The organism is Sphingomonas sp. Leaf257 (assembly GCF_001422185.1).
Lineage (GTDB): Bacteria > Pseudomonadota > Alphaproteobacteria > Sphingomonadales > Sphingomonadaceae > Sphingomonas > Sphingomonas yabuuchiae.
On sequence record NZ_LMMH01000002.1, the window covers coordinates 1 to 54,685 of the forward strand.

The window sequence follows — 54,685 nt, forward strand, 5'->3', positions numbered from 1 at the left end:
CTATCGCGGGTGGCCGACAGCGACCGATTGCCCGCCGATGCGGCGGCCTCGGCGAACGTCTCCAGCTGCTGCGCCGTCTGGCCGGAGGTGCGGCCAAGTCCGGCCGCGACACCCTCCAGCCGCTGCATGGCGATGCCATATTCGCCCAGCGCACGAACCGCCGCGACGGCGGCCAGAGCCGTGCCCGCCAGCAGCACATTGGTGGGCGTCAGATAGGGCGCGATCTTGGCAAAGCCGTCGACGACATATTTCAGCACGTCCTGCCCCAGCTGGCGCATCGAGGCGGCCGCGCTGCCCCCGCGCGCCTCAATCTGCTGAAAAACATCCCAAATTTGCGGTCCCTGCTGCACAAGGATCATGAACGGGTCCATGCCCATGGAGGCGGTCACGCCCACGTCAGCCAGATTGCGCGTGAGGTTCAGCGTCTCATAGGCGGTCAGGCGCTGCGCCTCGGTCATGTCCTCATGCGAAGCCGTCACGCGGTCCAGCAGCGCCTGTTCCATGCGCAGCTTGGCCGCATATTCGTCCAGTCCGATCGCGCCCGCCGAAACGAGTTTGCGCGCATCTCCGATTTCCTTGTTGAACCGGGACTGGGCGGCATANGGTCGAGGTGAAGGACGGCGTTCAACTCGCAGGTGACGCACTCGACGTCCGGGTCGCTGTTCCATCCGCAGCTTGGCCGCATATTCGTCCAGTCCGATCGCGCCCGCCGAAACGAGTTTGCGCGCATCTCCGATTTCCTTGTTGAACCGGGACTGGGCGGCATAGGCCGGATCGATCGACGCGCGCAGCCGCTCGGCCGCCGATGCCATGTTTTCATGTTCCCGCGTCGCGGCAATCTCGGCCGYCTCATGCTCCCGCATCGCGGTCACGCCCGCCTTAACCCGCGCCTCGAACATTTGGTGGGCGAGGGTAGCCGACCGCAGGGCCTGCGCTTCTTCCTCGGCCGCACGGGCCGCCAGCGCGCTGAAGGTCGCACCGCCATCGGTGGCGCGCGCCCCCTCGGAGGTTGGTCCCCGAACGCCATGTTTTCATGTTCCCGCGTCGCGGCAATCTCGGCCGCCTCATGCTCCCGCATCGCGGTCACGCCCGCCTTAACCCGCGCCTCGAACATTTGGTGGGCGAGGGTAGCCGACCGCAGGGCCTGCGCTTCTTCCTCGGCCGCACGGGCCGCCAGCGCGCTGAAGGTCGCACCGGCATCGGTGGCACGGGGCTGGTTCAACCCGAAATTCTGTTCCAGCAGGCCTTGCAGCTGGGCGCGCTCCCGCAACTGAACGATCAGCGCCGCCTCTGCCTGCGCACGCTCCCGCGCCGCCTCGGCGGCCGCCTTGGCCTCTGCCTCGGCGCGGGCCTGCGCCAGCGCCTCGGCTTCGAACCGGGCACGCCGCGCGGCCGCCAATTCCTTGCCCGACAATTCAGCTTCGGCCGCGCGCAGCCTTCCCGCCAATTCGATGAGGCCCTTTTGCTCTGCCGCCAGTGCCATCGTTTCGACTTTGTTCAGCCGCAACTCTTCGCGGGTCTTGCCGTATGCGTCGCTCTGTTTCTCAATGCGGCTGGTCAGCTGCTCCGCCATTTTTTCCAGCGAGGCAATTTCGCGATTCGCCGCCCGCGTTGCCTGAGGCAAATCAGTGCCAATCGTCTGTATGCCTACACGCACACCGCTCAAATTCAGCATTCCGGCCGACGCGCGCTCAACACGGCCGATTTCTTCGACCGCATTGGCCGTGGATCGATCGATAGCCGCGTCCAGCCGTTCTAGGTCGGCAAAGGACTGTCCGGTATTGATGTTGAAGCCGACGCCAAGCGCAGCATTTTCGAAACCGTCCATTTGCTACGTTCCATAGAAAATGGGCCGCCCGAACGGACAGCCCTATTTGTACATACAATTTATGTTGACGCCTAGGCTTTTCGTGCGTACAAAAAGCCCATGATGATCGTATGGGACGAACCGAAGCGCGCCGCGAACCTTGCCAAGCACGGCATTGATTTCGCTGATATAGACGAAGCGTTCTTCCTGTCCGCGATGATCGGCGAAGCGAAACAAGGCCGCTGGTTCGCGGTTGGACGCCTGAACGGCGTCATCACCGTGATTTTCGCCACGCTGGGCACCGAAGGGCTTTCGATCATCTCGGCCCGCCCCGCCAGCGCCAAGGAAAGGAAATTGGTGGAATGACGAAATACACCCAAGCGGACATGGATGCCGTGTCGGACAACCCCGAACTGACCGACGCCCAGCTGGCCAGCGCCCGGCCGTTCGCCGAAGCGCTGCCCGCCATGGCGGCCGAAATGCGACGTGTGCGCGGCCCCCAGAAAAAGCCGACCAAAATCCCCAAGACGATCCGGCTGTCCCCGGAGGTGGTCGACTATTTCGAAGCGACCGGGGCGGGCTGGCAATCCCGTCTGGACGACGTGCTGAAGCGCTACGTCACGGATCATCGCTGATCAGCCYARCAACCGCTCCAGCCCGGCCCGTTCCGCGTCAATCTCGGCCTTGCTGACCGGGGCCTTCCACGGGGCAGGGCAGGTCTCTGCCTCGGCCCGCCGCCCTTNCAACCGCTCCAGCCCGGCCCGTTCCGCGTCAATCTCGGCCTTGCTGACCGGGGCCTTCCACGGGGCAGGGCAGGTCTCTGCCTCGGCCCGCCGCCCTTCCGCCAGATATTCGACRGACAGGCGGCGAATAAGCCGGGCCTCCCATGGGCAGAGCCGCACCCCGGTCATATGCGACCATGCGGCGATCGTMGGCCAGCYAAGGGCGACSGTKCCCATGCCMGCCGCTTCGACCATGCCCATTTCCATGAACCGTTCGATCAGGTGCGGCATGGGATTGGGCGGCATGGCGTTTTCCGCCGCCTTTTTCCCCATGCTCTCGGCCCGGCTGCGCTTTGTGGCGRCCGGGGCCTTTTCCCACCGTTCGGCCCGTCTGGACCCCTCGGCGGGCTTTGGCGTGGCGGCCAGCCACGCCATTTGCCGAACGTAGAGCGTCAGGCCTTGGCCTACGCTCGCTTGAAGTTTCCCCAGTCAGCCAGGAACCGGGTAATCTGGTTGACGATGAANCCACGCCATTTGCCGAACGTAGAGCGTCAGGCCTTGGCCTACGCTCGCTTGAAGTTTCCCCAGTCAGCCAGGAACCGGGTAATCTGGTTGACGATGAAGCCCAACGCGGGATCGGCATAGGTGGCGCGGTACAGGTCCGCGCCCGTGGCRTCGCCAGCGGGGGGATAGGTGAAATTCTCGAACTGGACGGTGACGGCCGCATAGTCTTCCGCCGTCGTTTCGCGCCGCTGATCGGCCGACATGGCGGACGGCTTGCCCTCATTGTCCTGCGCCCGCTTCAGCGCGCGCTGCGTCTGRAGTTCTTCGATCCGGGCATATTGCGGCGAGGCGGGGCCATAGAGGTGGATACGGACGGGCAGGTCGCCGTCGAACATCAGATTGCCGCTGGCATCCTTCAGGTGGAGCGGCGCGGCGGTGCTGATCGCCTTGGTGGTGATATCGAGCATTGGAAACCTCTTTGCGGCGGGATTGCGCGGGATGCACCGACCCGCCCCGTCCCGCGCAACGCGGGGCGGGCCGATGNTGGTGGTGATATCGAGCATTGGAAACCTCTTTGCGGCGGGATTGCGCGGGATGCACCGACCCGCCCCGTCCCGCGCAACGCGGGGCGGGCCGATGCTCATGATCCGGCTGGAGCCGGAAGGGGGTTAGGCGGGGGCGGGGACCTTCACCGGCTTGGTGCAGATTTCGATAGCCGGGGCAGCGGTCAGCATGGTGTCGGCACCGTCCGCCGTTTCGGGCATCCCGAAGGTGCGGCCCTGAAAATAGCGCATCGCGCCGTCCTGATAGGTGACGGCGAAGGAATAGAGCTTTTGGCTTTCGTCATCGCCCGACGTCTGCAACAGGGTCTGCCCGGCATCGGCGCTGTCGAGCGCGATCGTCGGCGACAGCGCGCCATAATCGGGCGAGCCCTTATACTTCTGTTTGGCGCCCTTCATCGGCTGAAATTCGACCTTGGCGAAGCTGGTGCCGAACGTGCCCAGCTTTTCCACCTGCCCGATCACAAGATACGACAGCGCGGCAAAACCGGCCTTGTCCTGAGTGCCGGGCGTACCGGCGGAAATGGCGAGCATGGTGCCCGCCGCAGTCTGCGAAGTCATAGTGTGTTGCTCCTGTTAAGCGGCGGGATGGATCAGGCGTTGGCCGCCTTGCCCTTGGTCTTGCCCTCGTCGGGCTGGGCGTCGGCCACCTTTTCGACCAGACCGGCCAGCGTCAGGTTCAGCAGTTCGCCAGCGGTCAGCTGCAAATCCTGATCCTTCACGTAATTGGTCTCGGTGCCTGCGTCGGTGAAATCGCGCAGCGCTTTGGCCTTGAACTTGGGGGCTTCGGTCGTCGTATCAGTCATGGTCATGCTCCAGTGAGGGCGTCGTAAGTGACGCGAAAATCTTGGGCCTGTTCGTAGGTGTCGCCGGGGCCATTCACGTCCGGCCCGCGCCCAGCGAGCAGGATGGACACGTTCAGGCCGCCCCCGATCTTGCCGGTGCGATCCGCGCCCGCGTCGGCCACCAAGCCAATCACGGCGCGTTGCTGCGCCCAGCTGACTGCGCGGACCGTCACCGACACGCGATCGGTGCAGCGCCGGGTCGTGCTGCGCTTCAGCCGCTTGCGGTCCACGACGCTGACCGTGCGGACCAGCAGGGCGGGCAAGGGTTCATCACCGGACAGGCGGCCGCCCTTGATGCTGTCGCGGTCAACCAGCGCCAGCAGCGGCGCATAGGCCTGCAACACCGCGCCGATGATCGTCGCCCCGTCGATCACGTCGGGGATAGGCTGGTCGCTCATGCGTCTTCGTCCATGTCGTCGGGGGCCAGGCCTTTCCGGCTCAGGCGGGTGGTGATGTATTTTTGCGCGGCGCGGATCGCCTCGGTTTCCTTCACGTCCAGCGCCGGGCGCAGGAACGGAAAGGCGCGCGATCCGGTGTGAAAGACCTCCGGCCCGACCGGCCGCACGTCCAGCGCCGGGCGCAGGAACGGAAAGGCGCGCGATCCGGTGTGAAAGACCTCCGGCCCGACCGGCCGCCCACCGATCACAAGGGTGGGGCTGGCCTTTGTGTCCTTCAGTTTCTCATTCAGCTTTCGCGCGCCAACGCCGCCAACGGCTGCGATGAAATGCGGCGCAGTCCCGTATTCGAGCCAGACGCCTAGCGAATAGCTGAAGCCCCGCTTGACCGTCACGACGACGCGGATCGTGTCATCCGAGACGGCGCGGGCCTTCACGACGATATCCGCCGCTACGCGCTCCGACTCGCACCGATCGCGCGCTTCCTCGGCGATGACTTTCCCGGCCGCGCGAGCCGCGCCGGGCAGCAGATTGGTCCGGCAATAGTCGGGGATCGCGGCGATATAGCGCTTAACCGTATCGCGCCCCGTGATCTTGGCCACGTCAGGCCGGGTTCCCGGCCGGGGTGCTTTCCTCGGCCATGAACTCGATTAGATAACGCCGCCCGATTTCGGCCGGTCCCGCGACAATTTGCAGCACCCGCCCATCGACAATGAACCGCATCCGGGCTGTCAGCCCCGGCCGGTAGCGGATGCGGATGCGCGCCGGTCGTTTTGCGATCGTCAGGCCTTCCGCCAGATTCTCGCCCCGGCTGGGCAGCGTGTCGCGAACCTCTGCCCAAATCTTGCCGTTGGTCACGGATACCCATTTGCCCAACCCGGCACCCCCAAAGGACTTATCCGCCTCGGGGCGCTCCAGCTGGACGCGCTTATTGGGCCGAAAAGCGGCCTGTTGATCCTTGCCAGCCATCAACCTACCGATGGACGGCTATAGGGGCCGACCAGCGCCGTAAGTGCGGTGAGGTTGGAAAATGGGTTCTCGGGGTTGTTGAACAGGTCGATCAGCGCCACCCGAATGCCATGCACCACGGGCGGGGGAAGCTGGCCGTCCGGCCATCCGCGCTCCCCGGTCAAAGGCCGCTCCATATAGTCCGCGACGAACTGAACGGCGGTGGAAATCAGCGACTGCAACAGGCTGTCGCTGATTTCGTCATCGACCTTCAGCCATTCGCGGGCAGTGGTCAGCGAGACGATTTCCGCCATGCTGCGTACCCCGCCCGCGATCCGTCAGGCCTGCGCCCCGGCGGGGGCGGCCTTCTTGGGTTCCTTGTATTCCTCGGCCGACTTGGCTTCGATCAGCTCTTTCTCGGTCTGGGCATCGAACGCCGCCACTTCATCCGTGTTGTAGATGGTGCCGACCTGAGTGGATTTCAGAAATTTGACCGCCATAGGGTCCTCCAGAAATGGCGACGGCGGACCCGCATCGCGGACCCGCCGTCATAAGATTGAGGAAAGGGCGAGACGCTTACGGAGCCCAGGTCACGCCCGTCAGCACCGCCGCTGCGCGATCGTAGCGCAGCTGCGTGTCGTGCTCTTCGATCAGGCGGATAACCGTTTCGTCATTCGAGAACGCCGCCCGGATGACACCGCCATCGTCATAAGCAGCCGTATCGGAGGCGGCGATGGCCACCTGATAGGTGTCGCCGATCAGGAATTGCGACCAGTCGCCGAAGTACAATTCCGACTCGTTGCCGCCTGCGCCCAGATTGTCGGGAACGGAGGTGGTTTCGCCGATCTTGTAGCCCTTCAGCGTGTTGTTCGCTTCGATCGACGGATAGACGATATTGCCGTTGCCATCGCGCAGACCGGCAAGGAACTCACGAACGCGCGGGCTCATGACCCAGCCGCAGTTGATCATGGGGACGTTCGCGTTCTTCACCGCCAGCGTCATGCGGCCCAGATCGGAGGTGACGCCGGTCAGGTTGGCATTGGCGCTCATGGCCAGCACGTTGGCCGCCGCAACGAGGTAGCGGACGCCGGTTGGCGCAAGGTCGCTACCGACACCGCGCAGGAACTGCTGGTCTTCCTTCACGGCCGCGCTTTCCAGCAGATCGTCACGGACCATCTGGTCGACGCCCCAGCTGGCGCGGCGGATCAGCTGATTGGTGATCGGCACCAGCGCCATCAGCTTTTTCGCGGTCATGCTCAGCTGGCCGACCTTCATGTCGGTCGTCGGGGCGGGGACGCGCTCACCGACATAGCCAGCCTGCGTTCCGGCCGTCTTCTTGCGCATCGTCAGGTTGCCGTCCGGCATCGGCACCGATCGCGCACCGAGATTGCGGATGACGACGCGGGGGCGCAACAGGTCGATGAAATCACGGCTATAGGCCGTGTCGACCAGATAGCCGCCCTTGGTGTTGGTCGACTGTTCCATGTTGGCGACAATCTGCCCGGTTTCATCACCGAACACCTGCTGCGCGTGGTTCGCCATGGCACGCTGATCGTTGCCGCCCGTGGCCGCCACGGCCAGAGCGATGCGGCCGACCATGACGCCGGGCTCCAGCTTTTCCTGCACGGCCGCAGGGACACGACCGCCCGCACCCGTCGCGCCTGCACCGCCGACGTTCAGCGGCTGCGCGGCCGACGCCTTCAGCGCCAGCATGGATTCTTCGCGGCCCACCGCCGCCTGAAGGCGATCCGCCTCGGTCTTGTGCTTGTCGAACGCCGTCTGTTCCTCGGCGGTCAGGTCACGGTTGTTATCGTTCGCGGCCGCGTCGAGGATCGCTTCCATCGACTGGACTTCGGCCGCCAGACTTGCCCGTAGCGCGGTAATGCGCATCGTCATTCTCCTTGGTGGATTACAGCCCGGCGCGCGCTTGCGCCAAGGCCAGGTGGTTCGCCGCGGCGGCCCGCCGGGGCGCTGCCGGAGGGGCGGTTCGGGCAAGCCGTCGGATCGCCCCGTCAAGGCCATCGGCCTCCACGCGGTCGACCATCCCGGCCGCCTTTGCGTCCTTCCCGGTCAGGGTGCCGCCCTTGCCGAAATCGGCCCGGACGGTAGCTTCAGAGACACCGCGCCCCTTGGCGACGGTGCTAATGAACACGGATTCGATGGCGTCGAGCGTCGAGCGCAGAGCGGCCCGGCCTTCCTCCGTCGAAAGGTCCGGCCGCTTGTTCGGCGCGCCGGTGCTGGTGATGTCGATCGACCGCCGCCCCGACATGTCCGGCCCTTCCTGATAGGAAGTCGACATGCACACGCCGATCGAACCCACCACGCCGGTTGGATCAAGGCTGATCCCGCCCGACGCCTGACTGGCGATCCAGTACACGGCCGAACAGCATTGGCCCGACACATGCACCGCCAATGGCTTGGAAAAGTTGGCGACGAAACGGGCAAAGTCGTGGATTCCCGACACCGCACCGCCGGGGCTATCGATCGTCATCAGGACGTTGCGCACCTCCGGCGAGGCCTCCAGCGCCCGCAGATCGGCCGCCACGGCGTCGAGCGTCGTTGCGCCAGACGTGGCCAGTCCCCCGGCACGGGGAAAGACCGGCCCGAACATAGGCACGATGCCGACGCCATCGCGAAGGGCGGCCGTCCGCGTACCCGGTGCCCGCTCCCCCATCCGCGCCGTTGCATCGGCGAACCGCGCCTCATGGCCGTCCCGTTCGACCGCAAGAACGGCGGGATGATCCATGGCCCGCAGGGCGATGGCCTCAATCGCATCGAGATAGGCGGGCACGATCGCCCACGGCTCGGACCGGATCGCGGCCAAAACATGGTGGTTCATTCGTCTTCCTCGGTCTGTTGGGGTGCCGGAAGCGGCCGGGGCGGCGGGGCTGGTTGCTGCCCTTCAATCTGCGATCCCGATCCGACGCGGTATTCGTCACCGCCCGGCCGGTCGTTCATGTTCTCTTTCCGCCGGACCGTGTTGGGGTTCATGATCCCCTTGTCGATCGCGACGGCGTAGGCCTGATAGCGGGTCAGGATATCGCCCTTCAGCATGGCCTCGGGCATGAACTCGAAGAAATGACCCTCATCCGCAAATTGATGGGTCATGTGGGCCGCGCCACGTTCGAAGTGGGCAAGCATCGAATACAGGTACAATTCGAGGCTTTGATGCTCGATATTCGAAAAGGTCGCACGGGTCAGTTCAAACAGGACGTGCGGCGCAACACCAAAGGCCCGCGCTACCTCCAGAACTCCAAAGCCCCGCGACTCGATAAACTGGGAAGCCTTGTTGTCATGGGCCAGAAACTTGGCGTCCATTTCCTGATCCAGCACCGCGACCGAGCCCGCATTTTGCGGCCCCGCAAAGCGCTGTTGCCAGTCGGACCGGATCGCCTCTTTGCCCGGCCGGTCAATCTTGGCCTTGGTGGTCAGAATGGTCGACGGCTGGGCGTTGTTCTCCCAGAACCGCCGGGCGAAATCGCTGGTCGACGCGGCCGACTCGAACGTGTTGCCCAGCAGCTTCAGCCGATCGATACCGACCAGACCGTCACGGCTGAACCCCGGCACGAACCACAGGTCGTTGCGGGTCAGACGATCACGCGATCCGTCCGGCAGCTGGGCGTCGTAAAACATTTCCAGCCCGTCTTGCCGGTCCCAATGCTGAACCGGCGCGATCCCATCCGGCACCAGTCGGCTAAGCGCCTTGGGGCGGTATAGTTCGTCGCGGTGGATGAAGGCCCCGAAGCGTCCGCGCATCAGCAGATCGCCCATCATCAACTCTTTGAGCAGATAGGCGGGCTGGACGGCGTTGGCGCTGGTCGACAGCATCCGGGCTTGGGGCGCGTTGTCGACCCGCTCTTTGCCGTCCGGGGTGTTGCGGTAGTAATGAACGGGCGTCATCGCAAAGAGCCCGCACAACACCTCCAGCGCCCGCAGTACGGCCGGGACGCTCATGGCCCGCGCCTCGCCCATCGGGGCACCCGACCGATTGCCACCCAACAGGTTCAGCACGGTCATCCCCTTGGGATCGTTCAGACCGTCCGCGCCTGCGATCGGGGCGGACTGCGCCGCGTCGCCCCGGATTGGCAGGCCGTCGCCGGAAGGCTGAAACCCTGACTGGGCAGGGGCGACAGGGGACACATCGGCCCGGAGCGCGCGCGCCGCGTTCCGGGCGCGATCGATAAATCCCATGATTAAATCCCTGTATATTCGAATGAACCGGCCGCGACCGGGTTTTCCGTCATCAGCATCACCGCGTTGAACATCGCGGCCAGCGGGTCGATTTTGGCGCTCGGCGTGGCCTTCACGATGGCCACCGCGCTTGCGCCGCGCGGCTCCATCTTCGCGTTGCCGACGCACCAGCGCATGAGTTCCTTGCCCTCATGGCGCAGCGTCCGGGCCGCGACCTTGCGGGCCGCGCCCTTGATGGCAGCGCTCAATTTGTAACCCTGTCCGATCGACCGCAGCTGATTGTCGGGGTCGAAGTCCCGCGCGACCAGTTCGTCCACGATGGCCGACACGCCCACCGGGTCCAGCCCGATCGCGCCGGTTTCGGGGAACAACCCGGCATCCCGGACGCGGCAAAGGGCATCCACGACGCCGCGCACATCCTCGGTCAACTCTTGGCCTTCCTCGTCGTCGTCAGCCTCCAGGTCGATGACGACACAATCGGGCATGACGCACTTGAGTAGGGTTTCTTCCGCGACCAGCTCGTCCAGCTTGGTGGCGATATCCTTGCGCCGCTCCCAAACGACAGACCAAGCCCATGCCCGGCACCAAACCAGCCAGCGTTTCGAGCCCTTTTCCCGGCCGATCAGGCAGAGGCCCAAAAGATCGTCCAGCCCGCCGCCATCGATCCCGGCCACGATGACCTCACATCGGCGGATAAGGTCATCAAGCGTCAGCGCCGTATCGGCCGCCGCATCCCAAAAGTCCGCGCCGGTCCACCGATCCCGTAAAAGGCGGGTGCCAATCTCGACGTTCAGGTGCTTGGCTAGGAATTTCTGCAAATCCCCCGGCTCGCCTGCGCGGGCCTCTGCCAGTTTCTCTTCAATGTACTCCGTGTCGACCGAACGGCCTATGTTCGGGTTGGTGATGTAGAAATTGTCGGGATCGAGATAGGCTTCATCATCAAGCATCTTCTGTGGCCACTCATAGAGCATCCCCAGTTTTCGCTTATTGACGATTTTGCCATCCCGGATGCCCCGGAACTGATCAAGCCGATCCTTGAAGACGCCGCGCGGCAATTCATCGCTATGCGTCGTCAGATAGACGGTGAAACCTTCGCGGCGCGACACCTGCCCGCCGGTTGCTTCCATGAGCATGGCGGACGCACTGGCCTGTTTGCCGAACTGCCATAACTCTTCGACCAGCACGAAGGCGGCCTTTTTCCCACTGACCACGCCCGCATCAGCCGACACCACCTTCAGTTCGGAGTTGTTGACCAGATGCCGAATTTTCCGTTCGTGATCGACCGGGTAGAGGACTTCCATAAGTTCGGGATCGGCGCGAACCATGCCCGCTGCCGGGATGAAGACGTTGTCCGCGACTTCCTTGGTCGGGGCCAACACTAGCAATTCGGCCGAATGACGCCAATTCCGGATCAGGGCCGTGACCATGATCCCGGCCGCGATAGTCGACTTGGCGTTTTTCTTACTGATCAGGAGCATGAACTCCCAGATCAGCCGCTTGCCCGCCTCCGCATCGTAAGCCCCAAAAATCGCGCCGACGAAGTCGAAGACGAACTGTTCGCACGCCTCGCCGAATGTCGGCATTCCCGGCACGTCGACGATCCGCAGACCCTTGAAGATTTCCAGCGCGGCTTCCGCCTCATCCGGAAACAGCGGCTCCATCGCGATCAGCGATTCACCCGCGACGATCCGCCGTTCCCAATCGGGGCAGGCGGTCGACCACTCCAAGCCCATCAGCTGTTGAGCCTGGGCGCAGGTGGAGGCGCATACTTACCGCGAACCTCAGATGCCCGTTGCTGGGCCGCCACCTTTTTCCCCGGCTTCGCGGCCTTCGGTGGCGCTCCATTCGTGCCCCGGTTCGCGACGCGATCCGCGACCTGTTCAAGGTGCCCTTTGTCCAGGCGCTTGAAGAGTTCCTTTTCGGCCGTGACGTTGCCTTCAGCGGCCGCGTCATTCAGGCGGCCCAGCTGCGTCATTTCCATGCGCAGGCGGGCGTCTTTACGCTTAGCGCATTCAGAAAAATAATGTTTGCGCAGCGTCGGGACGGACACCCCGATCGCCGTTGCCGCCTCTTTCTCGCTTAGGCCGCGTGCGAAGGCCAACAGGACCTTATTGGAGTTCGCCTTGGTCCGCTTATGCTCAGGCCTTCCACGGGCCTCCCTGTCCAACTGGATGGGATCGCCAAACAGATCGACATCCAAATCCTCGGCCACTACAAAAAAATCCCTGCGTGAGAGCGGTTGCGGTCTAAGGGCAGGGGCGTCCCAGAGATTGGCCCCACCCCCCACCTGTCAGCGGGTGCGATGCTCCTGCCGTTGCTTCGCGCTGTCGTGGCAGGGCTTGCAGAGGCACCACACGTTGTCCTGATCCCAGAACATGGCCTCATCGCCCCGATGCGGTTCGCGGTGGTCCGCGACCAGCTTGGCCGTGTCAGGCTCGACGCGACCGCACCCCGGCCATTGGCAGGTGAACAGATCGCGCGTGAGAATGACCATGCGCAGGCGCTGCCATCGCGCCGTCTTGTACCAGCGCCGCCACGGCTGGGCGTCCCGCTCCCTGTCCCGCTCAACCCGCGTGCTGGGCGCGTCCCGGCCGATCCGTGACCGCAACCCGTTCAGGCGCGGCTTCAGTCCAGTCAGTTTGACCATACACCACCAAAGGAAAGGGCGGCGAGGCCGAAGCCGCGCCGCCCTGAAAGGCTGAGGGAGGAGTGGAAGCCGCGCCGCTAAAGGCCCGTCCCCAACGTAGCTAGAAATACGCTCGCAAAGGTCCGTAAACGAACAGCGATATTTCGCGGTACGGAACAAAACCGGCTTGACGGCTACGGACGCGGAAATCCGCCATTCTTAGGCCTTTGCCGCGTTCACGCGAACCGTAAGCGCTGCCATGACCCGGCTATATCGCATCCGAAGGGTATCGGCGGTCAGTCCCGCGAACTGCCCCGCCATCTCTTTCCACGACACCCGAGCGCGTTGACCGCCCTTGGCCAGCTGCGTCACCGCCAACACCACCAACCGCCGATCATCATCAACCGGGATCAGGCGAAGCCACGCTACAGCCTCATCACGCTCGGCAATCTCATATCGAGCGAGAGGCAGGCGCGGCACCGGCTTTTCCTCATGCGCCGACCAGTCGGACCATTCGCGCTGGATCAGATGCCACGGCCCGTCACTGGCGAACGGCCAGCGACCGCCCGGCATCCGCCAGCACAACCGCACCGCCTTGATCAATCGCCCCTCCACATCAGCGAAGGCCAGGAACTCGCCACGATCGCGGGCGGCGCGGGGATCGATCGATTCGGCCTCCATATTATCCAACATCTTGTGTCTCTTTTCTCTACGGATAGTTGGGATAGTTATAAGGGAATGAGCCCGCGCGCCCGCCCAAGCGCGCACATAAGGGCTCAAGTTAGAAAACGCGCCGTACTGTCCGTAACCCGCCGTTACACCGGCGAACCCCGCAGAATTGTGCGGTTTCTGGCCACGGCGGGTTAGGCTTAAACCCGCCGTTATCGACCCTCGAAACCCGCCGTTGCAGGCCCATGCCCGTCCCGGCCGAACCGCTCGCGCCATGCCCGGCACGCCGATCGCGCGCCGTTTTTGGGCTTTTACGGCGGGTTTGGGGCAACTGTCCGTAACCCGCCGTCCACAACATATAGTGGTTCAGCGCCGCTCCAATCGGCCGATCAGAACGCATAGTCATCATCCTCTAGCCCAACGGAGGGTTCACCACCAGCGCCCGCCACGGGCGGGAGGGAACTAGCGGCCGCGCTGGCAGGATCGTCCCCGGCCCCGCTGGTGGGCAGATAGGCTTCACGGCGCAGCTTGATACCCTTGCGCCAGCGAACGCCCTTGCTGTCCTTTTTCACGCCATGGTGCTTGTCGCGAAGTGCCCGGCCAAACGCCGTGGCGCTCATGACCTGTTCCCGGCCGTTATTCTCGCACCATGCCTTGAAGTGGTCGTACAGCGCCTTGGCACTCTCCACGGCCGTCTTGTCGGCCGTATCGCACCATTCAGACATCCATTCGCCCAGCGGGGAGCTATCGGCCCAGAAGTCGCTAAGCACTTCGGACATGGCTGTCGGTTGCGGGATCGTCCGCGTGGTCAGCCACTGCAAAGCGCCCTCAATCAGCCAATTAAGGATACCCGATCGCTCGGCCTCCAATTGCTCCAATACCAAATCGATCGGCATGTTACCGGCCGGAGTTTCTTCAATCGAGACGGACCACTGATACAGCTTGAATCGACGACGAAAGCCTTTGTCATCGGCAGGGGCGCGGGGAATGATGTTGCATTCGCTATGCATCTTGAAGCGCGGTTTGAACGTCACCTCATTCGTCTGGTTCGCCCCGCGCGCCGTCACCTGCGATCCGGTAATTTGCTTGATAACGCCACCATCCCACACTGATCGGGGAGGCGGTTCGTCGCACGTCACAAAGCGGATATCACCGCGCAGCCGCACAAGGTCGGAGCGATGCTCGGAACCCGCCTTTTGGGTGCTGCCCTGAAGGAATGTTGCGACCGACGCATGGCGGTAATAGTCGCCATGGAGCGATCCAAGCGCCATATGCGTCACAGATTTGCCATCGCCGCCCTTGCCCTGATGAACATAGAACGCCTGATCGGAGGTGAGCCCCGTCAGCGTATAGCCATAGAGCGGCTGAAAGCTGGCCAGCTGCTCCGGGTCCGGCGTCAACATCGCCAGCCGCTCCATCCAGAACGGGCACTTGGCCGCCGGGTCATATTCAACATTGGCCAGCATCATCAGCATGTCGCGCGGATCGTGCGGCTTGGCCTTCACCGACCACTTGCCGTTTTCGCCCTTCACGAAACGTAGCGTGTGACTCATGGTGTTGTAGACCAGCGGGTCGGTGTCGAAATCGGTACTCACTGCCGTCAGCATGGACCGGGCCTGTTTCAGCATTCCGGCCGTGCTACCTGCGCTGCCCGATCGGACAGCATGAGTGCGCAGCGTCTTGACCCGCTCTTGCGCGATTTCGAGAGTGCACCAACTACCGACGCGATCCTTCAGCTTGATCGCGTCATCGGCAATCGCTCCCAGTGTCTCCGCTTCAATGTCGATATGCTGGATCGTCTGATGCGCCAGGCGCTGCGCCTCGATGTTACCGCGCTCGATAGCCCAGCGCCGCCCATCATAATGCGCCCAGATTTGCAGGTCTTCCAGCCACAGCAGTTTGCCGCCCACGACTGCAACCAGCCGGGTGGCATTGCCGTAGTCGCTGGTATCGAGCCACGCCATCTTGAGCGGGTCCGCGACCACCATGGGGATAAATGCATCGCTCATTGTTCGGCCGCTCTCCGGCCTGCGATTAGCGCCAGACCCTTGTTCATGTCAGCCCGACGTCGGTTGAGCTTTTGTTCAACCTGATCCTCGGGCGCGAAGATTTTCAGCAATGCCCGATCGCGGGCGGTATCCATCATATCGTCGAATTTTGCCGCCTTGCCGTCGACAACAGTTCGATACAGGTCGAAAATTGCTTCTGATTCATCGACAACTTCGCGGCCGTGCTTTTCAACCTTGCATTGCCAGCGCGCGACCTCTCCTATCTTGGTCCCGTCAAAGCCGTCGCCTTTCGCTTCCTTCTTCAGGTCACGCATATCGGCCTGAAGGTCCCTGACCTGATCCAAGATGGCTTTCGCGCGACGCACGTAACTGGCCAGCAAGTCTTTGCTGTGCCCCTCGCTCATAGTCCCTCCCTCAAAACATCATTGAAATCTTGGCCCATGGGCGGCCGGGCGGCGGTGACTCGACACCCCCGCAACCGCCACGCTTGGACGAAAAGCTGCGCGCAGATTTCGGCCCGTTCGGCCGTGCTGACGGCGCGCCGCACGATCGGACCGCGCGGCCGGTCCATGACGGGAACGCCAAGCCACTGGCCGGTCTGCCGATCCCGCATCCCGCGAAGGGGGGCCATGTCCGCATCAACCAGCCCCACCACCAACCCCGGCCGCTCCCAAGTAAGGGCGGCAGCGCGGGCAGCGTCTGGAATGATATCGAACAAGGGCAACGCGCCACGGACCAGCTGCGCCGCGCCTTGAAGGTTGCTCAAACTGAGCGCCGCCAATCCAATCGCGTTGTCAGGTGCCTTCAGGACTTCCATGCCCGACAGCACCGTCTCATTGCCTTCACCGACATAAAGCGGGGCGGTGGGGTCATAATGACCCAGCAACACCCCACCGCCAGCGACCGCGCCCAGCATCTTGCGGGCGGGCATGTCCGAACCGTCCCTGCGCTTTCTCACCATCTTTCCGGCGAGATCGGGGCGCAGGTATGTGACGTGCAGGCCCATGGCCGACCAGTCACCCGGCCTCCGCACCTGCGCCACGATCGCGGGCGCACAGGGCACGCTGTCCGGCCCCTTGTTCACGGGCCATGCCGCGATCGGCGCCAGACCCACGAACCGAAAATCGCAAAGCCGTTCCTCGGTCAGCCAACGGTCTGGAATCCCGCGCGAACGGAAATAGGTTCGGCATTCGTCGAACCCCGGCCGGGCAATTCCATCGATATGTGCCGCCATGACGGCCGAATCGACGGCTTCGACCGATCGCCCGGCCCGCTCGACTTTTTGCCGTTTGGCGGGGGCGGCCCGCAGGCCGGATAGCCCGTGGTCATCCTCCAGCTTGCGCAGCGCCTCCACGAATGGAACCTGATAGTAATCCTGCACGAACCGCAGCACGTCACCATGCCAGTCGCACCCCCAGCAACGGGCATGGCCCGCCTTGCGGTCGACGGCGAGGCTATCGGATTTGGAGCCGTGAAACGGACACTTGCCGCGTGGCTTATCGCCCCGGCCCAACTGGACACCGGCCGCCCCGATCACGCTCGCAATGTCGACTTCTGCCCTTACCTTGGCGATGCGGTCCCGGAAGGCGTCCTTATTCTGCCCGGTCATCGCCTGTCCGCCGCGCCGCCTGCGCCCATGGGGAGCGTGCGTTCAGCCATTCCGTCGCGGCGATAGAGGCCCGTGCCTCCAGATGCTTCGCACGGCTGGATCGTGTGTCACAGATTTCGGCGCGCATATCGCGTGGCAGCAACGGCCAGCAGCGATCACACACCGCTTGCCATTTGCGCCGCGACGATCCGCAGCCACGGACAGGACAAAGCCAAGTCACAGCCCCGCCGCCTCAATACGGGCAATCTGGCGTTCAAGCCGGACGCGCGCATTCGCCGCGCGATCCCATGCCTTCCGCCGATCGGCCGGATAGACATCGGGATCGCGTGCCACGTCCATATGCTCGCGATACAGAGCGAAATCGCGCCGCATGGCTTGGGAAAGGGGCGCGCTCATATGTCGCCGTCCCATGGGCCAAGCGTGTCGGATGGCGGAAAGAACGATTCGGGGTGCTCGCCGAAAAACGCGCGAACCCGGCTATCCATGAACACGGCCGACTCGGCGTTGATCAGGCTCCAGTCCGTCAGCTTGGCGAGGCTGTCGACCAACATGCGCATCATGGACATGGGGGCATCGACCCCACACATCGCCCAGCCGGTCGGCAGGTGCGTGACCACCCAAGCCCAGCCGCAGGCATCACCCGGCAACCGCTCGCCCCACAGGGCCACGCGCGGCCGGAGATCGACGCCGAACGCGCCTTTGATCCAACCGGCCGTGGCAAATTCCTCCGTCCCGCCGGTCTTAACCGGGCCGCGCACGCGAATGCCGCCGGGCGTCCAGCCGTCCCAACCGGGCCAAGTGTCCACGGTCAAAACTTCCTCCTGATTGTCATCTGGCCGGTGGCAAGAATCGTCGCCTGACGATGCTCCTGCCTGCCCCAATTGGTGATGTGGATTTGCCGGTCGCCTGCCTCGGGCTTTTTCAGCTTCCGAAGGGCGTTGCTGGCATCATCGGCGTGGGCCAGCCCGCACCGCTTGGCCAACTGGCGATCGGTGGGCATGGGCTCTCCGGCCGCGACACAGCGGGCAATCTCGGCGAAAACACGAACGGAACGGCTGCACGGGTCTTGGATCGCAATTGGCGACTCAATCCGTTGCGCCACGAAATCGAACCCGCGACCATCCGGGCGGCGCGGCTGAAATGTACGGATCAGCCCCAGGTCGACCATCGATCGCGCCGCCTTCCACACAGGCTCGTTGCGTGGCGGCTCTTTGCCGGTGGCAAAGGTCAGGCGATCACCGATGCTCGCCATCATGACCCATTGCCGCAAGGCGGCTTCACTGGCCGCCAGCGTGACGGCCTTAGATTGGGCAGCAAGCCCCCCCATGGTGATCCCCGCGCCTCCCGGACTAGGCCGCGACTTGGCTGATCGGCCGATCAAACCATCCGCCATGCGGGCGGTGCGACCAGTGGGACGAAAAAACGGCGGTATCGCTCGCCAGATAGATCGCCTTGGCCATGTCGTCGTCCGGCATCACGTCGCCACGGATCAGGCGTTCGACCATCATTTCCGACAGCCCGGCCTTGCGCGCGAAACGCTTGAGGGAGCCGGGCTTGGAAACAGTGAGGTGAAAGGCGAGGCGACGCGCCCCCTCATTGGGGACGCGGGCAGGCAGGTTCAGCTTCATGAACGGACTTCCTCGGTAGGGACGTTGGCGACGATCGCGTCCAGCGCGACCGCAATTTCCAGAAGGTGGCGGACTTCCCGCCGTATCTTGGCCTGTTCGACGCGATCGATCCGACCGTCCGACAGCGCCGCGCACATTTCCTGCGTCACATCGCCAGCCTCTTTCGACAGGCGGCCCATCATGGTCGGCAGGTCCGCGTCGCTGGTCGGCACGTCGGGCAAGGGCACGAACACCCCGCCATTGATCGCGCACAGTGCGCGGGTGACGGCCGGAAAGCCCGGCGCATCGCGGGTCAGCGGCTCCAGATCAGCGATTACGTCGACCGGCGCGAAGGCATCCGGGTTGTTTCTGGAAGCATAGGTGCTGAGCGTCGACTGCCCGACGCGGGTAAAGGGCGCGGCCTTGGTCTGGCCGCCCAGCGCCGATAGCATGTCATCGGTGGCGCGCTTCAGCGCCTGACGGGTCACGCTCATGCAGGCATCTGCCCGATAATCTGGCGCGAACTATTGGATGACCGAACAGCGGAACGAACCGTATCGCTGGCGTCATGAACCGCAACGCAGCCATCGGCATCCGGCAAGTGCCGCTCCAGCGCGATCAGCGTTGCGGCGCTAGGATTCCAGCGATCACCCTCGACACCTTGCAGGGTGTTGGGATGAAGCCCGGCTTTCTCAGCCAGCCCCTTTTTGGTGACGCCCGGCTCCCGGAGGTGCGCGCGAATGCGTTGGATCGTGTTCCTGACCATGGAACATCTAAAATCACATCCAAATGTGTTTCACAAGAGGATAATCACATCAGGATGGGTTCGCGATTTGCTAGTCACATTGGCATGGACCGCACCCCAGACGAACGCCGCAAAATCCTGCGCGACTTCATGCAGAAGGAAGGCTTAAAAGCTAAGCCTTGGGCAGAGAAGGCGAAGGTCTCCCCCAATAGCATCTACAATTTTCTGAATGATGCAGGGTCAAACAAGCTAAGCGCCGAAACTTATCAAGCACTTGCCCGCGCAGCGGGGGTGCCCGTATGGCGGCTTAACGGCGACGTACCCGAAGCCAATAGCCCAACGGCAATCTGGGTGGTTGGTCACGTCGAGGCCGGAAATTTTCGTTCGGCAGTGGAATGGGACAGATCGCAATGGTACGCGGTCGACGTGCCAGTATCTCCGCGTTTCCAAAGTACCGCTAAGGCCCTTGAGGTCAAAGGCCCGTCCATGAACTTGGAATACCCCGACGGTTCGGTGGTCATCTGGGTTGATGTGCTGGATTCACGCCCTCCAAGGGATCGTGATCATGTCATCGTCTATAGCTATAGGATGGATGATGAAATTGAGGCGACCGTGAAGGAATTACGGGTCGTCAATGAGCAGAATTGGCTTTGGCCGCGCTCCAGCGATCCCGCTCATCAGCAACCCCTCTCGCTCGAAACCCCCGGCGATCATATTGCCCGCGTAGAGATTCGCGGATTGGTGATCGGAGGCTACAGACCTCGACGGATATAAATCACACGGCGATGTGATACATAGATTGATTATCACATTTTGATGTGATTTATGGCCCCCACGCCGCATGGAGCGGCGATGGAGGCCATCCGTGCACCACCATTCTGCTGACCTTTCTGGGCGCGTCCAACGCTGGCGCGCCGCACCCCACGCGCTGCCCGCACTGATCCGCGATCACCACGCTGGCACGCCCGCCGATCGCGACGAACCCCAGCAGCAGCCCGAAGACCCGAACCGCAATGACAGCGCTGGCGCGGCCTTCCTTGCCGTGGCCTTGGCGCTGGCGCTCTACATCATTTGCGGCGTCGCCTACGGCCTCTGGATCGGAGACCACGCATGAAGCGCGTGACCCAAACCGAGCTGGACCAGTTGCCCCACACCTTCACGCTGAAGACCGCGCGGAAGATGCTCCAGTGGCAGGGCGCTACCGCAGGACTTGCACGCATGTTGCTGGCCAGTGGGTTTTGCAGTGCCGACGCTCGACAGGGGCAGAAGCCGCTGTGGATTCGCCTCGAAAGCGCCGCAGCCCACCGCCAGCGCATGGCCACGGCCGCGTTCAAGAAATCAGCCACGGCCATGGCTGCGACAATCGCCCGAGCCCATGCCGATCGTGCAGCCGTCACGGCCGCAAAGGCCATGGCCTCGCAGTCCCCAGCGGAATGCGCCTGCCAATGCCATGAAAACACATGCGGCGCGGCCGACATGGACATGGCTGAACGCACCCTGTGCCTGATCACCAGCTTGCGGCCGATCGGCGCGGACATGGTGGACCGCCTGGACGAATTGGTGAGGCGCGCTGGCCCAGCCCACGCACGCGCCTTCCTCACCAACTTTTCTCCCGATGACGGAGTGCCGTTCTAATGGCCAAGGCCAATCCTATGGCGAACGCCATCCGCGTCACCGTGTCGACTGCCGAAGCGGACGACTTCACCAATCTGCTACGCGATGCCCGCCAGTTCGGTTTGCACGTATCGCCGCGATTGGCGGAGGCGGTCAGCTTGATCGCAACAGCTGCCCGTGAAGTACGCGGGCGCAAGTTCGCGAAACAGGCCGAACGCGACTATGCGAAGCGGATCGAGCAGGAACGCCGCGACCGCGAACGCCATTTTATGATCGGCGGTTTTTGCGTAGCCGCTATCCGTGGCGATTACGTCGACCTGTCCAGCGATCCCGACAGCCACCTATGGGCCGACCATGCTCTGCGCGAGGTGCTGAACAAGCCAATCCCCGAGCAATCCGAGATCCGCCGTGATTGCTGGTTGGTCCGCGTCACCCTGCCTCAGCCGGACACCCTTAGCGAAATCGTCGGCAGCGACTGCACCGAAGATAGCAACGCCGATGCGGTCCATGCGCTGGCCAACCGAGTCATTTCCGGCTGGCAGGCCCGCCGCAGCGTCAGCGCGAGGAAATTCGCATGAAGTTGCTTTGCAACGACGCCGTGGCCCTGTCCCTGTCAGAGTTCAACGCCTTGCTGGAATACAGCACGACGCTTCCTACCGGCACCACACCGGGCAAGGCGTGGAAATGCCGTCGCCCGTATTGGGAAACGACGGCCCGCGCCGATTGGTATCGGGGTAGCTACGGGCTGCCTTATCCCGAAGGCCACAAGTATCATGGGCAGGTGCCTATCGGCTGGAGGCGCATCCACGTCATCGGCTCACCCGCGATTTTCCCGCCAGATGTGACAGTGCCGCCCGCGCCTATGCGGGGCCTGATCACTGCCGTTCCTTATGCCCGCCATGGGGGCGTTTAAAATGATCGGCGTTACCTTCGCGTCCGATGCCCGCCCGGCCTATCCCCGATTGCGGGATCAATGGTCGCATTTAGCCCAAGCGTCGGAACAGTTCCTTGCTGATCGGCGCGCCAAAGACCCGGCCGCCATCACCAAGGGGGTGATGAAGCCCGATGAGGCGCGACAGCGGGAACGGGTCATGGCCGCCGTTGTCGCAATCTGGCGTGACGTTGAAACGCTGTCTGAACTGGAAAAGCCTTCCGAATGGCCGCACCTTTACGGTGCCAGCCTGCCCGAAATTCAAGTTGATTTGCGCGGGGTGGCCAAGGCGACTGCCGCAGTCGGCCGCGATCGGACAATGATCGAGTGCGCGGCCGCGTTAGCGTGGCAATTCGAACCCGTTGCGCCCGGCTCGCTTCCCCATATCTGGATCGCGGCCGACCATGTTTTGTACCTCGCCCGAACGGATCGGGAGGCGGCGTGATGGACGTGTTACACGGCCACCGTAAAACGATTCGCCAGCGCGTGGCGTATCCGCCGCGCCCGTGTCCCGAGTGCAAGGCCAGCTTTGTCCCTAAGGATCAACGCCAGCTGGTTTGCTCGACAGAGCATCGCACGGCTTGGAACAATCGGGCGACCGTTCGAGGCCGGGTGCTGACCACCTATGCCATGGCGGCCCGTCAGACGCGCGACGGCACACGCGGCGATAAGCCGACCGGCAAACGCGCCGCCCAGATCAGCCACGATTTGATGCAGCGCTACCGGGATGAGGATCGCGAGGCGGGCCGCATGGATGCCGTAGCATTCACCGCCCTGCGTCTTCTCCATGGGTTCGACCCGATATGAACGCCCCGTCGCGAATCACCCGCGGTTCGGGCAAGGATCATGATCCGGCCTTGGTCGCTTTCGTCAAAGCGCTCGCCAGACAGGCCGCCGCCCGCGACTTCGCGCAGGCCAGAGAGGAACAGAAAAGTGCGGACCGTCATCTACGCCCGGTTCTCCAGCCTCCTACAGAATAGCCGATCCATAGAGGATCAGATTGCCGTCTGCCGCGACCGATGCGAGCGCGAAGGCTGGACGATCATCGATATCTTTACCGACTATGCCATTTCCGGCGCGGCCGGGATCGGCGAGGGGCAACGCCCCGGCCTCGCCGCCATGCTCGCACGGGTCGAAGCGGGCGGCATTGATCAGGTCTTGGCAGAGGCCACCGACCGCATCGCCCGACACCAAGGCGACAGCTTCACGATTCGCGAACGGCTGACCTACGCCCGTTGCCGACTGTTCACCCTGTCGGATGGCGAGGTGACGGATATCAGCGGCACCTTCAAGGGGTTGATGGACGCGCAGTTCCGTAAGGAATTGGGAGCTAAGATAAGGCGTGGCCAGAAAGGCACGATCGCGTCTGGCCGATCCCCGGCCGGGCTTGCCTATGGCTACCGGACCGCCAATCGAATCGACGCCAGCGGCCGCCCCGTTCGCGGCCTGCGCGAGATCGACCCGGAACAGTCCGAAGTCGTGCGCCGCATTTTCCGTCTGTTCGTCGACGGGCAGAGCGCCAGGACAATTGCGGGCATCCTGAACGCCGAAGGCATCCCCGGCCCACGCGGCGCGATATGGCGCGCGTCGACAATCAACGGCGATGGCCCGCGCGGCAACGGCATCCTTCGCAACGAATTATATGTCGGCCACTTGGTCCACAACCGGACCAGCAAAGTGGTCAACCCCGTCGACCGCAAGGTCCGCATTCGCGTGAACCCGGCGACGGAGTGGACGATTGAAGCGGTTCCCCACCTGCGCATTATCGCGCAAGAGGATTGGGATGCCACCCGCAGCCGATTCGACCACACGGCCCGTAAGCCGCTCCACACCCGCGTAAGGCCGCGCAGGATGCTGTCGGGCCTTGGACAATGCGGCGTGTGTGGAGGGTCATGGATCGTCGTCAGTGGCGAGCGTTGGGGCTGTAAAACCAATCGGGCGGAAGCCAGCTGTACCAACACCGCCACCATCTCGACGAAGCGATTTGAAGAACGGGTGCTGGCGGGGCTGAAAACCAAGATGCTGGACCCGGATATCGTCGCGATATTCGTGAAGGAATATCACGAGGAATATGCCCGCCGCGCCGCTGAAACGCGCCGCGACACCAGCCGCCTACAACGGACGATCGACGACGCCGATCGCAAGATTGCCCGACTGGTCGAAGCTATCGCGGCCGGGGGCGGCGAATTTGCCGAAGTGAAGGACGCCCTTGCCAAGGCCCGCATGGATCGCGACGCGGCCCGTGACAGCTTGGCCGAAGTGGAGGCGCTGCCCGTTGTCGCGCTCCATCCTTCGGTCGCGGCCGATTACCGGCGCGAAGTTGAGCAGCTGCACAAGCTGCTGAAGGACCCGGAGGCAAAGGAAGCCACCGTGCCCGCGCTTCGCGCCCTGATCGACCGGGTGGTCCTGACGCCCGCGCCAGTCGGGCGAGGCGTGGAAATCGAGATTGAGGGACGGTTGGCGGCAATCCTGAAACTGGCGACAGGTGGCAGGCTTCCGCCCTCTATCGAGGCTGACACGCCGCATGAGGAAGGCGAGGGTAAAGTCATGTACGCTAGTGACCAGTTCGCTTTACCCGCTCCACTCCCCGACATATTCGGTAAGCGCGCTTGATATATTATTTCACCGCATAGTGCTTGACCGCCATGGCAAACCACGCCACTCGATTGTCATTTCATGAATGAAAGAGAGTTTTGCTCGATGGCATCGGTCAATTTCGACATCCCCCATTCTCTGGGTCATGCCGAAGCAAGGCGCCGGATCGAGCAGGGGCTCCCCAAGCTGGAAGCGAAAATTCCCGGTGGCGGCCAGGTGTCGTCGGAATGGCCCGCCGAGGATCGCCTGATCCTGACCATCATCGCCATGGGTCAGACGGTGAAGGCCGATATGGAAATCGCCGACACCGCGCTTCGCGGCACGGTGGCGATCCCGATGATGCTGTCGATGATGGCCGGGCCGATCGGCGAGTTCGTGAAGACCAGCGCCGAAAAGATGCTCAGCAAGGCGTAAGCCCGCTCGATTGAGCCTATGGGCGGTCGCGGCGGGGCAGATGCCGTGTCGCAACCCCGACAAGCACGGCCGTCGACAGCAGGATCGACGAGACGAGCCCGCCGATGGCCAGCAGTCCACCACTGGTGAGGTTCAGCTTCAGCCGCAGGTCGATCGCGCGTCCGGCGGACAGGCGCAGCATTCCCTTCTGGCAAACGGGGCGTCGATGGGGCGGCGGGGACATGGCGTATCAACGTCCCGATCGCCGGACGGTTCAGCGAAGGCTCGCGGCGGGCCGAAGCGAAGGCAAGGACGCGGAACTCGCCACGGCGATGCGACAAACACTGGCATCCCCGACCAAGCGTCCTTAAGTCCTGACCCATGCTGACCCCCGAACAGGCCCGCGACCGGGCCGCCGATATCGTTGCCCGTGCCCGCGCCGCCGGAGCCGACGCCGCCGACGCGGTCTTTGCCGCCGACGCTGCACTTGAAGTCTCGGTGCGCCTCGGCGCGCTGGAGGATGTCGGTCGGTCGGAGAGCGAGGAACTGGGCCTGCGCGTGTTCGTCGGGCGGCGCTCGGCCAGCGTCTCGACCTCGGACCTGTCGGGCGATGCGATGACCCTTGCGGTCGAGCGCGCCGTCGCCATGGCACGCGAGGCGCCCGAGGATCGCTGGGCTGGGCTCGCGCCCGAAGAGCGGCTGTTGCACGGCGCGCCGCCGATGCTCGACCTGGACGATGGCGGCGAGGTCGCGCCCGAGGACCTGCGCGCCGCCGCGCTGGAGGCCGAGGAGGCCGCGCGCGCGGTGGCGGGCGTGACCAATTCGGAAGGGGCGGGGGCGTCGGCCTCGCGGGTCGTCTCGGCGCTGGCGACCAGCCATGGCTTCGCGGCGGGCTATGCCGCCACCGGTTACGGTCTGTCGGTCAGCGTGGTGGCGGGCGAGGGCGCGAACATGCAGCGCGACTATGCCCATCATGGCGCGCGCCTGCGCCGCCTGCTCGAAGGCCCCGAGGCGATCGGTATCCGCGCGGGCGAGCGGACCGTGGCGCGGCTCAATCCCGGCAAGCTGGCCAGCGGCGCGATGCCGGTCGTCTATGACCCGCGTGTCGGATCGTCATTGGTCGGTCATCTCGTCTCGGCGATCGCGGGGGCGGCGATCACGCGGCGGACCAGCTTCCTGCTCGATGGCCTGGGCGAGCGGGTGATGGCGACGGGCATCCGGATCGAGGACGATCCCCACCGCCCGCACGGCCTGCGCTCGCGCCCCTTCGATGGCGAAGGGCTGGCGGTGTCGCCGACCGCGATCGTCGAGGACGGGGTGTTGGAAACCTGGCTGCTCGATTCCGCCTCGGCCCGGCAGCTCGGGCTGGAGCCGACCGGCCATGCCGCGCGCGGCACCGGCGGCGGGCCGGGCGTGTCGACCAGCAACCTGTTCATGGCGCCGGGCCGCGTGCCGGTGGACACGCTGATCGCCGACATCGCCGACGGCGTCTATGTCACCGAACTGATCGGCAGCGGCGTGAATCCCGTCACCGGCGACTATAGCCGGGGCGCGGCGGGCTTTCGCATCGTGAACGGGCGGATCGCCGAGCCGGTTGCGGAGTTCACCGTGGCAGGCAATCTGAAGGATATGTTCCTCGGCATGACCCCGGCCAATGATCTGGAGTTCCGCTACGGCGTCAATGTGCCCACCCTGCGCATCGATGGAATGACGGTTGCCAGCAGCTGAGCTGATCCCGCCAGACCTTATCTCAGCTGTCGTGGCGGCGGCGCGCGAGGCGGCGGCGATGGCGCTCGCCCGCTGGCGCACCGATTTCCGCCAATGGGAAAAGACGCCGGGCAGCCCGGTGTGCGAGGTCGATCTGGACGTTGACCGGATGCTTTATGCCCGGCTCCACGCGCTGATTCCCGATGCGGGCTGGTTGTCGGAGGAGACGGCGGACAAGCCCGACCGGCTCGCGGCGCGGCGGGTGTGGGTGGTCGACCCGATCGACGGCACCCGCGACTATATCCGGGGGCGCGAGGGCTGGGCGGTCTCGGTCGCGCTGGTCGAGGACGGCGTGCCGGTGATCGGCGTGCTGGCCGCGCCCGCGCGCGGCGAGCTGTGGCTGGCCCAGGCGGGGCACGGCGCGACCCGCAACGGCAGCGCGCTCAGCGCGGGCTATTGCCACCAGATGCCCGGCGCGCGTGTGCCCGTCGACGCGCTGCCCAAGGCCGACCGCGATCTGGTCGCGGTGTTCAAGCCCAACTCGATCGCGCTGCGCATTGCGATGGTCGCCGCCGACGAGGCCGATCTGGTCGCGACGCTGCGCTGGGGCAATGAGTGGGACATCGCCGCCGCCGCGCTGATCGCCTCCGAGGCGGGGGCGGGGGTGGCGGATGCGCTGGGCCAGCCCCTGCTCTTCAACAAGCCCGATCCGCGTGCCTTCGGCGTGCTGGTGACGGCGCGCGGCCTTCTGGACCCGGCGGTCGAGCGGCTGGCTCCGCGCGCCCGCGAGGTCATCGTGCCGGTCACCGGCTGAGCATCCGCTCCACCCATTCGGGTACCAGCTGGCTGGCGGGGCCCAGGCGACTTTCCTCGAACCAGCCGCTGCCCTCCGACCGTTCGAGATTGAGCTCCAGCGTCGCCGCGCCATAGGCGCTCGCCATCCGAACGAACCCGGCGGCCGGATAAACCGCGCCCGAGGTGCCGATCGACACGAACAGATCAGCCTGCGCCAGAGCCGCCTCGATCCGGTCCATATGGTACGGTACCTCGCCGAAGAACACGATGTCGGGCCGCAGGCGCGGTGCGGCACAGGCGGGACAGGATGTGCCGGGCGGCAGGTCGTCCGCCCAGTCGAACCGCTCGCCACATGCCGCACACAGGGCCTGCTTCAGCGCACCATGCATGTGCAGCATCCGCTGCGCCCCCGCCCGCTCGTGCAGGTCATCGACATTCTGCGTGACGATCAGCAACTCACCCGACCATTCCCGGTCCAGCCGGGCCAGCGCCGCGTGTGCTCCATTGGGCTCGACGCTCGCCAACCCCGCCCGCCGCAGGTCGTAGAAGCGGTGGACAAGCTCGGGATCGGCGGCAAGCGCCTCGGGCGTGCAGACATCCTCGACCCGGTGCCCCTCCCATAGCCCGCCGGGCCCGCGAAAGGTGGCGATACCGGACTCGGCGGAGATGCCCGCGCCAGTGAGGATGACGATGTTTTGGAGGTCGGTCATGGAGCCAAGATGGGTTGTGTGATCTTCGTCTGTAACGGGCGCAATGTGGATAGGCCGCTCCGGTCCGCAACCCCGTCGCGTTGATGCCGTGTCAGGCGAGAGACAAATGCAGGAATTGGTTGAAGTCGCTGGGTTCGTACCCTCCGAACGCAGGCCCGTTGGAGAATCCCCGTTGTCGGTAGAGCGCTAACGCCGGTTCGAAGGATGAGCCGGTTCCCGTTTCCAAACTGATCCGGCGCACGCCCCTGGCCGTCGCCGTCGCGATGATCGTCTCCAGAATTGCGGACCCGGCTCCCATCCGCAGGAAATCCGGATGCGTTCGCATCGACTTAATCTCGGCCGTATCTTTCGATACCATCTTCAAGGCACCGATCGCTGCCACCCGCTCCCCGGACCAAGCCGTCCACACGGTTACATCCGGCGTCTGTAAACCGGAAAGATCGAGCGCGAAGACATGGCCCGGTGGCGAGTTCGCGTGCATCCCGGCGAGATGGATCGCCAGCAATTCTCGCGTTTGGTCATTGGACAAATCCCCCTCTCGCACCTCGATCATCCGTCATCTCCCGACATTGGAATGGTGGCAGCATGTCCGCTTCCGATCCAGGGAGCAACGTCGGACAACTTCAGCCTCCGGGCGATAGCGACGTGCGGCAAAGGCCGCGGTGGAATTGCCAGGGGCGGAGCACTCGGCATGTAGCACAGCGATGGCCCAGAGCCCCTCGTCGGTCGTTGACAGGCCCGGATCATGGCCGGTTTCCCTCGGCCACAACCTGTGCAAAGGAAGCCGCATGACGACCCATATCCTCCTTTCGCCCAAGGCCCCCGCATGACCGCCATCGGTATCTACGGCAGCGCCGGGCGCATGGGCCGGGCGATCGCGGACCTGATCGAGGGCGAGGGCGCAACGCTGGCGGGTGGCTGCGATTCGCGTGACGACCCGGACGCGCTGGCCAAGGCGGCCGATGTGCTGGTCGACTTCTCGATCGCGGGGGCGCTGGACGTGCATCTGGCGGCCGCCCGTGCGGCGCGCACCCCCATCGTGATCGGCACCACCGGCCTTTCCCCTGCGCAGCACGCCGCGATCGACGCCGCCGCGACCGAGATCGCAGTGCTCCAGACCGGCAACACCTCGCTCGGCATTACGCTGCTCGCCAATCTGGTGCGCGAGGCGGCGGCGCGGCTGGGCACCGACTGGGATGTCGAGATCACCGAGATGCATCATCGGCACAAGGTCGACGCGCCCTCCGGCACCGCACTGCTGCTGGGCGAGGCGGCGGCGGCGGGGCGGGGGCATCCGCTGTCCGAGCTGCGCGTCGATGGCCGCGCCGGACTGGTCGGCGCGCGTACCGAGGGGACGATCGGCCTGGCGGCTTTGCGCGGCGGCTCGGTGATCGGCGACCATGAGGTGATCTTCGCGGGCGAGGGCGAGCGGCTGACGCTGGGCCATTTCGCGCAGGACCGCACCATCTTCGCGCGTGGGGCCGTGCGCGCGGCGCTGTGGCTCGCGGGTCAGGCGCCGGGGCGCTATCGCATGGGCGACGTGCTGGGGCTGTAAGCGCCATGAAGAAGGCGGACGTCGTCCAATTCTACCACCGGCTGGCGGAGGCGAACCCGCATCCCGAGACCGAGCTGGAATATCGCAACCCCTATACGCTGGTCGTCGCGGTGGCCCTGTCGGCGCAGGCCACCGATATTGGCGTCAACAAGGCGACACGTGCCCTGTTCGCCGAGGTCGACACGCCGCAGAAGATGCTCGACCTGGGCGAGGAAGGGCTGAAACAGCACATCAAGACGATCGGCCTGTTCAACACCAAGGCGAAGAACGTCATCGCCTTGTCCCGGATGCTGGTCGACGATCATGGCGGAGAGGTGCCCGAGGATCGCGCGGCGCTGGAGCGGCTGCCCGGTGTCGGGCGCAAGACCGCCAATGTCGTGCTCAACACTGCCTTCGGGCACGAGACCTTCGCGGTCGACACCCATATCTTCCGCGTCTGCAACCGCACCGGCCTGGCCAAGGGCAAGACGGTGCTGGCGGTCGAACTGAAGCTGGACAAGGCCACGCCCGCGCCATTCCGGCTCCATGCGCATCACTGGCTGATCCTGCACGGCCGCTATATCTGCAAGGCCCGGCGGCCCGAATGCTGGCGCTGCCCGGTCGAGGACCTCTGCGCCTATCGCCCCAAGACCCCGGCCCCTGCCGCCACGACCGGAAAAGCGGCCGCCGCATAAAAAGGGCTGGCGCGGGGTGTCTCGCGATGCTAGTCGGCCAGCCCACGCACCCGTAGCTCAGCTGGATAGAGCGCTGCCCTCCGAAGGCAGAGGCCACAGGTTCGAATCCTGTCGGGTGCGCCATCCTCCCTTATTTTCGATGCTTCGATCCCTCGACGGCTTGGCTGTTGCAGGTCGAACGATAGCGGTATGGGTGTGTGTCGTCGGGGCGGCAGGCGCCATGGCAGGCGCCATGGCGGGCGGCAGCTTGACGGAGGGGCGTCATTGTTGATGGCGACATCCCTCCGTCAGTGCCTACGCCTCGCAACCTTTCCCCCAGCTGGCAGGTCGGTTTAGCGCGGCATCTGTTCCAGCATCTGGATATGCTGCTGGACGATGGGCACCGCGGCCTGCGCGCTGGCCTTCAGCGCCGGGCGGTCGCCATTCGCGGCGAAGCTCTGATGCAGATCGAGCGCGGCCTGATGCGCGGGCAGCTGCTGGCCGATATACAGCCGGTCGAATGCGTCGGCGGAGGCGCGGCGCAACTCGCCGATCGAGGCTTGCGCTCCGCCGAGCCGGGGCGGGGTCGGGGGCAGGCCGTCCTGCCGGGCGGCACGGACCGTGGCGGCGGTCGTCTGGGTGTGATGGTCGATCATCATCTGCGCGAATCGCCGGACATCCTCGTTGCGCGACTTTTGCAGCGCCAATTTGCTGGAGGTGATCTCGTACAGGTCGCTCATGCCCGCCGCCTTCACATAGGCCGCCGCTTGCGCCTTGGCGGCGGCCGGAGGCGGGGGCGGCGGAGTCTGTGCGGCGACCGGCGCGGCGGCCATTCCCAGGACAAGGGCGATGGATAGGAATTTGGGCATGATGTTCTCCCGTGACGAACGTGGGAGCCAACCTGCCATTTGGTCCGCTGTTCCCCATAAATAATTGATCTATAATGCAGATCAGCGTGTTGGTCCGGGCGCTTGCGCCACCAAAAGGCACGCCTGTGCAATATTAGCGCATGACACCGCCGCATTCCGTCTGTTAGCCCTATGCCCATGCCCGTTTCGGCCGCCGCATCCGCCCGCGAGATCCTCGTTCGTCTGCACGACGTGATGGCGTCGCGCACCCCCGCCCAAGCCAAGCTGAATCAGGTGGTCCAGATCATCGGCGAGGCGATCGGCAGCGAGGTCTGCTCCATCTATCTGCTGCGCGAAGGGGTACTGGAACTGTTCGCGACGCGTGGCCTGGCCGAGGAGGCAGTCCACGTCACCAAGCTGGCGATGGGCGAGGGGCTGGTCGGCACCATCGCCGAGGATGTCGAAGTGCTGAACCTGGACGAAGCAGCGAGCCATCCCGACTTCGCCTACAAGCCCGAAACCGGCGAGGATCGTTTCCACAGCTTTGCGGGCGTGCCGATCATCCGGCGCGAGCGGGCGGTGGGCGTGCTGGCGGTCCAGCATAGCGAACCGCGCAAATATGCCGATGTCGAGATCGAGGCGCTGCAGACCGTCGCGATGGTCCTGTCCGAACTGATCGCCAATGCCGGCCTGATCGACGCGGCGGGGGCGGCGGGCACGCGGCCGCAGATGACCGCGACGATCCGGCTGTCGGGCCAGAAGCTGGTCGAGGGCATGGGCAGCGGCTTTGCCGTCTATCACCAGCCGCGCATCGTCGTCGAACACACGGTCGCCGAGGACATCGATGCCGAGCGCCGCCGCGTCTATGCCGCGTTCGACAAGATGCGCGAACAGATCGACCGCATGGCGCGCGAGGCCGAGTTCGGCGTCGCGGGCGAGCATGTCGAGGTCATCGAGACCTACAAGATGTTCGCCTATGACGAGGGCTGGGCGCGCCGCATCAACGAGGCGATCGATAGCGGCCTGACCGCCGAGGCGGCGATCGAACGGGTGCAGCAGCGCACGCGCCAGCGGATGCGCCAGATCGACGATCCGTTGCTGGCCGACCGGATGCACGATCTGGAGGACCTGTCCAACCGGCTGCTGCGCATCGTGTCGGGCCAGATGGGCACGGCGGCGCAGCTGGGCCTGCGCCAGGACACGATCCTGATCGCGCGCAACCTGGGTCCGGCCGAGCTGCTGGAATATGACCGGCGGCGGCTGAAGGGCGTAATCCTGGAGGAAGGGTCGCTGACCGCGCATGTCATCATCGTTGCGCGCGCCATGGGCGTGCCGGTGCTGGGCCGGGTCAGCGATGTGCGCCGCCAGATCGCGGACGGCGACCAGCTGCTGCTCGACGTATCGGAGGGCAGCGTGCTCGTCCGGCCCTCGTCGGCGATGGAGGAGGCCTTCGACGCCAAGCTGGAGCTGCGGCAGAAGCGCCGCGCGGCCTTTGCGGCGCTGCGCGACGTGCCGCCGGTGACCAAGGACGGCCACCGTGTCACCCTGATGGTCAATGCCGGGCTTCGCGACGACGCCGCCGCGCTCGACACGACGGGGGCGGACGGCATCGGCCTGTTCCGCACCGAGTTTCAGTTCCTGGTCTCCGCCACCCTGCCGCAGCGCGAGCGGCAGCAGCGGCTGTACCGCGACGTGATGGAGGCGGCGGGCGACCGGCCGGTCGTGTTCCGCACCATCGATATCGGCGGCGACAAGGCGCTGCCCTATCTCAACACCGATCCGGGCGACGAGGAGAACCCGGCCATGGGCTGGCGCGCGCTGCGCCTGGCGCTGGAGCGCGACGGCCTGATGAAGGCGCAGGCCCGCGCGCTGATCGAGGCGGGGTCGGGGCGCACCCTGAACGTCATGTTCCCGATGGTGTCCGAAGCCTGGGAGTTCGACGAGGCCAAGGCGCTGTTCGAGGCGCAGCGGGCCTGGCTCGGCTCGCGCGGGCGTCGTCTGCCGCTCGACGTGCGTTACGGCGCGATGCTGGAGGTGCCCGCGCTGGCGGAACAGCTCGACCTGATCCTGCCCAATGTCGACTTCCTGTCGATCGGCACCAACGACCTGACCCAGTTCCTGTTCGCCGCCGATCGCGCGAACCCCAAGCTGGCCGAGCGCTATGATTGGCTCAGCCCGTCGATCCTGCGCTTCCTGCGCCGGGTGGTCGGACCCGCGCGTGAGGCGGGCGTGCCGGTCGGCGTGTGCGGCGAGATGGGCGGGCGTCCGCTGGAGGCGATGGCGCTGATCGGGCTGGGCATCGACCGGCTGTCGATCACCCCGGCGGCGGTCGGCCCGGTGAAGGCGATGATCCGCTCGCTCGACCGGGAAGCGATCACCGCCGAGATGGCCCGGCTGCTCGCGCATCCCGTGCGGGACATGCGCGGGGCGCTTGGTGCCTGGGCTGCGACGAACGGTGTGGAATTGGCCTGATCCAGGTCAGGGGTTCGCGTTGACTTGATCCCAGCCGTCTGAAAGAACGACCGCGATCATGGGGTGGGCCATGGTCGCTTCGGAGTTGAGAATGGACGAGGTCAATCCCGGCCACGATGCCGCACCGGCGGCACCTGCCCGCGCCGGTGACGTCCTGCGCACGGCGCGCGAGGCGCAGGGGCTATCGCTGGGCGATATCGGTGCGCGCACGCGCATCCCCAGCCGCCATCTCGCGGCGATCGAGGCATCCGATTATCAGAGCCTGCCGTCGGCCACCTATGCGGTCGGCTTCGCCAAGGCCTATGCCCGGGCGGTCGGCGCGGACGAGGTCGCGATCGCGCAGGCCGTGCGCGCCGATGTCGACAGGCTGGGCCGCCGCGTCACCGAATATGTCCCGCAGGATATCGCCGATCCGGCGCGCGTGCCGTCGCGCGGGCTGGCGATCGTCGGTGTCGGTCTGGCGCTGGCGCTGCTCGTCATCGCGGGACTGTGGTATGGAACCGATCTGTTCCGCCGCGACCGCACCGCACAGGAGGTGCCCGCCGCGACCCCGCTAACCAATGCGTCCGCGCCCGCACCCACGCCAGCCCCCAGCCCGACGCCGGTGACGACGGGCAAGGTGGTGCTGACCGCCAATGGCGAGGTGTGGCTGCGCGTCTACGACGCCGACAATGTCACGCTGAAGATCGGCACGCTGAAGCCCGGCGAAAGCTATGAGGTGCCCGCCACCGCCAAGGGGCCGCTGCTGAATGTCGGTCGCCCCGACAAGCTGAGCGTGACCCTGGACGGCAAGCCCATTCCGCCGCTGGGCGACGGCTCGCGCGCGATCAAGGACGTGCGGCTCGATCCGGGGGCGATCGGCGCGCGGCTGTCGGGTGCTCCGGCCGCTGCCGCCGCGCCGACGCCGACCGTGCGTACCCCGCTGCGTGAGCGGACGGAGCGCCGTTCGACGCGTGCTGCGAGCGGCGAGACGGGCGGCAACGCCCTGACGGCGCCCGCGCCCTCGCCTTCGCCCGCCACCACCGCACCGGCGGACCTGTAAGAAGCGGACATCTTCAGGCTGGAGACAGCCGGGGCAGGGCAGGGTGGTCCTGTCCCTTTCATAATCAGCCCACCGGGGGGTGAAACCGATGCGTAACCTGTTGCTGGCCGGGGTCGCGGCCGTGATGATCCTGCCGACCGCCGCCATCGCCCAATCCAATGTCGAGGGCCGGGTCGGCAAGCTGGAAAGCGAGATGCGCGCGGTCCAGCGCAAGGTCTTCCCGAACGGCGCGGGTGGCTATGTCCAGCCCGAGATCACCGCGCCGCAGACCCAGGCGCAGGCGCCGGGCGTTCCCGCCTCCAGCGCGCTGTCGGACCTGACCTCCCGCGTGACCTCACTGGAGGAGCAGATGGCCGGACTGACCGGCCAGATCGAGCAGAACGGCTATCGCACCCGCCAGCTTCAGGATCAGTTCGACGCCTATAAGCGCGCCACCGAAACGCGCTTGAAGGCATTGGAATCCGGCCCCGCGCCGATCGCCCCGGCCGGGCAAAGCGCCCCGCTCGACACGCCAGCCGCCGTCAGCGGATCGACGCGCCCGACCAAGACCCCGGCGGCGGCCTCGGTCGTCACCGGCGATACCGCGACCTCGACCCCGGCGGCCGCAGTCGACAAGCCCTCGACCGGCGATCCGGCGGAGGACGCCTATCTCTATGGCTATCGCCTGTGGCAGGCCAAGCGTTATCCAGAAGCGGAAGCCGCGCTGAAGAAGATGGTCGCCGACTATCCCAAGAGCCGCCGCGCAAGCTTCGCCCAGAATCTGTTGGGGCGGACCTATCTCGACTCCGGCAAGCCCAGCCTGGCGTCGATGGCCTTTTATGAGAATTACAAGAAATACCCGGACGGCGAGCGGGCGCCCGACAGCCTGCTCTACCTCGGCCAGGCGCTGACCAAGCTCAACAAGGCGGCTGATGCCTGCAAGGTCTATGACGAACTGAGCGACGTGTACGGCGCCAAGCTGTCCGCCGCGATGAAGAGCCAAATCGCCAGCGGCCGCAGCGCGGCGAAGTGTCAGTAGTATAAATGTATTCCTCCCCTTTTGAGGGGGAGGATGACATCGTCTTGAATCAACGCGAGCCCCTCCCCTTCAGGGGAGGGGTTGGGGTGGGGCTTTTCCACGAGCGCCGCGCTTGCCGATACGCCCCACCCCCGGCCCCTCCCCTGAAGGGGAGGGGTGGGTCCATCTCATGTGATTCCGCTCTCGCCGAGGAATGCGCAGAGCCACGAAACCTCTTGCACTGGTGCGGCGGAAGGGCCAGAGCGCGCGCATCCCTGACCAGTTTTGAGAGCATCATGGCCACCGATGCCACGGCCGACGATCAGATTGCGCGCTTTGTCGCCGATCTGACGCTTCTTCACGATCCCCATGCCGATGCGGCGCCACTGTTGCTGGCGGTGTCCGGCGGGCCCGACAGCATGGCGATGCTGACGCTGGCGGCGGCGGCCTTTCCGGGGCGGATCGCGGTCGCGACGGTCGATCATGGACTGCGGCCCGAAGCGGCGGACGAGGTGCGGATGGTCGCCCATCATTGCGCTCAATTGGGTGTGTCGCATCACGCCCTGCGCCCGGAAACGCCGATTGCCGGGGCGAGCATCCAGTCCCAGGCGCGCGACGTACGCTATGCCCTGCTCGCTGCACAGGCGCGTGCGATCGGGGCAGCGGCCATCCTGACCGCGCATCATGCCGACGACCAGGCCGAAACCTTCCTGATGCGCGCGGCGCGCGGGGCCGGGCTGTCGGGCCTGTCGGGCGTGCGGGCGCGGACGGTGATCGCCGATGCGGTCGTGCTGCGCCCGCTGCTCGATTGGCGGCGCGCCGAGTTGCGCCGGATCGTTCGCCGCGCCGAGGCCCCGTTCGTCGACGACCCCGCCAATCACGATCCGCGCCATGACCGCACGCGCTTTCGGCAATTGCTCGACGGCCATGAGTGGCTGGGCGTGGCACAGCTGGCCCGTGCGGCGGCGCAATTGGCCGAGGCGGATACCGATCTTCGCGCGACGGTCGACTGGCTGTGGCAGGACCGCGCGCAGATCGACGGCGACAATGTCCGGATTCAGGCGGCCGACCTGCCGCGCGAGCTGGGCCGCCGTCTGGCCCGGCGCGCGATCGGCACGGTCCGCACCGCCGCCGGGATCGAAAGCCCGGCGTGGAGCGAAGGCAGCAATATCGAAAAGCTGCTCGAGGCGCTGTCGCAGGGCAGCCGCGCGACCCAGGCCGGAGTGATCGCCAGCGTCCGCTCCGGCGTCTGGCGCTTCCGCCCGGCTCCCCCGAGGAAGACGGGCTGACGTTTTACGATCCTCCCTGCGCGAAGCGCGGGGAGGGGGACCGCCGCGAAGCGGTGGTGGAGGGGCCTGGGTCGCTCAGCCCCTCCACCATGCTGCGCATGGTCCCCTCCCCAAGCAGAGCTTGGGGAGGATTGCTTCCAGCCCGATCACATTGATCGGTCTTGTTCCATTGCCATTAACCTCGTCATGCCTATCTTGGCACTGAAAGGTATCCGGCACCGATGAACGACAACGACAAGCAGCAGAGCCCCGATCCCAATGGGGGCGGCAACCCCTGGATGAAGAGCCTGTTGATCTGGGTGGGCATCCTGATGGCGCTCGCCCTGTTCGTCAGCCTGTCGGGCGCGGGTTCCTCGGCGCAGAGCGGCAACCAGATCGAATATTCGACCTTCCTGGACAAGGTGGACGAGGGCACGGTGAAGACCGCGACCATCTCGCGCGAGTCGATCACCGGCACGCTGTCCTCGGGCGAGAAGTTCCGCACCACCCCGGTTCCCGACTCGCAGCTGATTCCGCGTCTGCGCGAGAAGGGCGTGACCTTCACGGCGAAGACCGAGGAAGGGCCGTCCATCTGGATGCTGATGCTCTATAATTCGCTGCCGTTCCTGCTGTTCATTGGTATCGCCTTCTTCGTTCTGCGCCAGATGCAGAAGGGCGGCGGTGCCAGCGGCGCGATGGGCTTCGGCAAGAGCCGCGCCCGCATGCTGACCCAGAAGGAAGGCAAGGTGACGTTCGACGATGTGGCCGGCATCGACGAAGCGCGCGAAGAGCTGCAGGAAATCGTCGAGTTCCTGAAGGACCCGTCGAAGTTCGCCCGTCTGGGCGGCAAGATCCCGAAGGGCGCGCTGCTGGTCGGCTCGCCGGGCACCGGCAAGACGCTGCTCGCCCGCGCCATCGCGGGTGAGGCGGGCGTGCCCTTCTTCACCATTTCGGGTTCGGATTTCGTCGAGATGTTCGTCGGCGTCGGTGCCAGCCGCGTGCGCGACATGTTCGAACAGGCCAAGAAGTCGGCACCGTGCATCGTCTTCATCGACGAAATCGACGCGGTCGGCCGTCATCGCGGAGCGGGCCTGGGCAACGGCAATGACGAGCGCGAGCAGACGCTGAACCAGCTGCTGGTCGAGATGGATGGTTTCGAGGCCAATGAAGGCATCATCATCATCGCCGCGACCAACCGTCCCGACGTGCTCGACCCCGCGCTGCTGCGTCCCGGTCGCTTCGATCGCCAGGTCGTCGTGCCGCGCCCGGATATCGACGGCCGCGTGAAGATCCTCGAAGTTCATATGAAGAAGGTGCCGCTGGCCCCCGACGTCGACGCCCGCGTCATCGCGCGCGGTACGCCGGGCTTTTCGGGCGCGGATCTGGCCAACCTCGTCAACGAGGCCGCTCTGATGGCGGCGCGTAAGGGCAAGCGCCTGGTCGCCAATGCCGAGTTCGAGGAAGCCAAGGACAAGGTCATGATGGGCGCGGAACGCCGCTCCATGGTCATGACCGAGGACGAGAAGCGGATGACTGCCTATCACGAGGCGGGCCATGCGGTCATCGCGCTGCATGAACCGGCGTCGGACCCGATCCACAAGGCGACGATCATCCCGCGCGGTCGCGCGCTGGGCATGGTGATGCGCCTGCCGGAACGCGACTCGTATAGCTATCATCGTGACAAGATGTACGCGAACTTGGCCGTGGCCATGGGCGGCCGCGTCGCCGAGGAGATCATCTTCGGCTATGACAAGGTGTCGAGCGGCGCGAGCGGCGACATCCAGTACGCCACGGGCCTGGCCCGCGACATGGTCACGAAGTGGGGCATGTCCGACAAGGTCGGTCCGGTCGAATATGCCCAGCCGGAAGGCGAGAGCTTCCTGGGCTATTCGTCCAGCCAGCCGGTGCGTATGTCCAACCAGACCGCGCAGCTGATCGACGACGAGATCAAGTCGATCGTCGAGGGCGGTCTGCATCGCGCCAAGCATGTGCTGACCGAGCATGTCGACCAGCTCCATCTGTTGGCCGGTGCGCTGCTCGAATATGAAACGCTGTCGGGTGACGAGATCAAGAAGCTGATCGCGGGCGACGATATCGGTCGCGACGACCCCAAGGCCAAGGCGACGCCGATCGCCAAGGCGGGGACCTCGATCCCGAAGACGCGGCGCGGCAGCGGGCCGCTCGGTTCGCCGAGTCCGCTGGGGGCGTGATCTTCTCGCTAGGCTGATGAAAGGGCCGTCCCCATAAGGGGGCGGCCTTTTTGTTTGGGCGTTGTCCCGTGGCCTTCGACTTCGCTCAGACTGAACGGGGGCAAAAGCAGGCGGCAACCTATCAAGTCGACGCGAGCCCCTCCCCTTCAGGGGAGGGGTTGGGGTGGGGCCTCTCCACGAACGCCGGGCTTGCGGAAGCGCCCCACCCCCGGCCCCTCCCCTGAAGGGGAGGGGGGCATCTCAGGGCAGTAGAATCTCAGCGCTATCTTCACGAAACGCCGGGTGCGCATCCCCCCACTCCGTTCAGCCTGACCGAAGTCCACGCCCAGCCGCCCCCGCGCAATCAACCCTGGCCCCCGTCACCCCACGCCACTAAGCTTCCCCTCACAATCGCGAGGATACCGGCGCCCATGCCGAACTCGTGACCGGAGTGGAGGATGCCCGCATGACCGATATCCCCCCGACTGAATCCGTGCGCGATCGCGCGGTGCGTATCTATGACGCCTTCACCCATGAGCATCACGACCGCCGCACCCTCTTGCGCCAGATGACCGCGCTGGCCGGATCGGTCGCCGCCGCCGAGGCGCTGATCCTTGGTATCTCCGCCAGTCCCGCCGCTGCCGCACAGACCGACCCCCATGATACCCGACTGCGTATCGACCGTCGCGAGGGGATGGAGGCGGGCGCGCGCTCGGCCGCCTATCTCGCCAGCCCCAAGGGCATGAAGAAGCGGCTCGGCACGGTGCTGGTCATCCATGAGAATCGCGGCCTTACCCCCCATATCGAGGATGTCGCGCGGCGCGTGGCATTGGCCGGGTTCCATGCGATCGCGCCCGATCTGTTGGCCCCGCAGGGCGGTACACCGGCGGACGAGGATCGCGCGCGAACGCTGATCGGCACGCTCGACTATGATCTGGCGCTGGCCCAGGCACGGGCGATGATGGGACATGCCGCCACCGACAAGAGGGGCACCGGCCGCGTCGGCGCGGTCGGCTTTTGCTGGGGCGGGGCGTTCGTCAACCGGCTGGCGGTGGCGGCAGGCCCGGCGCTGTCGGCGGGCGTGGCCTATTACGGCCCTGCACCCAGCCCCGGCGAAGCGGCGAAGGTCCAGTCGCCGCTGATGCTGCATTATGCGGGCAAGGATGCGCGCGTGAACGCGACCGGCGAGCCCTGGGTCGCGGCATTGAAGGCGGCGGGGCGGCCGGTCGAGGCCTTTACCTATCCGGGCGTCGACCATGCCTTCAACAACGACAGCTCCGCCGAGCGCTATAATGCGGCGGCGGCGGCCCAGGCCTGGTCGCGGACCATCGCCTTTCTGCACCGCTATCTCGACCGCGCCTGATTTCGCCCCTCATACCGCCATGGAGAGCCTGATGACCGCCGACCTGACGTTGTACACCAATCCCCAGTCGCGGGGCCGCATCGCCCGCTGGATGCTTGAGGAGACGGGGGCGATCTATGACACGGTCGTGCTGGATTACGGGACGACGATGATCGCGCCCGACTTTCACGCAATCAATCCGATGATGAAGGTGCCCGCCATTGTCCATCGCCGCCAAGTGGTGACGGAAACGGCGGCGATCTGCGCCTATCTGGCCGAAGCCTTTCCCGATGCCGAACTGTCACCCTTGCCGCAGGAGCAGGCGCGTTATTTTCGCTGGCTGTTCTTCGCGGCGGGGCCGCTGGAGGCCGCGATCACCAATCGCGCGATGGGCGTGGAGCCGACCGCCGAGCAACAGCGTATGGCGGGCTATGGCGATTTCGACCGGGCCGTGGGCGTCGTCGGCGCGGCGGTGGCCGAGCATCCTTATATCACCGGCGAGCGCTTCACGGCGGCGGATGTCTATCTGGGGTCGCAGTTGATGTGGTTCACCCAGACCGGGCTGATCCCCAAGACCGATGCGATCATGGCCTATATCGGTCGCTTGCAGGATCGTCCCGCGCATCGGCGTGCCACCGCGCTGGACGATGGCAAAAGCGCGGAAGACGCCTGACGATCAGACCGAAGAGGCGGCTCCCGCCTGCTGATGGGCGTTGCGCAGCATTTCGAGCCCGGCGGCGATGTGGTTGCCCGCCAGCGGCTGGTTCAACGCATCGGCGCCGTCCATCGCGGCCTTTGCGAAGGCGATGACCTGCTCGAAAGTAACGCCATGCTCACTCATCTTCGGTTCCATTTCCACCGCAACGCCTCTGTTCCAACGTCCTAGCGACTCGACGTGAACATATCCTAAACCGCAATAACATTTAGCGCGATATGCAAATAAGGATGGTCTGCCTCTGGACTGCCCCCCGGTGGGACACCGGGGGGCAGTCGAGCCTTCAGCGCATCAGCACCAGTTCCTCCGACATGGTCGGATGCAGCGCGACGGTGGCGTCGAACTGTGCCTTGGTCAGGCCGGCCTTCACCGCGATGGCGGCGGCCTGGAGGATTTCGGGCACGTCGGGACCGATCATGTGCAGCCCGACCACGCGGCCGGTGTCGCCGTCGCACACCATCTTGTAGAGCGCGCGCTCTTCACGGCCTGCCAGCACATTCTTCATAGGGCGGAAGTCGGAGGTATAGACCCGCACCGATCCCAGCGTCTGCTTCGCCTGTGCCTCGGTCATGCCGACGCCCGCCATCGGCGGATGGCTGAAAACGGCGGCCGGGATGCAGTCATAGTCGACGCGGGTCGGCTTATTGCCGAACACCGTATCGGCAAAGGCCTGTCCCTCACGGATCGCGACGGGGGTCAGCTGGACGCGGTTGGTCACGTCGCCCACCGCATAGATGCTGGGGCAGGTCGAGCGATTGTCCTCGTCCACCTTGATCGCGCCATGATCGTCGAGCTCGACGCCCGCCGTCTCCAGCCCCAGGCCGTGGGTATTGGGCAGGCGGCCGGTCGCGAACATCACCAGGTCGACGATCATCGGCTCGTGGTTGGACATGGATACCTTCAGGCAGCCATCGTCCATCTTCTCGATCCCTTCGAACGTCGCGTCGAAGCGGAACTCGATGCCCTTCATCATGGAAATCTGGAGCAGCCGGTCGCGGATCGTCAGGTCATAGCCGCGCAGGATATCCTTGCTGCGGTTGATCAGCGTGACGTGCGCGCCGAACTGGTGGAACACGCCCGCAAACTCATTGGCGATATAGCCCGCACCCGCGATCAGCACGCGTTTGGGGATCGCGTCGAGATGGAACGCCTCGTTCGAGGTGATGCCATGCTCATGGCCGGGGCAGGAGGGGACGGCCGGATGCGCGCCGACCGCGATCAGGATACGCTCGGCGGTCTTCTCGGTCCCGTCGGCCAGGCGGACGCTGTTCGGACCGGTGACGACGGCACGCTGGTCGATGATCTCGACATTGTGGCTTTCCAGCGTCTTCTTGTACGCGGCGTTCAGCCGGTCGACCTCCGACAGGACATTGTCGCGCAGCGTCTCCCACGAAAACTCGCAGTCGCTCGGCACCTGCCAGCCGAAGCGACGGGCGTCCTTCAGGTCCTCGGCGAAATGCGCGCCATAGACGAGCAGCTTCTTCGGAACACAGCCGCGAATGACGCAGGTGCCGCCGACGCGATATTCCTCGGCCACCGCCACGCGCGCGCCATGCGCCGCTGCGACCCGCGAGGCGCGCGTGCCGCCCGAACCCGCCCCGATGACGAACAGGTCATAGTCATAGTCAGCCATGGGATCGGTTTCTCCGGGAAGTCAGAAAGCGCGGGTGTGCAGTCCGCCTAAAAGCACAACGGGGGACGCCGAGCCAAGTTCAGCGTCCCCCTGACAGTGATCGGAAACTTCAATTCCTCCCCAAGCACAGCTTGGGGAGGAGGACCGCGCCCGCAGGGCGTGGTGGAGGGGCTGGAACGCTCGCTGGCGGTGACACCCCTCCGTCATCGCTACGCGATGCCACCTCCCCTTGCAGGGGAGGATCGTTACTCCCCGAACGCCCGCTTGATCAGATCCTCGGTCGAGGGATCGAAATCCTGCCCGCCCTGGTCGGCGGCCTTGGCCATTTCCTTGCCCAGCTCGACGCCGAACTGATCGAAGCTGTTGATGCCCAGCAGCACGCCGTTCACGAACACGCGGTGCTCGTAAAAGGCGATCAGCGCGCCCAGCGTGCGCGGGTCGAGCGTGTCGAGCAGGATGGTCGAGGACGGGCGGTCGCCCGAATAGCTGCGCGCGGGATCGTCGACCGTCTTGCCCTTCATCAGCGCGGCACCCTGCGCAAAGGCGTTGAGCAGCAGCTGGCGGTGATGATCGTCGCTCAGCACATCGCCCGGCTCGATGACCGCGATGAACTCGACGGGGACGAGGTGCGTGCCCTGGTGGAGCAGCTGGAACACGGCATGCTGCGCGTCGGTGCCGACGCCGCCCCAGGTGATCGCGGCGGTCGGCCGTCCGACGGGCTGGCCGTCGACGGTCACGCCCTTGCCGTTCGACTCCATCTCCAGCTGCTGGAGATAGGAGGGGAGCAGGCGCAGGCGCTCGTCATAGGCGAAGGGCGCGCGCGTCTCGGCATGGCGGACCTGGGTGTAATAGAGGTCGGCAAAGGCGGCGAGCGCGGGGGCGTTCTGCGCCAGGTCGGTCAGGCGGAAATGGCGGTCCATCTCGGCCGCACCTTCCAGCAGTTCCTCGAACGCGTCCCAGCCCAGGCCCAGCGCCGCCGGGAAGCCGATCGTCGACCAGAGCGAGTAACGGCCGCCGACCGATTCGGCGAAGGGCAGGATGCGCGTCTCGTCGACGCCCCATTCGACCGCCTTTTCGGGATTGGCGGTCAGCGCGATGACCTTGCCATAAGGGTCCTCGACGCCGCTCTCGGTCATCCACTGAAGCGCCGAGGTGGCGTTCAGCATCGTCTCGGTGGTGGTGAAGGTCTTGGATGCAACGACCAGCAGCGTGGCGGCGGGGTCGAAGCGCTTGAACACCTCCTCCAGCGCGACGCCGTCGACGTTCGACACGATCGCCACGTCATAACGGTCGCTGTCGCGGCCCAGCGCGTCGACCAACAGGTCGGGGCCCAGCGCCGAGCCGCCGATGCCGATGTGCAGGACGTGGCGGATCGGCCCGAGCGCTTCCGCCTCGATCGCGTCGATCAGCGCGCGCATCCGGGCGTGCGACTGGCGCGCCACGGCGACGCTCTCGGGATTGCCCTCGCCACGCTCGGCGGTGTGCTCGACCGCGCGGCCTTCGGTGACGTTGACGACCTCGCCCCCGAACAGCGCGTCACGCTTGGCGGCCAGCCCGCTCGCCTTGGCGAGGTCGGCGAAGGCGGCGACGGCCTCGCGGGTCAGATGGGTCTTGGACCAGTCGAAATGGATACCCGCCACATCCAGGCTGAGCGAGGCCAGCCGGTTGGGATCATTCGCGAAAAGATCGAGAAGCGGGGTCTGCGGGAGCGATTCGATCGTCGACCAGTCGGCAGCCATGATGCCTGTTCCTTCCTTGCGCATGCCCCGGGGGGCTTCCCTTACGGCGTTAGCCAAAGCGGGTGCGCAAAGCCAAGCCTTAGATTGGTATTGTGTGGCGGGCCGCTCAACTATGGCACGGAGAGGGCGGTTCGGCGGCTACGATCCATTGCCCATAGAGGCGCAGGCCGCACGCTTTCGCCAGCGCGACGGACGCGATATTGTCGATCTGGCAGCGATATTGCGGTTCGAGGCCCCGACCTCGTACAAAGTCGAGCATCGCGAGAACGACGGCGCGGGCGGCGCCTTTACCTCGCGCATCGGGCAGGGTCAGGACACCCAGATCGGCAAACGGGCTGTTCTCCCACAGCATTGCACTGGCCGCGCTGATCAGCCGATCGCCATCGAAGCAGCCGAAGACGGCCCAATGATCCCATTCGACGAACGCATCCTCGCGGTCAGCCTCGGGCGCTTCATAATGAAAGATGTCGAAGGCGCTGCGGTCGCCCGGCTTCAGCTTGCGTGCCGACCGCGCGGGCGCGGGGATGGGGCCGTCCTCGGGCAGGTAGAACAGATGGTCGGGATCGTGGAAGGCGATGCCGGACTCAATCAGCGCTGCTCTCCGGTCTTCGATCGAGGGGGACTTCGGCGTAAGTTGTCCAAGACACGCTGCGAGTTCGGGGCGGACCGTCATCCGCGAGGGGGTCCCGTCCCTTGTCAGAATCATGGCGGGCCGCTTGTGCGACAGGGAAGGACTGACCGTACAGCTGTCCGGACCCAGCGCATCGCCTGCGAACTGCGCCTGCCAATATTCCGGGATACGTGGCGAAAAGTCCGTCATCCTGTCAGCTTCCGCGCAAGCGTGGGTCGGCCTACCGATGCTTCACCGCCACCGGATCGCGGACCACGCCGACATCGGCGAAGCGCTTCGGTTCGGCGGGATGCGCCGCCGGTTCGGCGAGTTCGCGCTGCCAATAGCCCACGTCGATCCAGCGGCCATGCTTGTGGCCGACCTCGCGGAAGACGCCCGCGCGGCGGAAGCCGACGGCTTCGTGCAGCTTGATCGAGCCGTCATTGGGCAGCGCGATCACGCCCATCGCCTGGGTGAAGCCTTGCGCGGTCAGCGTGTCGACCAGCGCCTCGTACAACAGCCGCCCGATGCCCGAACGCTGCGACACGTCGGCGACATAGATGGTCGTCTCCACGACCCAGCGATAGGCCTCGCGCTCGCGGAACCGGGCGGCATAGGCATAGCCGATCACGGCGTCTTCGCGGCCCTCTTCATCGGCCAGCGTCGCGACGATCCAGGGATAGAGGCCGTCCGCCCCCTCCATCCGCGCGCGCATCGTGTCGGCGTCGGGGGCCTGGGTCTCGAAGGAGACGACGCCCGCCAGCACATGCGGCGCATAGATGGCGGCGATGGCGGCGGCGTCATCGGGGCGGGCGGCGCGGATGGCGATCATGGGGGTAGCGTCTCCTGAAGCGATGGGCCTGCGTAGCGCGGGGATGTGCGGTTCGGAAGGGGCCAACGTCCTGCACCCTTTCGCGACACAATCCCCCCTCCGTTCGCACTGAGCGAAGTCGAAGTGCACGTCCCGTGCTATCCTCCCCGGGGAATCCCTTGGCCTTCGACTTCGCTCAGGCTGAACGGGGGGGGGGATCCGCTCAGAGCCCCAAGCGCGCGATCAGCAGGTCGAGCAGCCGCTCGTCGCTGGCTGAGCCTATGGGCCCCAGCGCGCCGCATTCCAGGCACTTCGCCTGCACCGACCCGCCCCGCGCCAGCCGCGCGACATCGCCCAGTGCGCGGGCCGCGACGGCGCGGCGCTCGGCCGCCGCGATGGCGAAGAAGTCGCCGCCCTGCTGGCCGTCATCGTCGCTGTCGAACCCTTCGGCCAGCACCGCCGCAAAGCCCGGCTTCTTCTCCAGATATTCCGGATAGACCTTGGCCGGGTCCAGCTTGGCACGGCGGGCGGCCTCGGCAATGGCATCAGACAGGTTGCCGAAGCGGTCGACGAGCCCGATCTGGCGCGCGGTGCCGCCGTCCCACACCCGACCCTGCGCGATGGTGTCGACCTTTTCGGGCGTCATGTGGCGCGCCTCAGCGACGCGGGTCAGGAACTGGCGATAGCCATTCTCGATTCCCGCCTGCAGGATGGTGTCGAGCATCGGCGTCGTGCCGCCCAGCACGTCGGGCTGGCCGGTCAGCGGCGTGGTCTTCACCCCGTCGGTGGTCACGCCGATCTTGGCCAGCGTGTTCTCGAAGGTCGGGATGATGCCGAAAATGCCGATCGACCCGGTGATCGTGCCCGGCTCGGCAAAGATCAGGTCGGCCGGGGTCGAGACCCAGTAACCGCCCGACGCCGCCAGGCCGCCCATCGAGACGATGACGGGCAGCTTCTGCCGCTTGGCCTCCAGGATCGCCTGGCGGATCTGTTCGGAGGCCAGCACCGAGCCGCCCGGCGAATCGACGCGCACGACCAGCGCCTTCAGGTTCTTCTTGGCCAGGCCGTCGAGCAGCGCCTTGGACACCGTCTCGCCCGCGGCGGTGCCGGGACCAGCCTCGCCATCGACGATATTGCCCGCGATGGTCAGCACGCCGATCGCATCGCCCTTGGTCGGCAACGGATTGGCGCGCACCCAGGAGGCGTAGGAGATGGTACGGAACGAGCCTGCAGGCTTGTTCGCCTCGGCCCCGGCGATCTGGGCGACGCGCTTGCCGAAGGCCAACTTGTCGCCCAGCTTGTCGACCAGCCCGGCCTTCAGATTGGCGTCGGCGATGCTGCCGTTGGACGCCAGCACGGCGCGGTCGGGCTGGGTCAGGAAGGCGTCGATCTGCGCCTTGGGCCGCGCCTTGGCCACGGCTTCGCGCCACTGGGCGAACAGCGTGCCGTACAGCGCCTGCGACGCGGCGCGCGCATCGGGACTCTGGTCGCTGCGGATATAGGGCTCGACGAAGGATTTGAACTTGCCGACGCGGTAGACATGGGTGGTGACGCCCAGCTTGTCGATCAGGCCCTTGTAATAGAGCTGGTTGCCGCCCGGCCCGGTGAACAGCGTGCCGCCCAGTGGATTGACCCAGACCTCGCTGGCGTTTGCAGCCAGGCGATAGGCGCCATCGGTATACGCGGTGGCATAGGCGAGGACCGGCTTTCCGCCCTTGCGGAAGCGCTGGATCGCGTCGCCGACCTCCTGAAGGGTCGCCGGATAGGCCCCGCCGAACGCGTCCAGATCGAGGACCAGCACCTTGACCCGGCCATCGTCCTTGGCGGTATCGATCGCTCGGACCAGATCGCGCAGGCGATATTCGTGCGGCACGCTGCGCCCCGACAGCATCGCAAGCGGGGCGACCGTTTCGGGCTGTTCGACGATCGGGCCATCCAGCTTCAGCAGCAGCGCGCCGTCGGTGATCGCCTTGGTCCCCGGCCGGGCGTTGAGCGCGGCGAAGATCAGGCCGAAGAACAACAGCATCGCGGCCAGCACCAGGAAATCCTTGATGCCGACCAGCAGCCGCCATGCGCCGCGTACCAGCCGCCAGCCGCTGCGCCGTCCGGGCTTGCGCCCCGGTCGGCTGAAATCCTGGTCGAGCGGGGAGGCGGGGGGAATTGCGTCGGCGCGGGCGTCGGTCATCCCCTATCGCTACTCCAGCGACGGATGCTCGGCAATGGTCCGTATTACCGGGCCAATACGCAGCAGGGCCGCCGAAATTTGTTCCCGCGCCTGCCACGGTCCGTCGAAATTTTTTGGCGACGGGCGTTGACGGCCTGAATGCCCGTTCACATATCCGGTCGCGTTGGCACTCGCATGGCTCGAGTGCCAGAAAAGTGTAACACGCCAGATTAAAGGGACATGGCAATGAACTTTCGTCCGTTGCACGACCGCGTTCTCGTCCGTCGCGTCGAGGCCGAGGAAAAGACGGCTGGCGGGATCATCATCCCGGATACCGCCAAGGAAAAGCCCCAGGAGGGCGAGGTCGTCGCTGCCGGCACCGGTGCCAAGGCCGAAGACGGCAAGGTCACGCCGCTCGACGTGAAGGCGGGCGACCGCATTCTGTTCGGCAAGTGGTCGGGCACCGAGGTCAAGGTGAACGGTGAAGACCTGCTCATCATGAAGGAATCGGATATCCTCGGCATCATCGGCTGAGCGACCGGTTTTCCTCCCGTTTTTTCTGACATTCTATTGAAAGGGTAGCCACCATGGCAGCCAAGGAAGTCAAGTTTTCGCGCGACGCGCGTGAGCGCATTCTGAAGGGCGTCGACATCCTCGCCGATGCCGTCAAGGTCACGCTGGGGCCGAAGGGCCGCAACGTCGTGATCGACAAGTCGTTCGGTGCCCCGCGCATCACCAAGGACGGCGTTTCGGTCGCCAAGGAAATCGAACTGAAGGACAAGTTCGAGAACATGGGCGCCCAGATGGTGCGCGAAGTGGCGTCGAAGACCAACGACATCGCCGGTGACGGCACCACCACCGCGACCGTCCTGGCCCAGGCGATCGTCCGCGAGGGCATGAAGTCGGTTGCGGCCGGCATGAACCCGATGGACCTGAAGCGCGGCATCGACATCGCCGTCGCCAAGGTGACCGAGGACATCAAGTCGCGTTCGAAGCCCGTGTCGGGTTCGTCGGAAGTGGCGCAGGTCGGCATCATCTCGGCCAATGGCGACCGTGAAGTCGGCGAGAAGATCGCCGAAGCCATGGAGAAGGTCGGCAAGGAAGGCGTGATCACCGTCGAGGAAGCGAAGGGTCTCGATTTCGAGCTCGACGTCGTCGAGGGCATGCAGTTCGACCGCGGCTACCTCTCGCCCTACTTCATCACCAACCCGGAAAAGATGACGGTCGAACTGAACGACCCGTACATCCTGATCCACGAGAAGAAGCTGTCGAACCTGCAGGCGATGCTCCCGATCCTGGAAGCCGTCGTCCAGTCGGGCCGTCCGCTCCTGATCATCGCCGAGGACATCGAGGGCGAGGCTCTGGCCACGCTCGTCGTCAACAAGCTGCGCGGCGGCCTGAAGGTCGCAGCGGTCAAGGCACCGGGCTTCGGCGATCGTCGCAAGGCGATGCTGGAAGACATCGCCATCCTGACCGCGGGCGAGCTGATCTCGGAAGACCTGGGCATCAAGCTCGAGACCGTCACCGTCGGCATGCTGGGCACCGCCAAGCGCGTCACGATCGACAAGGACAACACCACCATCGTCGACGGTGCGGGTGAAGCCGACGCGATCAAGGGCCGCACCGAGGCGATCCGTGCGCAGATCGAGAACACCACCAGCGATTACGACCGCGAGAAGCTCCAGGAGCGTCTGGCCAAGCTCGCTGGCGGCGTGGCTGTGATCAAGGTCGGCGGTGCGACCGAAGTCGAGGTCAAGGAGCGCAAGGACCGCGTCGACGACGCGCTGCACGCGACCCGCGCGGCCGTCGAAGAGGGCATCGTCCCCGGCGGTGGTACGGCGCTGCTGTACGCGACCAAGGCGCTGGACGGCGTCAAGGGCGTCAATGACGACCAGACCCGTGGTATCGACATCGTTCGCAAGTCGCTGACCGCGCTGGTTCGCCAGATCGCTCAGAACGCCGGTCATGACGGTGCGGTCGTGTCGGGCAAGCTGCTCGACCAGGACGACACCTCGTTCGGCTTCAACGCGTCGACCGACACCTATGAGAACCTGGTGGCCGCCGGCGTGATCGACCCGACCAAGGTCGTCCGCACCGCGCTCCAGAACGCGGCGTCGGTCGCGGGCCTGCTGATCACCACGGAAGCCACCGTGGCCGAGCTGCCCGAAGACAAGCCCGCCATGCCCGCCGGTGGCGGCATGGGCGGCATGGGCGGCATGGACTTCTAAGTCGGATCGGGGACCGGCGGGGCTTGCCCGCCGGGAACCGGACCGGCCTTGTCCTTGCGGCAATGCCAAAGAAAGGCCCGGGGAGCGATCCCCGGGCCTTTTTCTATGCGCCCTGCACGTCACCCCCGTTCAGCCTGAGCGAAGTCGAAGGCCATGGGACTCGCTCGGGGTTGCAGGCGGGGCATGCACTTCGACTTCGCTCAGTGTGAACGGATGAGGGGAGGTCCCGTACCCCGGCGAAGGCCGGGGTCCAGTTTCGATTCGCTTGAGGGGGGATTAGAACAGCGTGTGGGAGGCAGTTTGACCCGCTTCGTTGTTGCCTCCCCGCATCGCCGCGCGCGCCATCGGCCACACCGCAACTGGGCCCCGGCCTTCGCCGGGGAACGGCAGGGGCATAGAAAAAGGCGGCCGAACCTTCGCCCGACCGCCTTTTCCGTAACTCGAAAACCCGAGCCGCTTACGCGCCCGCGTTCTTCAGCGCCGCCTGCACGTCCGACCAGCTGACCGCGCCCTTCAGCGGCTTGCCGTTCAGGATGAAGGTCGGGGTGCCCGTCACGGTCCCGTCGGCGCCGCGATCCTGGGTCTGCTTGGTCAGGCGGTCGATCTGCGTCATGTCGCTCAGGCACTGGCGCGCCTTGGCTTCGGGGATGCCGCGCTGCTTGACGAAGTTGACCAGATCCATCTGGTCGGCCAGCGCCTTGATGACGTCGACCGGCTTGGCGGTCTGCAACTGCTGCTGCATCGCCGGGCTCATCGCCTGGAGCTTGTCGTTGAAGCCCTGCTGCGACTGGTACATCTGTTCCAGCACCGGGAAGAAGGTCGCCTCGCCCGCGCAGATGCCGAGCAGCGCCGGGGGAAGATCGGGCGCGCCGTGGATCAGGAACTCGCGGAATTCCCAGCTGACCTTGCCTGACTTGACGTAGTTGTTCGTCAGCGGCTCATAGCCCTCACGCGCGAACGCGCCGCAGGCCGGGCACAGGCGCGAGCCATATTCGACCAGCTTGATGGGCGCGTTGGGGTTGCCCATCACATAACCCTCGGCGGTCTTGCTGACGACCTGGGTCCAGTCCTGGCCCGCAGGCGCAGCGACTGCGGGCAGCGGTGACGCGGCGGGGGCGCTGCCGTTGGCGTCGCCATTGCCGCCACCGCAGGCGGCCAGCGCCAGCGGAAGGGCGAGGAGGAAGAGGCGAGACTTCATCGACATATGCTCCGAAGGAAAAGAAGGGTTTAGCGGGCGCCGCCTGCGCGCAACAGCGGCAGCAGCTTGTCCCAAGAAAACACGCCCATGGCCTGTTTGCCGTTGATGAAGAAGCCCGGCGTGCCCTCGATCGAGTCGGGGGCGGCGGTGGTCATCGCGACGATCCGGTCGGTGGCGGCGCGGTCCGACAGGCAGGCGGTGATCTGCGCATCGCTCAGCCCGGCGCTCTTGCCGATCGCGGTCAGCCCCGATCCGTCCGCTTCCGCCCGCATCTGGGCGGCGGCGGGATAGGCGGCGATCCGCTGGCCATTGGCCTGGTCGAACTCCATGCCACGCTTCAGCCAGTCGCGCTGCTGCGCAAAGATCGTGTCGCTCAGCCCGGCGAACCTGGCCGCCCCGCCGCAGCGCGCGATGAGGGCAGCGGCCAGGTCCAGCCGGTCGCGGATGAAATGGCGGATCTCGATGCTGGTCGAGCCCGACCGGACCATCTGTCCTTTCAGCACCGGTGCCGATTCGGTGGTGAAGACGGCGCAATGCGGACAGGTATAGCTGACATATTCGACCAGCTTCACCCGCGCCGCCGGATTGCCGATCACATAGGCCCCGGCGGGCGTCTGGGTGACATGGCTCGCCCAGTTCACGCCCTTGCGCTGGGCCTGGGCGGCCTGGGCCGAACCGGCGGAGACAGCGAGGCCGAGCGCGGCCAGCGACAGGAAAAGACGCATCACGACACCTTGGGAAGGCCGCGCGTCGCAGCGACGCCCGCGGCAAGCGATTCGAGCACGGCACGAAGCTCCGGATCGGCGATCTGGCGCAGGCCGTCGCCCATCTCGGGCGGCACCGGCTGCGGCTTGGGCGGCGCGGCACGGCGGGGGGCGGCCATGGGCAACTCGCCCTGCCGGATCTGGAGCCGGGCGACCGCCGGATAGCCGAAGAAGCGGTTCACCCGCTCGATGATCTCGGGCGCAATATGCTGCATCATCGGCGCGTGGGCACCGCGCACGACCAGCGTCAGCACGCCGTTCTGCTTCTCGCCCTGCGGAAAGCGAATCGATTCGGGCGCGCTGGCGGTCGACAGGCGCGGGCCGACGATATCGGGCCAGCGACTGACGATCGCGCTCTGGACGAAACCGAAGCGGCGAAAGGCCGCGCCGCCGATGGCGGGCAGCAGTTCGGATACCGCGCGGGGGCGGTTGGAACGGGGGGGCGGCTCCTGGGGGGCGCGGACGCGCTTGCTCATATCCGTCCCCATGCCATAGCGGGCGGGTGGACGCCAAGCATTCATCATCGCCCGACAATCCCGCCGCCCGGCTGCTCGCCTGGTATGACCGGCACGCCCGCGAACTGCCTTGGCGCAGCCGTCCGGAGGAGGTGCCCGACCCCTATCGCGTCTGGTTGTCCGAGGTGATGTTGCAACAGACGACGGTGGCGGCGGTCACGCCCCGCTTCATCGCCTGGGTGGCGCGCTGGCCCGATGTCGCCAGTCTGGCTGCGGCCTCGGACGAGGACATCATGGCCGCCTGGGCGGGGCTGGGCTATTATGCCCGTGCCCGCAATCTGGTGAAGGCCGCGCGGGCGGTGGTCGCCGAGCATGGCGGGCGCTTTCCGCAGACCGAGGCGGGCTTGCGCGCGCTGCCGGGGCTGGGCGCCTATACGGCGGCGGCGGTTGCGGCGATCGCGTTCGGCGAGCGGGCGGTGGTCGTCGACGCGAATGTCGAGCGGGTCGTCGCCCGGCTGTTCGCCATCACGACCCCGCTGCCCGCAGCGCGGCCCGCGATTCGCGAGGCCACCGATCGGATTACGCCCGACGCACGCGCGGGCGATTTCGCGCAGGCGATGATGGATCTGGGTTCTTCCGTCTGCACGGTGAAGAAGCCGCAATGCCTGCTCTGCCCGATCGCGGTGGATTGCAGGGCGAGGGCGGAAGGGATTGCCGAGACGCTGCCCGCCAAGGCGCCGAAGAAAGCGCGGCCCTATCGTCACGGCACCGTCTTCTGGATCGAGCATGAGGGCCGCGTCTGGTTGGTCCGCCGCCCGGACAAGGGGATGCTGGGCGGCATGCGCGCGCTGCCGACCGGGCCCTGGGTCGATGAGCGGCCGGGGCTGGCCGATGCGCCAGGGCAGGGGCCGTGGACGATGCTGAACGAGACGGTCGTACATGGCTTCACCCATTTCGAACTCGAACTGGCGCTGGCCCGCACCGATGGCGAGCCGGACGATTCGAGCGGGGGCGAATGGTGGCCGATCGCCGATCTGGGAACCGCAGGGCTGCCCACCTTGTTCGCGCGGGCAGCCGATCTGTTGAAAAGGGTCTGATATCAATGATTCGTCGAGTGATGATGACAGGCGGGGCGATGCTGGCCTTGCTGGGTGCCGCCGCCCCCGCGCAGGTGGCGCAGACCCCGAGGGCGCAAGCCACGAGCGTGCTGCCCACCACCCAGGCGCTGTTCGACACCTATGTCCGGTCGGGCAAGATGCCCGGCATCGTGGCTGCGATCGGGCTGCCGGGACGACCGCCGATGTTCGTGGCCGCAGGCCGGACCGCGATCGAGCCGAACGCGCCCGCCGCCACCCCCGATACGCTGTGGCGGGTCTATTCGATGACCAAGCCGATCACCGCCATGGCCGCGATGATCCTGGTCGAGGAGGGCAGGCTGAAGCTCGACCAGCCGCTGTCCGATATCTATCCGGCCTATAAGACTATGCGGGTGCTGACCAATCCGCAGGCCTCGCTCGACAGCCGTCCGGCGACCAACCTGATCACCATCCGCGAACTGATGACCCACACGGCGGGGCTGGGGTATAGCTTCACCGCCAAGGGGCCGCTGCTCCGCGAATATGAGCGGCTGGGTCTGGTGCCCTTCGCCGCCAATGCGCAGGTCGAGGCCAAGGTCCGTCCGACCCGCCCCGCGACCCTCCAGCAATTTGCCGAGCGCGCCGCCACCGCGCCGCTGATCGCCGAGCCAGGTACGCACTGGAGCTATTCGATGGGCCTGGACGTGCTGGCGGCGGTGGTCGAGAAGGTGTCGGGCATGCCGTTCGAGCGGTTCGTGCAGACCCGTCTCTTCACGCCCTTGAAGATGAACAGCAGCTATTGGCAGGTTCCCGCTTCGGCGGCGAACCGGCTGGTCACCAACTATACCTTTCTGGGCGACCGGATGGTGCCGGTCGACCCGGCGGCGACCTCGGTCTTTCGCTTGGCCCCCAGCTTTCCCTATGGCGGCGCGGGGCTGGTCATG

The 54,685-nt window shown here is 65.7% G+C and carries 63 protein-coding genes and 1 tRNA gene (1 of these 64 cut by a window edge); 27 read left to right on the plus strand and 37 right to left on the minus strand.

The window, feature by feature from the left end:
* Both ASF14_RS03055 and ASF14_RS03060 read right to left on the minus strand, forming a co-directional pair.
* The coding region (locus ASF14_RS03055) for a phage tail length tape measure family protein (RefSeq protein WP_236696910.1) at positions 1-602 on the minus strand (602 nt) is incomplete at both ends.
* Between the two features lie 266 nt (positions 603-868).
* Positions 869-1,828, minus strand: a complete 960-nt coding sequence (locus ASF14_RS03060; protein WP_056431448.1) for a hypothetical protein — start codon at positions 1,826-1,828, stop codon at positions 869-871.
* Positions 1,829-1,927: 99 nt separating this feature from the next.
* Here ASF14_RS03060 and ASF14_RS03065 point away from each other — a divergent pair, with 99 nt between their 5' ends.
* Together ASF14_RS03065 and ASF14_RS03070 are read left to right on the plus strand one after the other, a co-directional pair.
* Positions 1,928-2,173 (plus strand): BrnT family toxin, encoded by a 246-nt coding sequence (locus ASF14_RS03065; protein WP_056431452.1) that lies wholly within the window; start codon positions 1,928-1,930, stop codon positions 2,171-2,173.
* The gene (locus ASF14_RS03070; RefSeq protein ID WP_056431455.1) at positions 2,170-2,442 is read left to right on the plus strand and encodes a BrnA antitoxin family protein; all 273 of its coding nucleotides are present in this window, start codon (positions 2,170-2,172) and stop codon (positions 2,440-2,442) included. Before ASF14_RS03065 ends, ASF14_RS03070 begins: the two co-directional genes overlap by 4 nt.
* A 1,259-nt stretch (positions 2,443-3,701) precedes the next feature.
* On the opposite strand, the gene ASF14_RS03085 is transcribed toward ASF14_RS03070, so the two are convergent.
* From ASF14_RS03085 to ASF14_RS03180, 22 genes are all read right to left on the minus strand, one after another.
* Positions 3,702-4,154, minus strand: coding sequence for a hypothetical protein (locus ASF14_RS03085; RefSeq protein WP_056431461.1), 453 nt, complete (start codon positions 4,152-4,154; stop codon positions 3,702-3,704).
* 32 nt (positions 4,155-4,186) lie between these two features.
* On the minus strand, positions 4,187-4,399 hold the full coding sequence (locus ASF14_RS03090) for a hypothetical protein (RefSeq protein WP_156361012.1): 213 nt from the start codon (positions 4,397-4,399) through the stop codon (positions 4,187-4,189).
* A 2-nt stretch (positions 4,400-4,401) separates the two neighbouring features.
* Positions 4,402-4,836 carry a hypothetical protein gene (locus ASF14_RS03095; protein ID WP_056431467.1) on the minus strand — a complete coding sequence of 145 codons (435 nt, stop codon included), beginning with the start codon at positions 4,834-4,836 and terminating at the stop codon, positions 4,402-4,404.
* On the minus strand, positions 4,833-5,435 hold the full coding sequence (locus ASF14_RS03100) for a hypothetical protein (RefSeq protein WP_056431469.1): 603 nt from the start codon (positions 5,433-5,435) through the stop codon (positions 4,833-4,835). The genes ASF14_RS03095 and ASF14_RS03100 overlap by 4 nt, the downstream gene beginning before the upstream one ends.
* Before the next feature lies 1 nt (position 5,436).
* The gene (locus tag ASF14_RS03105) at positions 5,437-5,802 is read right to left on the minus strand and encodes a phage head closure protein (RefSeq protein WP_056431472.1); all 366 of its coding nucleotides are present in this window, start codon (positions 5,800-5,802) and stop codon (positions 5,437-5,439) included.
* Entirely contained in the window at positions 5,802-6,095 is a 294-nt protein-coding gene (locus tag ASF14_RS03110) for a head-tail connector protein (protein ID WP_056431475.1), read from the minus strand. The genes ASF14_RS03105 and ASF14_RS03110 overlap by 1 nt, the downstream gene beginning before the upstream one ends.
* Before the next feature lie 24 nt (positions 6,096-6,119).
* A complete protein-coding gene (locus tag ASF14_RS21240; RefSeq protein WP_156361013.1) occupies positions 6,120-6,281 on the minus strand; it encodes a hypothetical protein in 162 nt (53 codons plus the stop codon).
* 76 nt (positions 6,282-6,357) lie between these two features.
* Positions 6,358-7,671, minus strand: coding sequence for a phage major capsid protein (locus ASF14_RS03115; RefSeq protein ID WP_236696911.1), 1,314 nt, complete (start codon positions 7,669-7,671; stop codon positions 6,358-6,360).
* Between the two features lie 19 nt (positions 7,672-7,690).
* Complete coding sequence (locus ASF14_RS03120) at positions 7,691-8,620, minus strand: S49 family peptidase (protein WP_056431482.1); 930 nt, start codon at positions 8,618-8,620, stop codon at positions 7,691-7,693.
* The gene (locus tag ASF14_RS03125) at positions 8,617-9,972 is read right to left on the minus strand and encodes a phage portal protein (RefSeq protein WP_056431485.1); all 1,356 of its coding nucleotides are present in this window, start codon (positions 9,970-9,972) and stop codon (positions 8,617-8,619) included. The genes ASF14_RS03120 and ASF14_RS03125 overlap by 4 nt, the downstream gene beginning before the upstream one ends.
* Positions 9,973-9,974: 2 nt before the next feature.
* Entirely contained in the window at positions 9,975-11,705 is a 1,731-nt protein-coding gene (locus tag ASF14_RS03130; protein ID WP_082442052.1) for a terminase large subunit, read from the minus strand.
* Positions 11,705-12,184 (minus strand): hypothetical protein, encoded by a 480-nt coding sequence (locus tag ASF14_RS21990; RefSeq protein WP_201780531.1) that lies wholly within the window; start codon positions 12,182-12,184, stop codon positions 11,705-11,707. The genes ASF14_RS03130 and ASF14_RS21990 overlap by 1 nt, the downstream gene beginning before the upstream one ends.
* A gap of 78 nt (positions 12,185-12,262) precedes the next feature.
* Positions 12,263-12,619: an HNH endonuclease gene (locus ASF14_RS03140; RefSeq protein WP_056431489.1), complete on the minus strand. Its 357-nt coding sequence runs from the start codon at positions 12,617-12,619 to the stop codon at positions 12,263-12,265.
* Between the two features lie 198 nt (positions 12,620-12,817).
* Complete coding sequence (locus ASF14_RS03145) at positions 12,818-13,291, minus strand: hypothetical protein (RefSeq protein ID WP_156361014.1); 474 nt, start codon at positions 13,289-13,291, stop codon at positions 12,818-12,820.
* A gap of 365 nt (positions 13,292-13,656) precedes the next feature.
* Positions 13,657-15,276, minus strand: coding sequence for a DNA primase family protein (locus ASF14_RS03150; RefSeq protein WP_056431494.1), 1,620 nt, complete (start codon positions 15,274-15,276; stop codon positions 13,657-13,659).
* Positions 15,273-15,680, minus strand: a complete 408-nt coding sequence (locus ASF14_RS03155) for a GapR family DNA-binding domain-containing protein (RefSeq protein ID WP_056431497.1) — start codon at positions 15,678-15,680, stop codon at positions 15,273-15,275. Before ASF14_RS03155 ends, ASF14_RS03150 begins: the two co-directional genes overlap by 4 nt.
* Positions 15,677-16,885 carry a CHC2 zinc finger domain-containing protein gene (locus tag ASF14_RS03160; RefSeq protein ID WP_056431500.1) on the minus strand — a complete coding sequence of 403 codons (1,209 nt, stop codon included), beginning with the start codon at positions 16,883-16,885 and terminating at the stop codon, positions 15,677-15,679. Before ASF14_RS03160 ends, ASF14_RS03155 begins: the two co-directional genes overlap by 4 nt.
* Before the next feature lie 216 nt (positions 16,886-17,101).
* Complete coding sequence (locus tag ASF14_RS21245; RefSeq protein ID WP_156361015.1) at positions 17,102-17,281, minus strand: hypothetical protein; 180 nt, start codon at positions 17,279-17,281, stop codon at positions 17,102-17,104.
* Positions 17,278-17,691, minus strand: coding sequence for a hypothetical protein (locus tag ASF14_RS03165; protein ID WP_056431504.1), 414 nt, complete (start codon positions 17,689-17,691; stop codon positions 17,278-17,280). Before ASF14_RS03165 ends, ASF14_RS21245 begins: the two co-directional genes overlap by 4 nt.
* Positions 17,692-17,693: 2 nt before the next feature.
* Positions 17,694-18,212 (minus strand): hypothetical protein, encoded by a 519-nt coding sequence (locus tag ASF14_RS03170; RefSeq protein WP_056431508.1) that lies wholly within the window; start codon positions 18,210-18,212, stop codon positions 17,694-17,696.
* 22 nt (positions 18,213-18,234) lie between these two features.
* Positions 18,235-18,513 carry a helix-turn-helix transcriptional regulator gene (locus ASF14_RS03175; protein WP_056431511.1) on the minus strand — a complete coding sequence of 93 codons (279 nt, stop codon included), beginning with the start codon at positions 18,511-18,513 and terminating at the stop codon, positions 18,235-18,237.
* A complete protein-coding gene (locus tag ASF14_RS03180) occupies positions 18,510-18,986 on the minus strand; it encodes a phage regulatory CII family protein (RefSeq protein ID WP_056431516.1) in 477 nt (158 codons plus the stop codon). Before ASF14_RS03180 ends, ASF14_RS03175 begins: the two co-directional genes overlap by 4 nt.
* 74 nt (positions 18,987-19,060) lie before the next feature.
* Here ASF14_RS03180 and ASF14_RS21250 point away from each other — a divergent pair, with 74 nt between their 5' ends.
* The 9 genes from ASF14_RS21250 (at position 19,061) to ASF14_RS03215 (ending at position 24,791) form a co-directional block, all read left to right on the plus strand.
* A complete protein-coding gene (locus tag ASF14_RS21250; RefSeq protein WP_156361018.1) occupies positions 19,061-20,011 on the plus strand; it encodes a LexA family protein in 951 nt (316 codons plus the stop codon).
* 91 nt (positions 20,012-20,102) lie between these two features.
* Complete coding sequence (locus ASF14_RS03185; protein ID WP_156361019.1) at positions 20,103-20,351, plus strand: hypothetical protein; 249 nt, start codon at positions 20,103-20,105, stop codon at positions 20,349-20,351.
* Positions 20,348-20,872, plus strand: coding sequence for a hypothetical protein (locus ASF14_RS03190; RefSeq protein ID WP_056431522.1), 525 nt, complete (start codon positions 20,348-20,350; stop codon positions 20,870-20,872). Before ASF14_RS03185 ends, ASF14_RS03190 begins: the two co-directional genes overlap by 4 nt.
* Positions 20,872-21,429, plus strand: coding sequence for a hypothetical protein (locus tag ASF14_RS03195; RefSeq protein ID WP_056431525.1), 558 nt, complete (start codon positions 20,872-20,874; stop codon positions 21,427-21,429). The genes ASF14_RS03190 and ASF14_RS03195 overlap by 1 nt, the downstream gene beginning before the upstream one ends.
* On the plus strand, positions 21,426-21,764 hold the full coding sequence (locus ASF14_RS21255; protein ID WP_156361020.1) for a hypothetical protein: 339 nt from the start codon (positions 21,426-21,428) through the stop codon (positions 21,762-21,764). The genes ASF14_RS03195 and ASF14_RS21255 overlap by 4 nt, the downstream gene beginning before the upstream one ends.
* A gap of 1 nt (position 21,765) precedes the next feature.
* Positions 21,766-22,227, plus strand: coding sequence for a hypothetical protein (locus ASF14_RS03200; protein WP_156361021.1), 462 nt, complete (start codon positions 21,766-21,768; stop codon positions 22,225-22,227).
* A 167-nt stretch (positions 22,228-22,394) separates the two neighbouring features.
* Positions 22,395-22,589, plus strand: coding sequence for a hypothetical protein (locus tag ASF14_RS03205; RefSeq protein ID WP_236696912.1), 195 nt, complete (start codon positions 22,395-22,397; stop codon positions 22,587-22,589).
* A gap of 126 nt (positions 22,590-22,715) precedes the next feature.
* Positions 22,716-24,395, plus strand: a complete 1,680-nt coding sequence (locus ASF14_RS03210; RefSeq protein ID WP_236696913.1) for a recombinase family protein — start codon at positions 22,716-22,718, stop codon at positions 24,393-24,395.
* An 87-nt stretch (positions 24,396-24,482) separates the two neighbouring features.
* Positions 24,483-24,791, plus strand: coding sequence for a polyhydroxyalkanoic acid system family protein (locus tag ASF14_RS03215; protein WP_042484120.1), 309 nt, complete (start codon positions 24,483-24,485; stop codon positions 24,789-24,791).
* A gap of 16 nt (positions 24,792-24,807) precedes the next feature.
* Here ASF14_RS03215 and ASF14_RS21260 read toward each other — a convergent pair whose 3' ends face one another.
* A complete protein-coding gene (locus ASF14_RS21260) occupies positions 24,808-24,972 on the minus strand; it encodes a hypothetical protein (protein ID WP_156361022.1) in 165 nt (54 codons plus the stop codon).
* Positions 24,973-25,151: 179 nt separating this feature from the next.
* On the opposite strand from ASF14_RS21260, the gene ASF14_RS03220 reads away from it, so the two are divergent.
* Together ASF14_RS03220 and ASF14_RS03225 are read left to right on the plus strand one after the other, a co-directional pair.
* Positions 25,152-26,498, plus strand: coding sequence for a TldD/PmbA family protein (locus ASF14_RS03220; RefSeq protein ID WP_056431531.1), 1,347 nt, complete (start codon positions 25,152-25,154; stop codon positions 26,496-26,498).
* Positions 26,485-27,291 carry a 3'(2'),5'-bisphosphate nucleotidase CysQ gene (locus tag ASF14_RS03225; RefSeq protein ID WP_056431534.1) on the plus strand — a complete coding sequence of 269 codons (807 nt, stop codon included), beginning with the start codon at positions 26,485-26,487 and terminating at the stop codon, positions 27,289-27,291. Before ASF14_RS03220 ends, ASF14_RS03225 begins: the two co-directional genes overlap by 14 nt.
* Here the strand turns inward: ASF14_RS03225 and ASF14_RS03230 are convergent.
* Together ASF14_RS03230 and ASF14_RS03235 are read right to left on the minus strand one after the other, a co-directional pair.
* Entirely contained in the window at positions 27,281-27,982 is a 702-nt protein-coding gene (locus ASF14_RS03230) for an NAD-dependent deacylase (protein WP_056431537.1), read from the minus strand. The genes ASF14_RS03225 and ASF14_RS03230 overlap by 11 nt on opposite strands.
* Positions 27,983-28,073: 91 nt before the next feature.
* Positions 28,074-28,535 (minus strand): GNAT family N-acetyltransferase, encoded by a 462-nt coding sequence (locus ASF14_RS03235; RefSeq protein ID WP_056431540.1) that lies wholly within the window; start codon positions 28,533-28,535, stop codon positions 28,074-28,076.
* A 273-nt stretch (positions 28,536-28,808) separates the two neighbouring features.
* Between ASF14_RS03235 and dapB the strand changes: the two genes are divergently transcribed.
* The 3 genes from dapB to ASF14_RS03250 all read left to right on the plus strand — a co-directional run bounded on the left by dapB (position 28,809) and on the right by ASF14_RS03250 (position 30,334).
* Positions 28,809-29,537 (plus strand): 4-hydroxy-tetrahydrodipicolinate reductase, encoded by a 729-nt coding sequence (gene dapB, locus ASF14_RS03240; RefSeq protein WP_056431543.1) that lies wholly within the window; start codon positions 28,809-28,811, stop codon positions 29,535-29,537.
* A gap of 5 nt (positions 29,538-29,542) precedes the next feature.
* Positions 29,543-30,211 (plus strand): endonuclease III, encoded by a 669-nt coding sequence (gene nth / locus ASF14_RS03245; RefSeq protein WP_056431546.1) that lies wholly within the window; start codon positions 29,543-29,545, stop codon positions 30,209-30,211.
* A 46-nt stretch (positions 30,212-30,257) separates the two neighbouring features.
* A tRNA-Arg gene (locus ASF14_RS03250) sits at positions 30,258-30,334 on the plus strand.
* Between the two features lie 209 nt (positions 30,335-30,543).
* On the opposite strand, the gene ASF14_RS03255 is transcribed toward ASF14_RS03250, so the two are convergent.
* Positions 30,544-31,059 (minus strand): DUF4142 domain-containing protein, encoded by a 516-nt coding sequence (locus tag ASF14_RS03255; RefSeq protein WP_056431549.1) that lies wholly within the window; start codon positions 31,057-31,059, stop codon positions 30,544-30,546.
* A gap of 177 nt (positions 31,060-31,236) precedes the next feature.
* Between ASF14_RS03255 and ptsP the strand changes: the two genes are divergently transcribed.
* From ptsP to ASF14_RS03290, 7 genes are all read left to right on the plus strand, one after another.
* A complete protein-coding gene (gene ptsP / locus ASF14_RS03260) occupies positions 31,237-33,510 on the plus strand; it encodes a phosphoenolpyruvate--protein phosphotransferase (protein WP_056431868.1) in 2,274 nt (757 codons plus the stop codon).
* Between the two features lie 91 nt (positions 33,511-33,601).
* Positions 33,602-34,552 carry a helix-turn-helix domain-containing protein gene (locus ASF14_RS03265; protein ID WP_056431552.1) on the plus strand — a complete coding sequence of 317 codons (951 nt, stop codon included), beginning with the start codon at positions 33,602-33,604 and terminating at the stop codon, positions 34,550-34,552.
* A gap of 88 nt (positions 34,553-34,640) precedes the next feature.
* Positions 34,641-35,570 (plus strand): tetratricopeptide repeat protein, encoded by a 930-nt coding sequence (locus ASF14_RS03270; protein WP_056431555.1) that lies wholly within the window; start codon positions 34,641-34,643, stop codon positions 35,568-35,570.
* Between the two features lie 275 nt (positions 35,571-35,845).
* Positions 35,846-36,838, plus strand: a complete 993-nt coding sequence (tilS, locus tag ASF14_RS03275) for a tRNA lysidine(34) synthetase TilS (RefSeq protein ID WP_056431558.1) — start codon at positions 35,846-35,848, stop codon at positions 36,836-36,838.
* A 221-nt stretch (positions 36,839-37,059) separates the two neighbouring features.
* Positions 37,060-39,027: an ATP-dependent zinc metalloprotease FtsH gene (ftsH, locus tag ASF14_RS03280; protein ID WP_056431561.1), complete on the plus strand. Its 1,968-nt coding sequence runs from the start codon at positions 37,060-37,062 to the stop codon at positions 39,025-39,027.
* Positions 39,028-39,472: 445 nt separating this feature from the next.
* Positions 39,473-40,369: a dienelactone hydrolase family protein gene (locus ASF14_RS03285; RefSeq protein ID WP_056431564.1), complete on the plus strand. Its 897-nt coding sequence runs from the start codon at positions 39,473-39,475 to the stop codon at positions 40,367-40,369.
* A gap of 31 nt (positions 40,370-40,400) precedes the next feature.
* Entirely contained in the window at positions 40,401-41,021 is a 621-nt protein-coding gene (locus tag ASF14_RS03290; protein WP_056431871.1) for a glutathione S-transferase family protein, read from the plus strand.
* A 3-nt stretch (positions 41,022-41,024) separates the two neighbouring features.
* Here the strand turns inward: ASF14_RS03290 and ASF14_RS21265 are convergent, their stop codons facing one another.
* From ASF14_RS21265 to sppA, 6 genes are all read right to left on the minus strand, one after another.
* Positions 41,025-41,189: a hypothetical protein gene (locus tag ASF14_RS21265; RefSeq protein WP_156361023.1), complete on the minus strand. Its 165-nt coding sequence runs from the start codon at positions 41,187-41,189 to the stop codon at positions 41,025-41,027.
* 157 nt (positions 41,190-41,346) lie between these two features.
* Entirely contained in the window at positions 41,347-42,696 is a 1,350-nt protein-coding gene (gor, locus tag ASF14_RS03295; RefSeq protein ID WP_056431567.1) for a glutathione-disulfide reductase, read from the minus strand.
* Between the two features lie 245 nt (positions 42,697-42,941).
* The gene (pgi, locus tag ASF14_RS03300) at positions 42,942-44,435 is read right to left on the minus strand and encodes a glucose-6-phosphate isomerase (RefSeq protein WP_056431875.1); all 1,494 of its coding nucleotides are present in this window, start codon (positions 44,433-44,435) and stop codon (positions 42,942-42,944) included.
* 106 nt (positions 44,436-44,541) lie between these two features.
* Entirely contained in the window at positions 44,542-45,255 is a 714-nt protein-coding gene (locus ASF14_RS03305) for a GNAT family N-acetyltransferase (RefSeq protein WP_056431570.1), read from the minus strand.
* 31 nt (positions 45,256-45,286) lie between these two features.
* Entirely contained in the window at positions 45,287-45,877 is a 591-nt protein-coding gene (locus ASF14_RS03310) for a GNAT family N-acetyltransferase (protein WP_056431573.1), read from the minus strand.
* Positions 45,878-46,079: 202 nt separating this feature from the next.
* Entirely contained in the window at positions 46,080-48,041 is a 1,962-nt protein-coding gene (gene sppA / locus ASF14_RS03315) for a signal peptide peptidase SppA (protein ID WP_082442054.1), read from the minus strand.
* 225 nt (positions 48,042-48,266) lie between these two features.
* On the opposite strand from sppA, the gene groES reads away from it, so the two are divergent.
* Entirely contained in the window at positions 48,267-48,554 is a 288-nt protein-coding gene (groES, locus tag ASF14_RS03320; RefSeq protein WP_007405746.1) for a co-chaperone GroES, read from the plus strand.
* Positions 48,555-48,607: 53 nt separating this feature from the next.
* On the plus strand, positions 48,608-50,248 hold the full coding sequence (gene groL / locus ASF14_RS03325) for a chaperonin GroEL (RefSeq protein ID WP_056431576.1): 1,641 nt from the start codon (positions 48,608-48,610) through the stop codon (positions 50,246-50,248).
* A 457-nt stretch (positions 50,249-50,705) separates the two neighbouring features.
* Here the strand turns inward: groL and ASF14_RS03330 are convergent, their stop codons facing one another.
* From ASF14_RS03330 to ASF14_RS03340, 3 genes are read right to left on the minus strand one after another with little or no spacing between them, the layout of a single operon-like run.
* Complete coding sequence (locus ASF14_RS03330) at positions 50,706-51,446, minus strand: DsbA family protein (RefSeq protein ID WP_056431881.1); 741 nt, start codon at positions 51,444-51,446, stop codon at positions 50,706-50,708.
* A 29-nt stretch (positions 51,447-51,475) separates the two neighbouring features.
* Entirely contained in the window at positions 51,476-52,171 is a 696-nt protein-coding gene (locus ASF14_RS03335) for a thioredoxin domain-containing protein (protein WP_056431579.1), read from the minus strand.
* Positions 52,171-52,686: a DUF721 domain-containing protein gene (locus ASF14_RS03340; protein WP_156361024.1), complete on the minus strand. Its 516-nt coding sequence runs from the start codon at positions 52,684-52,686 to the stop codon at positions 52,171-52,173. Before ASF14_RS03340 ends, ASF14_RS03335 begins: the two co-directional genes overlap by 1 nt.
* 26 nt (positions 52,687-52,712) lie before the next feature.
* On the opposite strand from ASF14_RS03340, the gene mutY reads away from it, so the two are divergent.
* Together mutY and ASF14_RS03350 are read left to right on the plus strand one after the other, a co-directional pair.
* Entirely contained in the window at positions 52,713-53,762 is a 1,050-nt protein-coding gene (gene mutY, locus ASF14_RS03345; RefSeq protein ID WP_201780533.1) for an A/G-specific adenine glycosylase, read from the plus strand.
* A gap of 5 nt (positions 53,763-53,767) precedes the next feature.
* Positions 53,768-54,685: the 5' portion of a serine hydrolase domain-containing protein gene (locus ASF14_RS03350; RefSeq protein ID WP_082442055.1), read on the plus strand. The gene runs 399 nt beyond the window's last position; 918 of the gene's 1,317 nt are visible here — the first part of the coding sequence; the start codon lies at positions 53,768-53,770; the stop codon falls past the right edge of the window.

Excerpts from the sequence above, each read along its gene's own strand:
- sppA (WP_082442054.1), bottom strand. The coding sequence starts at position 48,041 with ATGACCGACGCCCGCGCCGACGCAATTCCCCCCGCCTCCCCGCTCGAC.
- ASF14_RS03190 (WP_056431522.1), top strand. The coding sequence starts at position 20,348 with ATGAAGCGCGTGACCCAAACCGAGCTGGACCAGTTGCCCCACACCTTC.
- ASF14_RS03195 (WP_056431525.1), top strand. The coding sequence starts at position 20,872 with ATGGCCAAGGCCAATCCTATGGCGAACGCCATCCGCGTCACCGTGTCG.
- ASF14_RS03215 (WP_042484120.1), top strand. The coding sequence starts at position 24,483 with ATGGCATCGGTCAATTTCGACATCCCCCATTCTCTGGGTCATGCCGAA.
- ASF14_RS03130 (WP_082442052.1), bottom strand. The coding sequence starts at position 11,705 with ATGGGCTTGGAGTGGTCGACCGCCTGCCCCGATTGGGAACGGCGGATC.
- ASF14_RS03115 (WP_236696911.1), bottom strand. The coding sequence starts at position 7,671 with ATGCGCATTACCGCGCTACGGGCAAGTCTGGCGGCCGAAGTCCAGTCG.
- ASF14_RS03305 (WP_056431570.1), bottom strand. The coding sequence starts at position 45,255 with ATGACGGACTTTTCGCCACGTATCCCGGAATATTGGCAGGCGCAGTTC.
- ASF14_RS21265 (WP_156361023.1), bottom strand. The coding sequence starts at position 41,189 with ATGAGTGAGCATGGCGTTACTTTCGAGCAGGTCATCGCCTTCGCAAAG.
- ASF14_RS03290 (WP_056431871.1), top strand. The coding sequence starts at position 40,401 with ATGACCGCCGACCTGACGTTGTACACCAATCCCCAGTCGCGGGGCCGC.
- dapB (WP_056431543.1), top strand. The coding sequence starts at position 28,809 with ATGACCGCCATCGGTATCTACGGCAGCGCCGGGCGCATGGGCCGGGCG.
- groES (WP_007405746.1), top strand. The coding sequence starts at position 48,267 with ATGAACTTTCGTCCGTTGCACGACCGCGTTCTCGTCCGTCGCGTCGAG.
- ASF14_RS03060 (WP_056431448.1), bottom strand. The coding sequence starts at position 1,828 with ATGGACGGTTTCGAAAATGCTGCGCTTGGCGTCGGCTTCAACATCAAT.
- ASF14_RS03125 (WP_056431485.1), bottom strand. The coding sequence starts at position 9,972 with ATGGGATTTATCGATCGCGCCCGGAACGCGGCGCGCGCGCTCCGGGCC.
- ASF14_RS21245 (WP_156361015.1), bottom strand. The coding sequence starts at position 17,281 with ATGAGCGCGCCCCTTTCCCAAGCCATGCGGCGCGATTTCGCTCTGTAT.
- ASF14_RS03265 (WP_056431552.1), top strand. The coding sequence starts at position 33,602 with ATGGACGAGGTCAATCCCGGCCACGATGCCGCACCGGCGGCACCTGCC.
- ASF14_RS21250 (WP_156361018.1), top strand. The coding sequence starts at position 19,061 with ATGAACCGCAACGCAGCCATCGGCATCCGGCAAGTGCCGCTCCAGCGC.
- ASF14_RS03310 (WP_056431573.1), bottom strand. The coding sequence starts at position 45,877 with ATGATCGCCATCCGCGCCGCCCGCCCCGATGACGCCGCCGCCATCGCC.
- ASF14_RS21255 (WP_156361020.1), top strand. The coding sequence starts at position 21,426 with ATGAAGTTGCTTTGCAACGACGCCGTGGCCCTGTCCCTGTCAGAGTTC.
- ASF14_RS03145 (WP_156361014.1), bottom strand. The coding sequence starts at position 13,291 with ATGTTGGATAATATGGAGGCCGAATCGATCGATCCCCGCGCCGCCCGC.
- ptsP (WP_056431868.1), top strand. The coding sequence starts at position 31,237 with ATGCCCGTTTCGGCCGCCGCATCCGCCCGCGAGATCCTCGTTCGTCTG.
- ASF14_RS03335 (WP_056431579.1), bottom strand. The coding sequence starts at position 52,171 with ATGCGTCTTTTCCTGTCGCTGGCCGCGCTCGGCCTCGCTGTCTCCGCC.
- ASF14_RS03090 (WP_156361012.1), bottom strand. The coding sequence starts at position 4,399 with ATGACTGATACGACGACCGAAGCCCCCAAGTTCAAGGCCAAAGCGCTG.
- ASF14_RS03110 (WP_056431475.1), bottom strand. The coding sequence starts at position 6,095 with ATGGCGGAAATCGTCTCGCTGACCACTGCCCGCGAATGGCTGAAGGTC.
- ASF14_RS03095 (WP_056431467.1), bottom strand. The coding sequence starts at position 4,836 with ATGAGCGACCAGCCTATCCCCGACGTGATCGACGGGGCGACGATCATC.
- ftsH (WP_056431561.1), top strand. The coding sequence starts at position 37,060 with ATGAACGACAACGACAAGCAGCAGAGCCCCGATCCCAATGGGGGCGGC.
- ASF14_RS03140 (WP_056431489.1), bottom strand. The coding sequence starts at position 12,619 with ATGGTCAAACTGACTGGACTGAAGCCGCGCCTGAACGGGTTGCGGTCA.
- ASF14_RS03065 (WP_056431452.1), top strand. The coding sequence starts at position 1,928 with ATGATGATCGTATGGGACGAACCGAAGCGCGCCGCGAACCTTGCCAAG.
- ASF14_RS03230 (WP_056431537.1), bottom strand. The coding sequence starts at position 27,982 with ATGACCGACCTCCAAAACATCGTCATCCTCACTGGCGCGGGCATCTCC.
- ASF14_RS03220 (WP_056431531.1), top strand. The coding sequence starts at position 25,152 with ATGCTGACCCCCGAACAGGCCCGCGACCGGGCCGCCGATATCGTTGCC.
- ASF14_RS21260 (WP_156361022.1), bottom strand. The coding sequence starts at position 24,972 with ATGCTGCGCCTGTCCGCCGGACGCGCGATCGACCTGCGGCTGAAGCTG.
- ASF14_RS03105 (WP_056431472.1), bottom strand. The coding sequence starts at position 5,802 with ATGGCTGGCAAGGATCAACAGGCCGCTTTTCGGCCCAATAAGCGCGTC.
- nth (WP_056431546.1), top strand. The coding sequence starts at position 29,543 with ATGAAGAAGGCGGACGTCGTCCAATTCTACCACCGGCTGGCGGAGGCG.
- pgi (WP_056431875.1), bottom strand. The coding sequence starts at position 44,435 with ATGGCTGCCGACTGGTCGACGATCGAATCGCTCCCGCAGACCCCGCTT.
- ASF14_RS03170 (WP_056431508.1), bottom strand. The coding sequence starts at position 18,212 with ATGGGGGGGCTTGCTGCCCAATCTAAGGCCGTCACGCTGGCGGCCAGT.
- ASF14_RS03085 (WP_056431461.1), bottom strand. The coding sequence starts at position 4,154 with ATGACTTCGCAGACTGCGGCGGGCACCATGCTCGCCATTTCCGCCGGT.
- ASF14_RS03180 (WP_056431516.1), bottom strand. The coding sequence starts at position 18,986 with ATGAGCGTGACCCGTCAGGCGCTGAAGCGCGCCACCGATGACATGCTA.
- ASF14_RS03340 (WP_156361024.1), bottom strand. The coding sequence starts at position 52,686 with ATGAGCAAGCGCGTCCGCGCCCCCCAGGAGCCGCCCCCCCGTTCCAAC.
- ASF14_RS03200 (WP_156361021.1), top strand. The coding sequence starts at position 21,766 with ATGATCGGCGTTACCTTCGCGTCCGATGCCCGCCCGGCCTATCCCCGA.
- ASF14_RS03160 (WP_056431500.1), bottom strand. The coding sequence starts at position 16,885 with ATGACCGGGCAGAATAAGGACGCCTTCCGGGACCGCATCGCCAAGGTA.
- ASF14_RS03155 (WP_056431497.1), bottom strand. The coding sequence starts at position 15,680 with ATGAGCGAGGGGCACAGCAAAGACTTGCTGGCCAGTTACGTGCGTCGC.
- ASF14_RS03270 (WP_056431555.1), top strand. The coding sequence starts at position 34,641 with ATGCGTAACCTGTTGCTGGCCGGGGTCGCGGCCGTGATGATCCTGCCG.
- gor (WP_056431567.1), bottom strand. The coding sequence starts at position 42,696 with ATGGCTGACTATGACTATGACCTGTTCGTCATCGGGGCGGGTTCGGGC.
- ASF14_RS03255 (WP_056431549.1), bottom strand. The coding sequence starts at position 31,059 with ATGCCCAAATTCCTATCCATCGCCCTTGTCCTGGGAATGGCCGCCGCG.
- ASF14_RS21240 (WP_156361013.1), bottom strand. The coding sequence starts at position 6,281 with ATGGCGGTCAAATTTCTGAAATCCACTCAGGTCGGCACCATCTACAAC.
- ASF14_RS03070 (WP_056431455.1), top strand. The coding sequence starts at position 2,170 with ATGACGAAATACACCCAAGCGGACATGGATGCCGTGTCGGACAACCCC.
- ASF14_RS03235 (WP_056431540.1), bottom strand. The coding sequence starts at position 28,535 with ATGATCGAGGTGCGAGAGGGGGATTTGTCCAATGACCAAACGCGAGAA.
- ASF14_RS03285 (WP_056431564.1), top strand. The coding sequence starts at position 39,473 with ATGACCGATATCCCCCCGACTGAATCCGTGCGCGATCGCGCGGTGCGT.
- ASF14_RS03150 (WP_056431494.1), bottom strand. The coding sequence starts at position 15,276 with ATGAGCGATGCATTTATCCCCATGGTGGTCGCGGACCCGCTCAAGATG.
- ASF14_RS03330 (WP_056431881.1), bottom strand. The coding sequence starts at position 51,446 with ATGAAGTCTCGCCTCTTCCTCCTCGCCCTTCCGCTGGCGCTGGCCGCC.
- ASF14_RS03120 (WP_056431482.1), bottom strand. The coding sequence starts at position 8,620 with ATGAACCACCATGTTTTGGCCGCGATCCGGTCCGAGCCGTGGGCGATC.
- groL (WP_056431576.1), top strand. The coding sequence starts at position 48,608 with ATGGCAGCCAAGGAAGTCAAGTTTTCGCGCGACGCGCGTGAGCGCATT.
- ASF14_RS03175 (WP_056431511.1), bottom strand. The coding sequence starts at position 18,513 with ATGAAGCTGAACCTGCCTGCCCGCGTCCCCAATGAGGGGGCGCGTCGC.
- tilS (WP_056431558.1), top strand. The coding sequence starts at position 35,846 with ATGGCCACCGATGCCACGGCCGACGATCAGATTGCGCGCTTTGTCGCC.